Source organism: Streptomyces sp. NBC_01314 (assembly GCF_041435215.1).
GTDB lineage: Bacteria > Actinomycetota > Actinomycetes > Streptomycetales > Streptomycetaceae > Streptomyces.
In genome coordinates this window covers 8,962,374-9,020,044 of the sequence record NZ_CP108394.1, presented here as the reverse complement: position 1 = coordinate 9,020,044, position 57,671 = coordinate 8,962,374, and the positions used below count along the sequence as shown (strand labels likewise).

The window sequence follows — 57,671 nt, the reverse complement described above, 5'->3', positions numbered from 1 at the left end:
TGGGGCCTTCGACGCCGCCGTTGTCCATGATCGACACGGCGCCGGCGCCGATGCCGTGGGCCAGGCCGGGGGCGGGCTCCTGGGTGAGCATGTCGCGCGGTACGACGACGACGGCGCGGACGCCGCCGTAGGCGGACGGTCGCAGCGAGATCTGCATGTTGTACATGGTCGACAGCCGCCCCACGACGGCGAGGCCGAGGCGCGGGGTGTCGCCCATGTCCTGCACGTCCATGCCCTGCTGGGCCTGGGCGAGCATGTTCTCGACCTTGGCGCGGGTCTCCTCGCTGAGGCTGATGCCGCCGTCCTCGATCTCGATGGCGATGCCGGTCTGCACCTCCACGGCGGTGACGTGCACCTTGGTGTGGGGCGGCGAGTAGCGGGTGGCGTTGTCGAGGAGTTCGGCACAGGCGTGGATGACCGGTTCGACGGCCACACCGTCGACGTTGACCTTGGCGATCGAGTCGAGCTCGATGCGGCGGTACTCCAGGATGCGGGACATGGCGCCGCGCAGCACGCTGTACAGCGGGACGGGGCGGGACCAGACACGGCCGGGGCGGCCGCCGCCGAGGACGGCGATGGAGTCGGCCAGGCGGCCGATCAGGGCGGTGCCGTGGTCGATGCGCAGCAGGTCGTCGAAGACCTCGGGGTTGCGCCCGTGGTCCTCCTCCATCTCGCGGAGTTCGTTGTTCTGCTGGTGGACGATCGCCTGCACGCGTCGGGCGATGTTGACGAACGACCGCTGCGAGGAGTCGCGGACCGCGTCCTCGCGGTCGACGATGGTGAGCAGGGTGCGCAGCAGGTCTCGCTGGGACTCGGGGATTTCGCGCCACTCGTTGTCACCGTCGACGACGTGGCGAATCACCTCTGCGGGGGATTCTCCGCCGCGCAGCCGGTACAGCGCGGCGGGCAGGATCTCCTTGCCCAGCCGGGTGAATTCCTGGTCGTGGGCGGCGATCCGCTGTTCGAGGAGGACGGTCCGCCGCTGCTGTTCGGCACGCAGTTCGCGGACCGTACGACGGCCGCCGCGCACCGCGACGACGGCGACCACGATCAGCAGGAGCGTCGCGACGGCTCCGCACAAGCCGACAGCGAGCCGGGCCGACCCCGTCACCAGGGAGACGGTGGTTCCGGTCGCCGCGGCCATCAGTATCGCCGGTAGCGGCAGCACGCGTGCGTAGGGAAGTTCACGGCCACCGGGAGGCGATTGAACACTCACCATGTATGCCCTCTAAGACAGTTCGGCTGTAGGTCGGGGGATTTGCGGGGAGTCGCCGGCGGTTGCTCGGGTTCATCCGCGAATCAAACTGGATCTTCGGTATTTTTTGGAACAAGCGCACGAATACATCTCAACTCGGTGCGCTGCGGGCGAGCTTAGTCCGACCGGATCATCGCTGTGTCATATTCAGCAACTGCCTGAAATCACCCTCATGACCGGAGTACGCTCTGGTCATTTACACGCTGGGGCGCCATTCGCACACGCTGTGTAACGACGGACGGGCGTACGAGAAGAGCCCCTTGACAGGGTGAATCGAATACCGGAGACGGCCTGCCGGGGGCCTTCCCTCAGACGCCGGCGATGCGCAGCGCGGCGTCCGCCGTTGCCTCGGCAAAGGCGGAGACGGGGCGCCCGGGGTCCGAGCGATGGACGAGGATGACACCCTCGATCAGCCCGAAGACGAGATCCGTACGCAGATCCAGCTCACTCCTGGCGAGCGTCCCGCCCGCGGCCGTGGCCGCGATCAACTGCCGGTAGGCGTCCTTGAGTTCGGCCCGCACGGCGTGGAAGCCGGCGAAGCGTTCGGCGCGGACCTCCGGCAGGAGGTACAGGCCGCCGAGGTTGTGCGGGCCGCCGCAGAGGAGGGCGACATCGGCGCGGCACAGCTCCCGGAGCCGCTCCTCGGCGCGGGCACCGTCCTGGGCGAGGAGCTCACGGGCGTACGCGAGCGACGGGGTGACCGTGGACTCCAGCAGCTCGGCGAGCAGCTCCTCCTTGCCGGAGACGTAGTGGTACATGGACGCCTGCCGCATACCGGCGCGCTCGGCGACGGCCCGGGTGGTGGTGGCCGCGTAGCCCCGCGTCGTGAACAACTCGGCCGCGGAGGCGCGCAGTTCGTCGCGGGGCGACAGTCCGCTCTCGGGCCGGCCGTCGGCCCGGGGCCTGCCGACCCGCCGCCCACCGGTGCCACCCGCGCTTCCCATGCGTTCGATCCTCGCACACGTCACCCATGCGTCCGCTGTGACCGGTCGCACGGTTCGCCGGGCCCCCGGCGAGGCACGACCATCGTGAGGGGTCGGTAACCGGCCCGCAACGCCAGGGACATGGCGGCGACCCGCCCCGCCCCTAATTTCTGTCGCACGACAGAAATACACGCCGCACCCGGAGGTCCCACGATGGCGACATCGACGACGTACGGAGCACGCGACCACGCCCGCGCGCAGGAGGGCGCCCAGGCCGAGGCGATGCCCGTGGTGCCCGCGAGCCGCTGGCCGGCCCCGCCCTGCGACGCGGAGCGGCTGGTCTGGGCGGAGACGGTGGCGGGCGGCAACTACTCCCACAGAGTGCTCGCCCGGGGCACCGAGTTCCGCCTCACCGACCTGCGCGGCGACGCGTGCGCGCATCTGCTCCTGCACCACGCCGACCGCCCCTGGGAACGGCTGAACGTCGCCGACACCGTCAAGGTCCAGTGGAACGCCTACCTGGGCGAGGGCGTCCTGCTCCTGTCCGACCAGGGCCGCGTCCTCGCGTCGGTCGTCGCGGACACCTCGGGCCGCCACGACGCGCTGTGCGGCACCTCCACCCTCGTACGCAACACCGAGCGGTACGGGGACGGCACCCCGCAGTCCCCCTCCCCCGCCGGACGCGAACTGTTCAAGCTGGCCGCCGCCAAGAACGGCCTCGAACCCCGGGACCTCCCGCCCTCGCTCTCGTTCTTCCAGGGCGTGGAGGTACGCGAGGACGGCACCCTGGACTTCACCGGCTCCGCCGGCCCCGGCGCCGCCGTGACCCTGCGCGCCGAGCAGGACGTGACGGTACTGCTCGCCAACGTGCCCCACCCGGCCGACCCGCGCCCCGAGTACGTCAGCACCCCGCTGGAGGTGCTCGCCTGGCGCGCCGGGCCGACCCGGCCCGGCGACCCCCTGTGGGAGGCCACTCCCGAGGGCCGCCGCGCCTTCCTGAACACCGCCGAGTTCCTCGCCGCGAGGGGGATCGCATGAAGACCGTCGTTCCGGCCAGGGCGGCCTGGTCGTCCGTGATACGCGCCGGTGAGACGCTCACCCTCACCGATCTGCACGGCAACCAGGCCGTCGACTTCCTCGTGTACGACGCGCACGACACGGCCGTCCGCTACAGCGCGCCCGACACCATCCACGCGCAGGGCGGCATCTTCCTCACCACCGGCAGCGTGCTGATGTCCAACGAGTACACCCCGCTGATGACCGTGGTCGCCGACGACGTCGGCCGGCACGACACGGTCGGCGGTGCCTGCTCCAAGGAGTCGAACACCCTGCGGTACGGCCACCACACCTGGTCCCAGCACGCCTGCGTGGACAACTTCCTCGCCGAGGGCGCCCGGCACGGCCTCGGCAAGCGCGACCTCGTGTCGAACATCAACTGGTACATGAACGTGCCGGTCGAGAAGGACGGCACCCTCGGCATCGTCGACGGCATCTCCGCCCCGGGTCTCGCCCTGACCCTGCGCGCCGAGTGCGACGTGCTCGTCCTGGTCTCCAACTGCCCCCAGATCAACAACCCCTGCAACGGCTTCGACCCGACGGCGGTGCAGATGACGATCACCGGGGCCCGCACATGACCTTCGACACCCTGCTGGTCGCCAACCGCGGCGAGATCGCCGTCCGCATCATCCGCACCGCCCGCGAACTGGGCCTGCGGACGGTCGCCGTGTACTCCGACGCCGACCGCGCCGCCGCCCATGTCCGCCTCGCCGACGAGGCGGTACGGCTCGGCCCGGCACCCGCGAAGGAGTCGTACCTCGACGCGGACCTGATCCTGAAGGCGGCCAAGGACACGGGCGCGGGCGCCGTCCACCCCGGCTACGGCTTCCTCTCCGAGGACGCGGCCTTCGCCCGCCGCTGTGAGGACGCGGACATCGTGTTCGTCGGCCCCACCCCCGACCAGCTGGAACTGTTCGGCGCGAAGCACACCGCACGGGAGGCCGCCGAGGCCGCGGGCGTCCCGCTCCTCCCCGGCACCGACCTGCTGCCCTCCCTCGCCGAAGCCCTCGACCACGCCTCGGCCATCGGCTACCCCGTGATGCTCAAGGCCACCGGCGGAGGCGGCGGTATCGGCATGTCGGCATGCCGCTCCGCCGCCGAACTGACCGACGCCTGGGAGCGGGTGCAGCGTGTCGCCGCCGCCTCCTTCTCCTCCGCCGGCGTCTACCTCGAACGCCTCGTCGACCGGGCCCGCCATGTCGAGGTGCAGGTCTTCGGCGACGGCGACGGCCTCGTCGTCACCTTCGGCGACCGCGACTGCTCCCTCCAGCGCCGCAACCAGAAGGTCGTCGAGGAGGCCCCGGCCCCCGGCCTCCCCGACCATGTGCGCGCGCGGCTGACCGCCTCCGCCCGCGACCTGTGCGCGAGCGTCGAGTACCGCTCCGCCGGAACCGTCGAGTTCGTCTACGACGCCGCCCGCGAGGAGGCGTACTTCCTGGAGGTCAACGCCCGCCTCCAGGTGGAACACCCGGTCACCGAGGAGATCTACGGCGTCGACCTCGTCGCCTGGATGCTGCGCCTGGCCCGCGGCGACTCCGCCGTCGTCCAGGCCCCGGCACAACCCCGCGGCCACGCCGTCGAGGCCCGGGTCTACGCCGAGGACCCCTCCCGTGAACACCGGCCGAGCGGGGGCCTGTTGACCCGGGTCGAGTTCCCGCGGGACGTGCGCGTGGACGGCTGGGTCGAGACGGGCACCGAGGTCACGACCTCCTACGACCCGCTGCTCGCCAAGGTCGTCGCGTACGGCTCCGACCGCGCCCACGCACTGCGCCGGCTGGACGAGGCGCTGGCCGGGACCCGGATCGACGGCATCGAGACGAACCTGGGCCTGGTCCGGGCTGCCCTCGACGATCCTGACTTCCGCCGGGCCGCCCACTCCACGGCCACCCTCGCGACCGTGACCGACCCGGCCCGCCGCGTCGAGGTCGTCTCCGGCGGCACCCTCACCACCGTCCAGGACTGGCCCGGCCGTACCGGCTACTGGCAGGTCGGCGTCCCGCCCTGCGGTCCCATGGACGACCTGTCCTTCCGCCTCGGCAACCGGGCCCTCGGCAACCCCGAGGGCGCCCCCGGCCTCGAATGCACCCTGCAGGGACCGTCCCTCCGCTTCACGCACGCCACCACGGTCTGTGTGACGGGCGCCCCCGCCCGGGTGACCGTCGACGGCTCACCGGTCGCCCAGTGGGAGCCGGTGACGGTACCCGCCGGAGCCGTACTGGCCGTCGGCGCCCCGACGGAACACGGACTGCGCACCTACGTCCTCCTCGCGGGCGGCGGCCTGGACGTCCCGTCGTTCCTCGGCAGCGCGGCCACCTTCACCCTGGGCCGCTTCGGCGGCCACGGCGGCCGGGCGCTGCGGACCGGCGACGTGCTGCACGGCGGGGAGGTCACCGGCGAGGGCGGCCCGGTCCCGCCGGAGGCCCGCCCGCCGTTCACCTCCTCCTGGCAGGTGGCCGCCCTCGAAGGCCCGCACGCGGCACCGGAGTTCTTCACCGAGGAGGACATCCACGAGTTCTACGCGGCCGACTGGAAGGTCCACTTCAACTCGGCCCGCACCGGCGTACGACTGGTCGGCCCCAAGCCCCGCTGGGCCCGCACCGACGGCGGCGAGGCGGGCCTGCACCCCTCCAACATCCACGACACCCCGTACTCGGTCGGCGCCGTCGACTACACCGGCGACATGCCGGTCCTCCTGGGCCCCGACGGCCCCTCCCTCGGCGGCTTCGTCTGCCCGGCCACGGTCGCCTCCACCGAACGCTGGAAGCTCGGCCAGCTGCGCCCGGGGGACACGGTCCGCTTCCTCCCGGTGGCGGACGACACCTCGCCCCGCCCCCCGATCGTCGACGGCGGCGTCCTGGCCCGCGACGGCGACGTGACGTACCGCCGCAGCGGCGACGACAACCTCCTCGTCGAGTTCGGCCCCATGCAACTCGACCTGGCCCTGCGCATGCGGGTGCACGCCCTGATGGAGGCGGTCACCGAAGCGTGCCTCGACGGCGTCACCGACCTCACCCCCGGCATCCGCTCCCTCCAGATCCGGACGGACCCGGCGCTCCTGCCGCAACCCGAACTCCTCACGGCGGTACGTCGGATCGTGGCGTCCCTCCCTCCGACGGACGAACTGGTCGTCCCCTCCCGCACGATCCACCTCCCCCTCTCCTGGGACGATCCCGCGACCCGCGAGGCCATCGCCCGCTACATGGCGGGCGTCCGCGACGACGCGCCCTGGTGCCCCTGGAACATCGAGTTCATCCGCCGCGTCAACGGCCTGGACTCGGTGGCCGACGTGTACGACACGGTCTTCGCCGCCGAGTACCTGGTCCTGGGCCTGGGCGACGTCTACCTGGGCGCCCCGGTCGCGACCCCGCTGGACCCCCGCCACCGCCTGGTGACGACGAAGTACAACCCGGCCCGCACCTGGACCGCCGAGAACTCGGTCGGCATCGGCGGCGCGTACCTGTGCGTCTACGGCATGGAGGGCCCCGGCGGCTACCAGTTCGTCGGCCGCACCACCCAGGTCTGGTCCCCGTGGCAGCAACGCGGCGCCTTCGAACCCGGCTCCCCCTGGCTGCTCCGCTTCTTCGACCGCATCAAGTGGTATCCGGTCGACGCCGACGAACTCCTCTCCCTCCGCGCGGACATCGTCTCGGGCCGCTTCGTACCGCGCGTGGAACAGGGCACCTTCTCCCTGGCCGAGTACGAGACGTTCCTCGCGGAACACGCCGACCCGATAGCCGAGTTCAGGACGAGGCAACAGACCGCCTTCACGGCGGAGCGGGCGGCCTGGGAGGAGGCCGGCGAGTTCACCCGCGCAGAGACGGCGTCCACGCCCCCGGCCGCCCCAGCGGAGATCGACGTCCCCGAGGACGGCCACCTGATCGAGGCCGAGTTCGCCGCCTCGGTCTGGCAGGTGAACGTGCGACCCGGAGACCGGGTGACCACCGGGCAGCCCCTCCTGACCCTGGAGGCGATGAAGATGGAGTCCCGCGTCCCCTCCCCCACGGACGGCGTCATCGACCGGATCCTGACCACCCCGGGCACCCAGGTGAACGCGGGCACCCCTCTGATCATCCTGATTCCGAGCGCCCCCTAGGGGCGCGAGGAACTGCGCGAGCAACCACGAACCTCCCGCACCCGCCGACGATCCCCCACCCCCGAGCTCTCAGGCGCAGGAGGTCGAAGGGGCACATCCCCTGGATGGGGGCACCTCCCGCTCGAGCGAAGCCGAGAGTGGGGGAGGGACGGGTAGGCGCGGCGGGGGCGAAATACTCCACGCGCACCCTCCGCCCCGCAGCCGACCACAGCACCCCACCCAGGAGCACAGATGTCCCACTCCCCCACCCTCACCAGAGTCCGCATGGCCTACGCCCGCGTCGAAGCCGTCGACCGCCCCGAGATCTGGATCGACCTACGCCCCCGATCCGACGTCGAGGCCGAGGCCGAGGCCCTGGACGCCCGCCTGGCCGCGGGCGCCCACCTCCCCCTCGCCGGCCGCCTCTTCGCCGCCAAGGGCAACATCGACGTCCACGGCCTCCCCACCACCGCAGGCTGCCCGGCGTACGCGTACACCCCCGACGCGGACGCCCCGGTCGTGGCCCGCCTGCGCGACGCCGGCGCCCTCGTCCTGGGCACCACCAACCTCGACCAGTTCGCCACCGGCCTGGTCGGCACCCGCTCCCCGCACGGCGCCGTCCGCAACGCCCACGATCCGTCCCGCATCAGCGGCGGCTCAAGCTCCGGCTCGGCCGTAGCGGTGGCGCTGGGCATCGTCGACTTCGCCCTGGGCACCGACACGGCCGGCTCCGGCAGGATCCCCGCCGCCTTCAACGGCATCGTCGGCCTGAAGCCCACCCGGGGCCTGGTCCCCACGGCCGGCGTGGTCCCGGCCTGCGCCTCGATCGACTGCGTGACGGTGTTCGCCCGCACCCTCCCGGAAGCCGAACAGGCCCTCGCCCACATGGCCTCTCCGCCGGACCGCGCCCTCCCGCCCCTCCCCCAGCGGACCCCGGGCCCGTGGCGCGTCGCCGTTCCCCCGCGCGAGCAGCTGGGCGAACTGGACGAGGGCTGGGCGGAGGCCTACGAGACGGCTGTGACCCGCCTGAGGGCCGCGGGCGCGGACGTACGCCCCCTCGACCTCACCCCCTTCACCGAGGCCGCGGCCATGCTCTACCAGGGCGCGTTCGTGGCCGAGCGCTACACAGCGGTCGGAAGCTTCGTCGACAAGGCGATCGCGGACGGCGTCGACTCCCTCGACGCCACGGTCGCCGGCATCATCACCCGCGCCCGCGACATCCCGGCCCACCAGCTCTTCGCCGACCAGGACCGGCTGACCGCCCTGCGCGCCCGCGCACTCAGCGAACTGGCCGACGCGGACGCCCTGTTGCTGCCGACGGCACCGGGCCACCCGACGCTCGCCGAAGTCGCCGCCGACCCGCTGGGCGCGAACGCCCGCCTCGGCCGTTTCACCAACTCCACCAACCTCTTCGACCTGGCGGCGGTCGCCGTGCCCGCGGGCGAGGTGAGCGGCCTCCCCTTCGGCGTCATGCTGATCGGCCCGGCCTTCACGGACGGCCGCCTGGCCCGCGTCGCCGCCCTCCTCCAGCCGGAGGCCCGCCTGGCGGTCGTGGGCGCGCACCTCTCGGGCCAGCCCCTGAACCCGCAGCTCCTGTCCCTGGGCGCCCGCCTGGAGCGAACCACCGCCACGGCCCCCGTCTACCGCCTCCACGCCCTCCGCACGACCCCGCCGAAGCCGGGCCTGGTCCACGTGGGCGAAGGCGGCGCCCCCGTCGAAGCCGAGATCTGGCGCCTCCCGACAGAGGGCCTGGGCCGCCTGCTGACAGCCCTCCCCCGCCCCATGACCCTGGGCAGCATCGAACTCGCCGACGGCACCCGGGCCCCAGGCTTCCTCTGCGAGCCCGACGCCCTGCGGAACGCCCCGGACATCACGGAGTACGGCGGCTGGCGGAGCTACCTGTCCCGCTGAGCAAGAGGGCCCGCGCGCCTCCACCCAGACAGCGCAGGCACACTTGCGCGCGCTCAGGGGCGTAGGCCGACTCTCGTCCTTCCCGGAAACGCCCGCCGCCCCTCGTCCTACCGGGGGCATCGGCCAGCTCTCGCCTTCCCGAAGACGCCCGCCGGTTCGCGTCCTTGCCGGGGGGCGTCGCCGGACTCTCGTCCTTCCGGAGGCATCAGTACTTGCGGGGGCGTCGGCCGACTCTCGTCCTTCCCGAGAACCCGCCGACACTCACTCCTCCCGGGGGCGTCGCCCAGCTCTCGCCTTCTCAGGGACGCAGGCCGGCTGCTCTGTCTTCCACGGGGGCACGAGCACGCCCTTGCCATCGGGGGCGCGGGCAGGGCTGTTGTCTTTCAGGGGCGCGGGGAACTGCGCGACCAGCCACAACCCACCCGCACCCGCCGAACAACCCGCCCCACCCCCCACCGGGGGCGAACCCTCACCCCACCGAGGAGTAGGCCACAACCCCCCTCAGCAACCCCTCCACAGCCTTGCGCGCACTCTTCCCCACGCTCGACCCCGCCGGCGCCGCCGCCGAGAGCTGCCCCAGCACATCGATCACCTGCTTGCACCACCGCACGAAGTCACCGGCCGGCATCTCCGCCTCCCGCAGCACCTCGTCGAGCCCCGACCCCGAGGCCCACATGTACGCGGCCCAGGCGAAGCCGAGGTCGGGCTCCCGCTGCCCCACCCCTTCGCTCTGCGTGATCCGGAACTCCTCCTCCAGCGCGTCCAGCCGCCCCCAGATCCGCACCATCTCCCCCAGCGCGGCCTTGGCGTTCCCGGACGGCAGCTTCGGCGCCATCGCGTCGTCCGCGGCCCGAGCCTCGTACACCAGCGCGGACGCACACGCGGCAAGCTCGGCAGGCCCGAGCCCCTCCCAGACACCCGCCCGCAGACACTCGCTCGCCAGCAGATCCAGCTCGCCGTAGAGCCGCGCGAGCCGCTTCCCGTGCTCGGTGACCTCGTCGGACCGCAGATAGCCCAGTTCGGTCAGCAGGGCGACGATCCGATCGAAGGTCCGCGCGATCGTGTTCGTACGGCCCTCGATACGCTGCTCCAGCTGCGCGGTGTCCCGCTTGAGCCGGTAGTAGCGCTCGGCCCAACGCGCATGGTCCTCACGCTCGTTGCACCCATGGCACGGATGCGCCCGCAGCTCGGCACGCAGCCCGGCGATCTCACGGTCGTCCGCGGCGGCGGCCCTCCGCTTGCGGTGCCGGTCGGGCACCAGGTGCCCGGCCTTGGTGCGCAGCGCCGACGCCAGATCCCGCCGCGACTGGGGCGAACGCGGGTTGAAGGACTTCGGGATCCGCATCCGCTCCAGCGCCTCCACCGGCACCGGGAAGTCCATGGAAGCCAGCCGCTTGACCTGCCGCTCGGCAGTCAGCACCAGCGGGCGCGGCCCGTCGTGCTGCTCGAACCCACGGTGGCCGTTCGACCGCCCGGCGGGCAGCCCGGGGTCGAGCACCAGTGCCAGACCCGCGTACTTTCCGGTCGGGACATGGATGACATCGCCCGGCTTCAGCTTCTCCAGCGCGACGGCCGCCTCGACCCGCCGCTGGGCCGCGCCCTGCTTCGCCAGGTCGGTCTCGCGGTCCTTCAGCTCCCGCCGCAGGCGCGCGTACTCCTCGAAGTCCCCGAGGTGGCAGGTCATGGACTCCTGGTAGCCCTCCAGCCCCTCCTCGTTGCGCTGCACCTGCCGGGAGATCCCGACGACCGACTTGTCGGCCTGGAACTGCGCGAAGGACGTCTCCAGCAGTTCCCGTGAGCGGTGCCGGCCGAACTGGTCGACGAGGTTGACCGCCATGTTGTACGACGGCTTGAAGCTGGAGCGCAGCGGATACGTACGGGTGCCCGCGAGTCCGGCCAGATGGTCGGGGCTCAGACCGCGCTGCCAGAGCACGACGGCGTGGCCCTCGACGTCGATGCCGCGCCGGCCCGCGCGCCCCGTCAACTGGGTGTACTCGCCGGGGGTGATGTCGGCGTGCTGCTCGCCGTTCCACTTGACGAGTTTCTCCAACACCACCGAGCGGGCGGGCATGTTGATGCCGAGTGCGAGGGTCTCGGTGGCGAACACGGCCTTGACCAGGCCGCGTACGAAGAGTTCCTCCACGACCTCCTTGAACGTCGGCAGCATGCCCGCGTGGTGGGCCGCGATGCCGCGCTCCAGGCCCTCCAACCACTCGTAGTAGCCGAGGACATGGAGGTCCTCGTTCGGGATCGAGGCGGTGCGCTCCTCGACGAGGGCACGCACCTTGAGCCGAGACGCGTCATCGTTCAACCGGAGGCCCGCGTACAGGCACTGCTGTACGGCGGCCTCGCAGGCGGCGCGGCTGAAGATGAAGGTGATGGCGGGCAACAGGCCTTCGGAGTCGAGCCGTTCGATGACCTCGGGGCGGCTCGGGATCCAGATCCTGGAGCGCTGTCTGCGCTCGCGCTCACGGTCGGCCTCGCGCATGGCGCGACCGCGCCGGCGGTCCTGGTAGGAGGGACGGCTGGCCTCCATGCGCGCCATGCGCGTGAGGTCGGGGTTGACGGCCTTCTTGTTGCCCTCGCCCTCCTCGAAGAGGTCGTACATCCGCCGTCCGGCGAGCACGTGCTGGAACAGCGGCACGGGCCGGTGTTCCGAGACGATCACATCCGTGTCGCCGCGCACGGTGTCCAGCCAGTCGCCGAACTCCTCCGCGTTCGACACCGTGGCCGAGAGGGAGACGAGGGTGACCGACTCGGGAAGGTGAATGATCACCTCTTCCCAGACGGCTCCCCGGAAGCGGTCGGAGAGGTAGTGGACCTCGTCCATGACCACGTACCCGAGGCCGAGAAGCGTCTGGGAACCCGCGTACAGCATGTTGCGCAGCACCTCGGTGGTCATCACGACCACGGGGGCGTCGGAGTTGACACTGTTGTCGCCGGTGAGCAGACCGACCTTGTCGGCCCCGTAGCGGCGGCACAGGTCGGCGTACTTCTGGTTCGACAGGGCCTTGATGGGTGTCGTGTAGAAGCACTTCTTGCCCTGCGTGAGGGCGAGGTGGACGGCGAACTCGCCGACGATCGTCTTGCCCGAGCCGGTGGGGGCGGCCACCAGGACGCCCTTGCCGGCCTCCAACGCCTGGCAGGCCTCGATCTGGAAGGGGTCGAGACCGAAGTCGTACATCGCGCGGAAACCTGCGAGAGCGGTGGCCTGCTCGGCAGCGCGCCTGCGGGCCGCCGCGTACCGCTCGGCCGGTGAGAGGTCCTCTGTCATCGTGCTTTCGAGCGTACCGGGCTCCACTGACAACAGGACGATCATTATCCGGATCGTGCCACCGTCGAGATCCGGACCGCCTTCCGTCCGAAAAGGAATGCGACAACGGCAGTGGGCCCCACCGAAGACCATCGGTGGGGCCCACTGCCGTTGTCGCCGCACACAGCGCGGTGGCCGGTGCTCAGGTGGCGTCGTCGTATCCGTTGATCCGTTCCCGCTCGGGCTCCGCCTGCGCGGGGAGCGCCCTGCTCGCCGAGACGGTCTCGATCTCGCCGACGTCCTCGGGGGTGAGGTCCAGCTCGGAGGCCTCGTCGTCGTCCGGCTTCAGGGCCTCGACACGGGCCCGGCGCTTGTCGTTGGTCAGCGCGATGCCACACGCGCAGAAGTACAGGACCCAGATGGGACCCGCCAGCGCCAACATGGAGATGGGGTCGGTGCTGGGGGTGGCGATCGCCGCGAAGAGCGTGATGCCCAGGATCATGCCCCGCCACCAGCCGGCCATCTTCTTGCCGGAGAGAACCCCGCCGAAGTTCAGCATCACGAGCAGTAGTGGCAACTCGAAGGAGAGGCCGAAGACGACGATCATTCGCATGATCAGGTTCAGCAGATCATCGAGGGGAAGCTGGTTGTCGCTTCCGATGATCGAGAACTCCAGCATGACGGACGCCATCTTGGGCAATGACCAGTAGGCGAAGTACGAGCCGGCGAGGAACAGCGGGAAGCCCGCCGCCACGAAGCCGAGGCCGTACTTCTTCTCGCTCCGGTGCAGGCCCGGCGCGATGAACGCCCAGAGCTGGTAGAGCCAGACCGGGGCGGCGAGCACCACGCCCGACGACAGCGAGACCGTGAGGGCGAGTGTGAACGGACTCAACAGACCGTTCTGCACGATGCGCGCGCAACTGGTCTGGCTGGTGTCCTTCACCACTTCGTCCGCCAGTTCGGCGAAGCTGTATTCGCATCCCACCGCTTGGAGAATGGGATCCGTGAAGAACTGGATGATGTCCTTGTAGAACATGGCCGCGATGACCGTCGTGACGACGATCGCCAGCAGGCTCCTGACAAGGCGGTTTCGCAGCTCGCGCAGGTGCTCCGCGAGGGGCATCCGCCCCTCGGGATCCTTGTCCTTCTCCGTTTTGCGGGCAGACTTGAGCAACCCACGTCCTCATCTCGTGCGGCAGGCCGGAAGTCTTGTCCGGCCTTGCGTCAGCGCTTGGTCGTGTCCGTCGGCTCGGTGACCGGGCGGGAGCTGGTCACATCGCCGGGGGCGGCCTGGATGGTGCGCTGCGCCGGGGCCTCGCCGCCGGGGTGCGGAGGCGCAGCCGCCGCGGTGGTGTCGTCCTGGCCGTCGGACTTCATGGCCTTGGCCTCGCTCTTGAGGATGCGGGCGGACTTGCCCAGAGAGCGCGCCATGTCCGGAAGCTTCTTCGCACCGAACAGCAGGATGATGACGACGAGGATCAGAATGATCTCGGTGGGGCCGAGCCTACCCATAGCTGTCTACCTTCTTCACCGAGGCGGCGGGTGGGGGCTGTCCGACCGGTCGGACAGGTGTCCGAACGATCGTGCTGGCAGCGATCGTAACGCTCAGGGGTAAACGTCAGGCAATCCCTGTGCGTACTCCCGATTCGCGACCCGGGCCTCGTTCTCCGCGCCGCGACAGGCAGCGTACCTGGCAAAGGTGAGAAGGTGACAGGGCGAAGTGGCGCAAAACGCACTCGCCGCCCAAGTCACAGGGGCCTCGACCGGAACTCACAGAGCGTCCACAGAGCGGGCCGCACTCGCCGTCGCCCGCTCCAGGTCCTCCGCCGCCCGATTGATTTTTCGCGCCGACTCCGTGACCTGCGCGCCCAGCCGCTGGGCCTCCAGAAAGACCCGCACGGCGAGCACCCCGAGCACGACGAGCCCCATGAACCCCACAGCCACCGCGAACATCGCCCAGAACATGCCGACGACCCTAGAGCCTGCTCGGCACCTCAGGCCAGCGGGGCCGGGCCGGCACGCACTCCCCCACCCGCGAACGACCGCCGACGCCAGGCACCCCCGCTCACCCGCGCTCACCCGCAGGAGCGAGCCGCCCTGGCCGGGCGGCAGGCAGAAGCTGACCCCACCCTTGCCCAGCCCCAGCCCCAGCCCTAGCCCGCCGAGTGCAGCCGCAGGGTCCGTACCCCGCCCCCGGTCAGCAGCTCGACGATCCGCTCGCCGGCCGGCTTGCGGACGGCGGTGCCGCACTCGGGGCAGGTGAAGGAGTAGAAGGTGGTCTTGCTGGTGGCGCCGATGGCCAGACGCAGCGCGCTCGCGCCCAGCTCGAAGTTGGCCCGGCAGTCGGGGCAGCCGGCTCGGAACACCACGTCGACCGCCTTCTTCATACCCGCGAAGGCGACCGACACGGTCATCTCCCGGATCTCCTGGATCTCCTGCACGCCGGACTTCACGCCGGCCTTCACACCCGACACAATCGACCCGCCGCTCACAGCCCTCGCATCTCTCTGTTCCGGTCCTACGCCGTGGTCACGGTCGCGTCGTCACGGTCTCGCGGTCACGGTCTCGTGGTCACGGTCGCGTCGTAGGCTGTCAGCGCCTCGCGGGCCGCCCGGCGGGCGCTGTCGGCGAGGTCCTGCGGGGAGACGATCCGGCCGTCGCGCCCGAGCCGCAGCGCGAGGCGCCGCAACGAGGTGGGGTCGGGGGTGCGCAGGCTGATGCGCAGCCCGCCGTCGGGCAGCTCCTCGGCGCTGTCGTGCGGGTAGTACTCGGCGACCCAGCGCCCGCCGGGCCCGACCTCGACGACGACCTCGGGGTCCTCGGCGGCGGGCTGCACCAGCGCCTCCGACAGGTCCCGCAGCTCGATCTCGGGCGGCGCGGACGGCTCGTCGAGGATCTTGATCTCGGCGACCCGGTCCAGCCGGAAGGTACGGCGGGCCTCGGAGCGGCGGCACCAGGCCTCGACATAGGTGTGCCCGACGCTGACCAGGCGGATCGGGTCGATCTCGCGTTCGGTGACCTCGTCACGGGCGGGCGAGTAGTAGCGGATCCACAGCCGTCGGCGCTCCGAGATGGCCCGGTCGACGTCCGCGAAGACCCCGCCCTCGGCCTCGAAGGTGACCGACAGACGCGAACTGGCACCGGCCGCCTCCCCGGCCGCCGTCTCGACCTTGGCGGTGGCCCGCAGCAGGGCCTGCCGGTCGCTCTCGCGCAGTCCGGGCAGCGTGGCCACCGCGCGGGCGGCCACCAGCAGGGCGGTGGCCTCGTCGGCGGCGAGTTTGAGCGGCTCGGCCGCCTCCGCGCCGAGGGCGGCCGGATTGTGCCACCAGATGCGCTCGCCGTCGGTGTCGATGTCGAGCAGATCACCGCCGCGGAAGCTGGTCCCGCACATGGGCAGCACATCGAGGTCCGAGACCAGCTCGTCCTCGGTGATCCCGAAGGCACGGGCGACGTCCTCGATCCGGGCCCCGGGCCGCTCCCGCAGATATGTCACCAGGGAGAGCATCCGCCGGGTCTGGTCGATGGCGTTCCCCGGCCGCGCCGGTTTTCCCACCACGTTCTTACGTCCCCCTCAGCCCTTGGCCACGGCACGCAGCCGGTCCACCACGTCGGCCCGCAACTCGGCGGGCTCCAGGACCACCACGTCGGGCCCGAACTCCACCAGCCAGGCATCCAGCCCGTGCCCGTACGGAATCTCCAACTCGTCCCAGCCGTCCCCGAGTTCCCGTACGGCGGAGGCCTTCGCCCGCAGCGGGTAGCCTGCGCCGGAACGCAGCCGGATCAGCGCGGAACGGTCGGCGGTCTCCCCCGCCCAGCTCGCGACCGTCTCCCGCACGGTGACCACGTCCGGCACCTCCGCGGTGAAGGCACTGCCCCGGCTGCGGACCTTGCCGGTGATCCGGGAGAGCCGGAAGACCCGCTCGGCACCCCGGTCGCGGTCGAAGCCGGCGAGATACCAGTGACCGCGCCAGCACTCCAGCGCCCACGGCTCGACCTGGCGGGGCTCGGGGCGGACGGCGGTGGCCTTGCGGTACTCGAACAGGACCGGACGGCGGTCCCGGCAGGCCAGCATCAGCGGTTCGAACGCGGCCTCGTGCACCGGGATGCGCGGCTCCAGGGCGCCATGGGCCTCGTACGGGTCAACGTCCTCGGGCAGCCCGGCCGCGCGCAGCTTCTGCAGGGCGCCGCTCGCGGCTCCGGCGAGGCGGGCCTGCTGCCAGACCTTCGCGGCGAGTCCGAGGGCCGCGGCCTCCTCCGCGTCGAGGGTGATGGGCGGGAGGCTGTTGCTGTCGCGGCGGGCCAGATAGCCGACCTCGCCGTCGAGGTTCTCCACCGTCTCGATGACCAGGCCGAGTTCGCGCAGATCGTCCTTGTCCCGCTCGAACATGCGGTTGAAGGAGTCGTCGCTGCCGGCTTCCAGATAGGCCTCGATGGACTCCCGCAACTCGCGCTTGCTGAGCGGTCGGCGCGTCCCCAGCAGACACAGCGCCAGGTTCATCAACCGCTCGGCCTTGGCAATGGCCATCGACGCCCTTCCTATGGGTGCTTCTGCGGCACGACCGTACCGCTACGAAGCGTCGCGGCAAAAGCCGAGGGCCCATGCCCGGACAGGCATGGACCCCAGACAGTCGACACCGGTCGCGGCGCGATCGGCCCCGACGCGGTTTCCGACAGATCAGACCCCGAGCAGGTCCACCACGAAGATCAGCGTCTCACCGGGCTTGATCGCCGGAGTCGGGCTCTGGTTGCCGTAGGCGAGGTGGGCCGGGATGGTCAGCTGGCGACGGCCACCGACCTTCATCCCCTGCACACCCTGGTCCCAGCCCTTGATGACACGACCGCCACCGAGCGGGAAACGGAACGGGTCACCACGGTTCCAGCTGGCGTCGAACTCCTCACCGGTGGAGAAGGACACACCCACGTAGTGCACGGTGACGGTCCGACCCGCCTGGGCCACCTCGCCGTCGCCCTCCCAGATGTCCTTGATCGCCAGCTCCGCCGGCGGCTCACCCTCGGGGAAGTCGATCTCGGGCTTCTCGATGCTCACTTCATCACTCCTTGTTGCGGGACCTGCGTCGGGAACAGTCTCACAGACCGGTGGGTCAGACGGTGCCGAGGATGTCCACCACGAAGACCAGCGTGTTCTTGGCCAGCTCACTCTCGGGGCTCGCGCCGTAGCCGAGGGACGGCGGGATCACCAGCAGCACCCGGTCGCCCACGTTCTTGCCGACGAGGCCCTTGTCCCAGCCTGTCACGACCGAGCCGGTGCCGATCTGGAAGGCGGTGCCGCCACCGTGGTCCCAGGAGGAGTCGAACTTCTTCCCGTCCTCCCACTTGACCCCGGTGTACTGGGCGACGAGCCCCTGGCCGGCCTCGACCTTCTCGCCACTGCCTTTGATCAGCACCTGCTCCTTGAGGTCCTTCGGGGCCTTGGCGCCCTCGGGGATGGTGATGGTCGCCGCCTTCTTCGGCGGTGCCTTCACCTCGGGCATGCCCGCCTCGAGGGCCGCCTGCTCACCCTCGGCCTCGGCCTGGACGTCCACGGTGCCGGCGGCGACCGGGTCGATCACCCAGACCAGCACGTCCTTCGCGGCGATGCCGGCATCGGGGTTCAGGTTCTGGCCGAGCAGATCACCCGCGGTGCCCTGCACAAGGATCCGGCTGCCCGGCTTCTTGCCCTTCACCACGTCGAGAACCTTTTCGGGCAGCTGCTGGCTGGGCTTGCCGATCTGTTCGACGGACTGCCGTCGAGGCGCCTTGTCGCCGGCCGTCGCGGCGGCCCAGGTGCCGCTGAGCGCCTGGTCGCCGCCCCACTTCTCGACGGTCCAGTCCAACCGCACGAAGTCGGAGGCCTTGATCGCGCTTCCGCTGCCCTCCGAGAGCGTCTTGGTCACGGTCTTCTCGGACGGTTCGGCGTCCTTGGGCACGGAGATCTCGGGCTTCGCCCCGACCTTCCCCTTGACCTGGGCGATGCCTTCCGCCGTATCACCGTCGTTCCCGTCGTCCGATCCGCACGCGGCGGTGAACAACAGAGCGGGAACGGCCAGCAGCGCGGCGACGCGTCGTTTCGTGTTGTGGTTCATCAGTCCAACTGGGCTCGGAGGTGGGGGCAGTGGCCGCCACTCTACGACGAACGTGCTCCCGGGACGGATCGCCGCAAGACACGCCGTCGCCCGGGCCGGAATCCGGCCCGGGCGACGTTCACCGCGTATGCGACCCGCTGACCGCGGGTCAGGAAGCCGTTTCGCCCTTCAGCGAGCGGAGCTTGCCGAGGAACGCGGTCCGGTCCATCCGGTCGGCGGGGCCGCCGTCGTGCGCGCCGTCCGCGTACGTGGCGTCGACCACGGTGTCGCCGGTCTCCCGGTAGAGGAAGTTGGGCGTCATGGCGGGCTCGGACTCCGAGTCGACGGCCTCGTACTCGCTGCCGAAGACGACCAGCGAGGCACCCTCCTTGAAGGTCTCCTTGGCCGGCGCCTCCTCTATCTCGTACCGGACGCCGTCAGCGCTGCCGCCCATCGACCGCACCACGACCTCGGAGCCGTTCTTCAGATCGCCCTTGTGCACCTTGTCGACCCGGATGACGACGGGCGTATAGACGACCTCGAACGAAATCTCTCTCACCGCAGACACAGAAACGCCCGGTGTCCGAGGTACGAGTACCTCGGACACCGGGCGGCCCACACGGACAACGCCGGGCCGGTCCGCGTCAGCTCACATTCCGGCGATCAGCTTCTCCACCCGGTCGTCCACCGAACGGAACGGGTCCTTGCACAACACCGTGCGTTGTGCCTGGTCGTTGAGCTTCAGATGCACCCAGTCGACCGTGAAATCACGACGCTGTTCCTGGGCACGCCGGATGAAGTCCCCGCGCAGCCGCGCCCGAGTGGTCTGCGGCGGAACCGACTTGCCCTCGAAGATCTTCAAGTCATTGCAGATACGGGTGGCTTGACCTTTCCTCTCCAGCAGGTAGTAGAGGCCACGGCGGCGGTGGATGTCGTGATATGCGAGGTCTATCTGCGCGACCCGCGGATTCGACATGGTCATGTTGTGCTTCGCCCGGTACCGCTCGATGAGCTTGTACTTCATCACCCAGTCGATTTCGGTGCCGATCCGGTCGAGGTCCTCGGCCTCGATCGCGTCCAGCGTGCGGCCCCACAGCTCCAGGACCTGCTCGACGGTGCCCGTACGGATGCCGCGGCGCTCGACGAAGTCCACGGCCTTCTCGTAGTACTCGCGCTGCACCTCCAGCGCGGAGGCCTCACGGCCGCTGGCCAGCCGCACCTTGCGGCTGCCGGTCAGGTCATGACTGACCTCGCGGATCGCCCGGATCGGGTTCTCCAGAGTGAGGTCACGCATGACCGTGCCCGCCTCGATCATGCGCAGCACCAGGTCGGTCGCACCGACCTTCAGCAACATGGTCGTCTCGGACATGTTCGAGTCGCCCACGATGACGTGGAGACGGCGGTACCGCTCGGCGTCCGCATGCGGCTCGTCGCGGGTGTTGATGATCGGCCGGGAGCGGGTGGTCGCCGAGCTGACGCCCTCCCAGATGTGCTCCGCGCGCTGGCTCACGCAGTACACCGCACCACGCGGTGTCTGCAGCACCTTGCCCGCGCCACACAGCAGCTGCCGGGTGACGAGGAACGGAATCAGGATGTCCGCGAGCCGGGAGAACTCCCCGTGCCGGGCCACCAGATAGTTCTCGTGGCAACCGTACGAGTTGCCCGCCGAGTCCGTGTTGTTCTTGAAGAGGTAGACGTCGCCCGCGATTCCTTCCTCGTGCAGGCGGCGTTCGGCGTCGACCAGCAGTCCTTCGAGAATGCGCTCGCCGGCCTTGTCGTGAGTGACGAGTTCGGTCACGTTGTCACATTCGGGTGTCGCGTATTCCGGATGTGAGCCCACGTCGAGATAGAGGCGGGCTCCGTTCCGCAGAAACACATTGCTGCTGCGGCCCCATGACACGACACGGCGGAAGAGGTACCGCGCCACCTCGTCAGGAGACAGACGGCGCTGTCCCCTGAACGTGCACGTGACGCCGTACTCGTTCTCCAGCCCGAAAATGCGGCGGTCCATGACTGAACATTACGCCCGATCCACCGAGCTGAAACGGGGTTCGGCAGCACGGTTTGGATCATTTTCCGATGAGACCGCAACCACCGCACCCTCAGAAGGAACAGCGAGAACCCGCCCGGTGGCCAGCAGAACCAGCAACGACACGGCCCCCGCGGCCCCCGGCACGGCGAACCCCCACAGCGTCCCGCCCCACTCGACGACCGGTCCCGCGACGGCCGTTCCGACCGACTGGCCCACAGTGAACGTCGTCACGATCCAGGAGAACGCCTCGGTGACCGTGCCGCGCGGCGCGTGCCTGTCGACGAGGACGAACACACAGGCGATGGCCGGCGCCAGGAACACACCCGCGAGTGTCGTGAGCCCCGTCATCCCCACCGGACCGGGCATCAGCGTCAGCGGCACGTAACAGACCGCCAGAAGCGCCACCAGCACCTGCAGACGCCGCTCCGGCGCCCCGCTCCACTGCCGCGCGCCGTACACCGTGCCGCCCACCAGCGCCCCCAGCCCGACGCCCGCCATCAGCCAGCCGTAGACGGCGTCCCCGCCGTTGTCGTCCGCGTAGGAGACGGCGGCGACGGTGATCGAGCCGAGGGCGATACCGACGAAGAAGAACGCGCCGAGCAGCGCCAGCAGCCCCGGCGAGCGCAGCGCGCCCAGCCAGTGGGCCTCACGCGGAGCGGAACGCCAGGCCCGCGAGGGCGGCGAGACGACCACCCACAGAGCACCGAGCACCCCGATGACACTGAGCGCGACGAGCGCGGCCGACGCCGACCACAGCGCCACGCACACGGTCACCAGCAGCGGCCCGACGGTGAACATGACCTCCTGCGCCACCGCGTCCATCGCGTACGCCGTGTGCACCTGCTCCTCCTTGCGGAGAACCGAGGACCACAGGGCCCGCAGCCCGCCCTCCAGAGGAGGCGTGAACAGCCCGGCGACCGCCATGGCGAGATACGCCACCGGCAGCGGATCCAGCCCCGACAGCGCGAAGACGGACATGGCGAGGGCGGCGACGACGGCCGCCGGCAGCTGTACACGCGGCTGTCCGTGGCGGTCGACGAGCCGCCCCAGCAGCGGCTGCCCCACGGCGTTGGCGAGGCCGTACACGGCGGCCAGCGCGCCGGCGAGACTGTACGTGCCGCCCTCCGCGCGGACGAAGAGCACGATGGCGATCGCGGCGGTGGCGTTCGGCAACCGGCCCACCAGCGTTCCGGCGAGCAGCCGCGCCGCGTGCCGCGTCCTGAGGATCTCGAGATATCCGGCGGCCATGTCCTGCCTCTCGATGCGCTGTCGACGAGCGAAGTGTTACGTATAACGTCCCTCGTCCATACGTACCATGTGCCCTGTCCACGAGTCCAGACGAGGGAGCAGGCCGACAGTGGCACGAGGTAGTACACGGCCCACGAGCCGTGACGTCGCCCAGGCCGCCGGCGTCTCCCAGGCCGCCGTCTCCCTCGTCCTCGGCGACAAATGGCGCGGCCGCGTCTCCGAGACCACGGCGGAACGCGTACGCGAAGCCGCGCGCGACCTCGGCTACCGGCCCAACCTCGCAGCCCGCAACCTCCGCCTCGGCCGCACCCGGACCGTACTGCTGGTGGTACCCGCCCTCACGACCGAGTTCTTCGCGGGCGTCTACACAGGCGCCGCCCGGGTCGCCGCGCGCCACGGCTTCGGCGTGGTTTTGTATCCCTCCCCCGAAGGCGTCGGCCCCGCCCGCGACCCCTTCGCCTCCGCCCAGGCAGCCCTCGACGGCGTGATCGCCTCGTCCATGGCCGCCGACGCGCTGACCGCGATCCGAGGCGACCAACTGCCCCTGGTCATGCTGGACAGCGACCCGGAAGGCAGCCTGGGAGCCGCCACCGTCAACCTCGACATCCGCGACGGCATACGACAGGTCGCCGCCCACCTCCTCGCGCTGGGGCACCGCCACTTCCTGCACCTCGCCGCCGACATCCCCTCCTGGACCTTCGACGTCCGCGCCCGCGAACTGGCGGCCCGGGTCGGCTCGACGCCGGGCACGTCCCTGCGAACGGCCGCCGCGCCGATCTCCATCGAGGGGGCACTGGCCGCGGCGGAGGGCGCGCTGAGCGGACCCGGGAAGCGGCCCACCGCGGTCGTCTGCGACGACGACAAGCTGGCCGCCGGCGCGTACAAGGCCGCACGACGGCTGGGACTGCGGGTACCGGAGGACGTCTCCGTGACCGGGCTCGACGACCTGGCCCTCGCCACCGCACTGGATCCCGAGCTGACGACCGTGCGGCTGGACTCGGAGTCGTTCGGGGAGCGAGGGATGGAAGCGCTGCTGGCCGTCCTGGAGGGCCGCACGCCCGCGGAGGGGGACATTCCTGTGGAGCTGGTGGTTCGCGGATCCACGGCACCACCAGGGCCCTGACGAGGGCAACCCGACCGTGGGACGACCGTGGCTGATCACGCAGTTCCCCGCGCCCCCACCAGGGGCACTCCAGTGCGACCTCAATACGCCGCGCGCCCCGGCCTGTGCCGGCCGGGGCGCACTACGGGCGGGGTGTTTCCGAAGGCGCCGGTACTACTCGTCCTCGTCGGCGCTCTCGGCCTCGGTGGCGGCGCCGTCGATCTCCAGCAGGCGCCCCAGCTGTCGACCGACGATGCGCTTGAACTTGCGCTTCTGCGGGCGGGTACGGTCGAGGACCGCGACCTCGAGGCGCTCGGCGGGGATCTCCCGCTGCGTGCCGTTGGTGTCACGGGACAGGGCCTGCACCGCCAGCTTCAGGGCCTCCGCCAGGGACATACCGTCCTCGTGGCGCTGGTCCAGATAGCTGCTGATCTGCTCGGCGTTACCCCCGACCGCGACCGAGCCGTGCTCGTCCACGATCGAACCGTCGTGCGGCAGCCGATAGATCTGGTCACCCTCGGGGGTCTCCCCCACCTCGGCCACGACCAGCTCCACCTCGTACGGCTTCTCGGCCGCCGAGGAGAAGATCGTGCCCAAGGTCTGGGCGTAGACGTTGGCGAGACCACGGGCGGTCACGTCGTCACGGTCGTAGGTGTAACCGCGGAGGTCGGCGTAGCGCACACCACCGATCCGCAGGTTCTCGTACTCGTTGTACTTGCCGGCGGCCGCGAAGCCGATCCGGTCGTAGATCTCGCTGAACTTGTGCAGCGCACGGGACGGGTTCTCGCCGACGAACACGATGCCGTCGGCATACTGCAGCACGACCAGGCTGCGGCCACGGGCGATGCCCTTGCGGGCGTACTCCGCCCGGTCGGCCATCGCCTGCTGGGGTGAGACATAGAACGGCGTCGACACCGGTTATCCGTCCCTTTCTGTCGAAGTCACTGGATCACCTTGATAAGAGGGCCGTCGACCGGACCAGCTAGAGCAGCGCGGCGCGCGGGCCGTCGGGCTGCTCCAGGCGCCGCTCCAGGATCGCGCGGGCGATCTCGGAGGACTCCTCGTCGGTGAGCCGGCGGAAGCCGTCCTCGGTGATCACGGTGACGATGGGGTAGATCCGGCGGGCGACGTCGGGGCCACCGGTGGCCGAGTCGTCGTCTGCCGCATCGTAGAGGGCCTGGATCACGAGGGTCGTCGCCTCGTCCTCGGAGAGGTCGGCACGGAAGAGCTTCTTCATCGCGCCGCGCGCGAAGATCGAGCCGGAACCGGTGGCCGCGTAGCCGCTCTCCTCGGAACGACCACCCGTCACGTCGTAGGAGAAGATGCGGCCCTTGCCCCGGTCCACGTCGAAACCGGCGAAGAGCGGGACGACGGCCAGGCCCTGCATGGCCATGCCCAGGTTGGAACGGATCATGGTCGACAGACGGTTGGCCTTGCCCTCCAGCGAGAGCTGCGCGCCTTCGACCTTCTCGAAGTGCTCCAGCTCCAGCTGGAACAGCTTGACCATCTCCACGGCCAGACCGGCCGTGCCGGCGATACCCACCGCCGAGTACTCGTCCGCCGGGAACACCTTCTCGATGTCCCGCTGCGCGATCATGTTCCCCATCGTGGCCCGGCGGTCACCGGCGAGCACCACACCGCCAGGGAACGACACGGCCACGATCGTCGTGCCGTGCGGGGCCTCGATGACGCCCTGGACCGGCGGCAGCTGCCGCTTGCCGGGGAGCATCTCCGGCTGGTGGTCCGACAGGAAGTCCATGAAGGACGACGACCCAGGCGTCAGGAAGGCAGCTGGTAGACGCCCGGTGCTACGAGTGTTGGCTTCCACGAAGTTCCCTCCAAGTAGGCGGCAGCCCGACGAACAGCGTCGGGATCGTCTCCCAACTTGCCGATGGCCGAATTACAGTTGAAGCACAGTACGCCTCGGACCCTACCCGTCTTATGACAGTGATCCACATGAACGGCCGGGGCTTTCAGGCAGATCACGCAGAGGCCCATCTGCGAGGCGATCATCTGGTCACGCTCAGCTTCGGTCATGCCGTACTGCCGCTTCAGGTGCCCTGCGCGACCCTCTGCGGCACGGCATGTTTTGCAGCGAGTCGACAGCCCATCCGAAGCAGTGGCGTTCCGATGCCACTCACTCCACGCCTTGACCTCGCCGCATTTGAGGCAGAGCTTGTGCCCCTCAGGAACCTCCGCCCGGGGCCGGACCTTCTTACCCAGGCTCTCCTGGCGTGTCCGGTGATAGTTAGATGCACAGTCCCGGCAATGCCTTTGGAGTCCGTCGAGGTTTGACCTTCTGCGGGCGAAGGCTGCGAGCGGCTTGTCTTCGCCGCACCGCACGCAGCGCTTCACGCCATCTTCGATTGACAACGCAAGATCCCCCGCAGCCTTCAATTAAAAGGCTACTCGCCGCCTTTCTGAACGAATGATCGAACGAAATCCTCGGCGTTCTCTTCCAGGACATCGTCGATCTCGTCCAGAACCGAGTCCACGTCGTCGCTCAGCTTCTCCTGTCGTTCCTTGAGGTCCTCCGAAGCCTGCGCCTCCGGCGCCGCTTCGGTCTCCTCGGTGGAACGGGTCGCCTTCTGCTGTCCGCCGCCGGTGTCCTTGGTCGCCATAACCCTCACCCCGCTCAGTTCGCCCGACATGGTCGGCAGGTCGGCTTTCCTGCCGATCGGTGATGATCAGACCCTACAAGCCCGGTCTGACATTGGCCCCGTCGTTTCCACAACGTCCGGGGACCACCTCGATGATTCCCGGACGCCGCTGTTTCCACCCTGCTCGGCGGAATGGGATCACAGCGCGGTTCAGCGTCCTGACAGGACCCTGACCAGGTCTTCTGCCGTGCGGCAGCGGTCCAGGAGCTCCTTGACGTGATTTCGCGTTCCGCGAAGCGGTTCGAGGGTTGGGACGCGCTGGAGCGAATCCCGTCCCGGAAGATCGAAGATCACCGAGTCCCAGGAGGCCGCCGCGACGTCGTCCGCGTACTGCTCCAGGCAGCGGCCGCGGAAGTACGCACGGGTGTCCTCCGGCGGCTTCGTACGGGCCCTGTCGACGTCCGTCTCGTCCAGGAGCCGCTTCATCTTGCCGCGGGCCGCGAGACGGTTGTAGAGGCCCTTCTCGGCGCGTACGTCGGCGTACTGGAGGTCGACGAGGTGGAGTCGGGCGGCGTCCCAGTCGAGGTCGTCCCGGCGCCGGTAGCCCTCCATGAGTTCCCGCTTGGCCACCCAGTCCAGCTCGCCCGAGAGGCTCATGGGATCGTTCTCGAGCCGGTTGAGCGTGTCCTCCCACCTGCTCAGGACATCCTTGGTCTGGTCGTCCGCGTCGGCCCCGAACCGCTCCTCCACGTACTTGCGCGACAGCTCGTAGTACTCCATCTGCAGCTGTACGGCGGTGAGCGTGCGCCCGCTGCGGAGGGTGACGAGGCGTTGCAGGGTCGGGTCGTGCGAGACCTGGTGCAGCGTGCGTACGGGCTGGTCGACGGCCAGATCGACGGCGATGAAGCCGTCCTCGATCATCGACAGCACCAGGGCTGTCGTGCCCAGCTTGAGGTAGGTCGAGATCTCCGACAGGTTCGCGTCGCCGATGATCACGTGGAGGCGGCGGTACTTCTCCGCGTCCGCGTGGGGTTCGTCGCGGGTGTTGATGATGGGGCGCTTGAGGGTGGTCTCCAGGCCGACCTCGACCTCGAAGTAGTCGGCGCGCTGGCTGAGCTGGAAGCCGTGTTCGTGGCCGTCCTGGCCGATGCCGACGCGGCCGGCGCCGGCGAAGACCTGGCGGGAGACGAAGAACGGCGTGAGGTGGCGCACGATGTCCGAGAAGGCGGTCTCCCGCTTCATCAGGTAGTTCTCGTGCGTGCCGTAGGAGGCGCCCTTGTTGTCGGTGTTGTTCTTGTAGAGGTGGATCGGCTGGGCGCCGGGGAGCTGGGCGGCGCGCTCGGCGGCTTCGGCCATGATGCGCTCGCCGGCCTTGTCCCACAGGACGGCGTCCAGGGGGTTGGTGACCTCGGGGGCGCTGTATTCGGGGTGGGCGTGGTCGACGTAGAGCCGCGCGCCGTTGGTGAGGATGACATTGGCGAGGCCGATGTCCTCGTCGGTGAGCTGGCTGGAGTCGGCGGAATCGCGGGCGAGGTCGAAGCCTCGCGCGTCCCGCAGCGGGTTCTCCTCCTCGAAGTCCCAGCGGGCCCGGCGGGCCCGGTGCATCGCCGCGGCGTAGGCGTTGACGATCTGGGACGAGGTGAGCATGGCATTGGCATTGGGGTGGCCGGGGACGGAGATCCCGTACTCCGTCTCGATGCCCATTACTCGCCGTACGGTCATGCGGCCCTCCTTGCCCGGCGGCGCCCTCGGTCGGGGACGCCGCTCAAGTACCGCTGGCGCTCCGGTGCGTGTGCGGTGCCCGTCCCCGCACTGCGCGACTCGGCGGTACGGAAGAGCCTAGAACGGCTCTGCGCTGGTGGGGAGATCATTTGCGTCATTGCCTTGCTCCGGCCGTTGCCCGAAAAACAGTCGGCTGCGGGTACCCACCGAGGGCACCCGCAGCCGCCCTGTGTTTTACAGGTACTGTCCGGTGTTCGCCACCGTGTCGATGGAGCGTCCGGTGTCGGAGCCCTGCTTTCCGGTGATCAGCGTACGGATGTAGACAATCCGTTCGCCCTTCTTTCCGGAGATTCGGGCCCAGTCGTCCGGGTTGGTGGTGTTGGGCAGGTCCTCGTTCTCCTTGAACTCGTCCACGCAGGCCTGGAGGAGGTGGGAGACGCGGAGGCCTTTCTGGTTCTTGTCGAGGAAGTCCTTGATCGCCATTTTCTTGGCGCGACCGACGATGTTCTCGATCATCGCGCCGGAGTTGAAGTCCTTGAAGTAGAGGACTTCCTTGTCTCCGTTGGCGTAGGTGACTTCCAGGAAGCGGTTTTCCTCGGATTCGGTGTACATGTGTTCCACTGCCGTCTGGATCATGCTCTGGACGGTGGCGGACCTGGAGCCGCTGTGTTCGCCGAGGTCGTCGGCGTGCAGCGGGAGACGCTCGGTGAGGTACTTCTGGAAGATGTCCTTGGCCGCTTCGGCGTCCGGACGCTCGATCTTGATCTTCACGTCGAGCCGGCCGGGGCGCAGGATGGCGGGGTCGATCATGTCCTCGCGGTTGGAGGCGCCGATGACCACGACGTTCTGCAGGCCTTCCACGCCGTCGATCTCGGCGAGCAGCTGCGGGACGATGGTGTTCTCCACGTCCGAGCTGACGCCGGAGCCACGGGTGCGGAAGAGGGATTCCATCTCGTCGAAGAAGACGATGACGGGGGTGCCCTCGCTGGCCTTCTCCCTCGCACGCTGGAAGACGAGGCGGATCTGCCGCTCGGTCTCGCCGACGTACTTGTTGAGGAGTTCGGGGCCCTTGATGTTGAGGAAGAAGCTCTTGCCGGTGGCCTGTCCGGTGACTTCGGCGACCTTTTTGGCCAGTGAGTTGGCCACGGCCTTGGCGATGAGCGTCTTGCCGCATCCGGGGGGTCCGTAGAGCAGGACGCCCTTGGGCGGGCGGAGTTCGTGCTCCTTGAACAGGTCCGGGTAGAGGTAGGGGAGCTCGACCGCGTCGCGGATCATCTCGATCTGGTTGCCGAGGCCACCGATCTGCTCGTAGCCGATGTCGGGGACCTCTTCGAGGACGAGTTCCTCGACCTCGCTCTTGGGCACGACCTCGTAGACGTAGCCGGAGCGGGGTTCGAGCAGGAGGGCGTCGCCGGGGCGGATGGTGATGTCCAGCAGCGGCTCGGCGAGCCGTACCACCCGTTCCTCGTCGGTGTGCCCCTGCACGAGGGCGCGCTCACCGTCCTCAAGGATCTCCTTGAGGGTGACGATGTCGCCGACGCTCTCGTACTCCATGGCCTCGACCACGTTGAGTGCCTCGTTGAGCATCAGTTCCTGGCCGCGCCGGAGCTCTTCCAGGTCGACGCTGGGGCTGACGTTCACCCGGAGTTTGCGTCCTCCGGTGAAGATGTCGGCCGTGCCGTCCTCGTTCGCCGTGAGGAAGACACCGAAGCCGGCCGGCGGCTGTGCGAGCCGGTCGACTTCCTCCTTGAGGGCCACGATCTGGTCGCGGGCCTCACGGAGTGTGTTGGCGAGCCGCTCGTTCTGTGCGGACACGCCGGCCAGATTGGTCTGCAGCTCGACGATCCGCTCTTCGAGAATCCTCGTGTGTCGCGGAGAGTCGGCGAGCTTGCGTCGCAGGACGGCGATCTCCTGCTCAAGGTAGGCAATCTGCCCGGCCGGGTCGTCGGACCCTCGTCCCGGGCGGATGCCGCGGTTCATGTCGTCGTCGTGGGCTGCCACGGTCCTCACCTCCTCCAAGGGGAGCTGGACGCTTCCAGACCCTACCTGGGTGGGTGTCGATTGAAACCCCTAGATCACAAAGACGGTCGGGGTGTGTCCGATCTTCACCCTTGCGCTCTCCCTCACGCCAGGGGAATACCCACCGAACGTGGTTGGGAAGCCGCCCCGGGTAGGGTCGAAGTGTTCAACACCCGTCAGAGCCTGCATCGTTCCCGACCGGCTCGACGATCGAGACGGCAGGAGAGATGACCGTGCAGCAGGAGGCCGGAGCCGAGGGCGGGCCGCTGGAGGTCTGGATCGACCAGGATCTCTGCACCGGTGACGGTATCTGCGTCCAGTACGCGCCCGAGGTGTTCGAGCTGGACATCGACGGGCTGGCCTATGTGAAGGGCTCGGGCGACGAGTTGCTGCAGGCCCCGGGGGCCACAACGCCCGTTCCGCTGCCGCTTCTCACGGATGTGGTGGACTCCGCGAAGGAGTGTCCGGGCGAGTGCATCCATATACGTCGGGTTTCGGACAGGGTCGAGGTCTTCGGGCCTGACGCGGAGTGACCCGACGGGTACTCCGCGTCGCCGGGTGTCTGCTTTCTCACACCGGGTTTGCCGGGTGATCACTTCCCGTTCGCCCGTGGTGGGCGGTGTCAGACGTTTTGCGCTCCGGCGGGCGTCGAGCGTACGAACGCCCCGTTCTTCCACTGCCACTTGACGAGCTCCGTGACGTCGGGGCAGCAGTTGGGCACGTCGGCCGACGAGTAGCCGTGCAGGGTCGCGGTGACGGCGGCGTCACGGACGGCGAAGTCGGAGACGGATCTGCGGTCCTTCGGGTTCACGAGGGTGGCGACGACCCTGGGCTGTGCGGCGTCGGTGGAGCGGGTGAGGACGTACACACCGTCGGGCGGGGTGCCCATGCTGGCGTCGCAGTGGACGACGGCCACGGTTTCGGGGCGGCCGTCTCCGTCGAGGTCCCCGGAGCCCTTCTTCTTCACGACGATGCCGACGTGCCCGCAGTCGAGGGGGAGGGCGACCTCGGTGGGGTCGGGGGCCGCCACGACGGCCGGGGCCGGGTTCGCCTTCGGGGCGGGCTGGGCCGCTCTCGCCGCGTCGGGTTGAAGGGCGGACGACAGGGCGACGACTCCGGCGAGGGCGGTGGCCGTGGCGAGCCAGTGGATGGGGCGGGTGTGCGCGTGTGCCAGTTCCGGGACGGCGGATTGCTGCACTAGGAGCGTCTCCTGGGGGTGCTGTGCCGGTTGGGATGACCCGCATGGTGCCACACGTCACAGTGGGGGTGGAACGGCGGGGTACGTGGGTCCCGCAGCTTTCTCGTGGCGCGTCAACGGGAGAGCGCCGTGGCCGAGTTCCCGGGCACTGCCGGGAACTCGGCCACGTCAAGAGCGCGTTGCGTGCGGCGGGCGGCCGCCCGCGGTGCCGGGTGGGCGGTGGCTCAGCGGCCGGCGCCGCCGTCGGCGTTGGGGCCGGAGTAGTCCTCGCCGTAGGAGCCCTTGGAGGGGCGGCGGCGGCGCATGAGGGGCTCGACGCCGTCGGCGAGGCGGCGGGCGGTGAGCAGGAAGCCGGTGTGGCCGATCATGCGGTGGTCGGGGCGGACGGCGAGGCCCTCGATGTGCCAGTTGCGGACCATCGACTCCCAGGCGCTCGGCTCGTTGAAGCAGCCGATCTCGCGGATGGACTCGACGGTCCGGGCGAGCTGGGTGGTGGTCGCGACGTAGCAGCAGACGATGCCGCCGGGGACGAGTGCCTTGGAGACGGCCTCCAGGCATTCCCAGGGGGCGAGCATGTCGAGGACGACGCGGTCGACCTCGGTGTCGCTGAGGTTGTCCTGGAGGTCGCCGACGGTGAGCTGCCAGGCGGGGTGGGGGCCGCCGAAGTAGCGCTCCACGTTGGCCTGGGCGATCTCGGCGAAGTCCTCGCGGCGCTCGTAGGAGTGCAGCATGCCCTGGTCGCCGATGGCGCGCAGCAGGAAGCTGCTGAGTGAGCCGGAGCCGACGCCCGCTTCGACGACGCGTGCGCCGGGGAAGATGTCGGCGAAGGCGAGGATCTGCCCCGCGTCCTTGGGGTAGACCACGGCGGCGCCGCGGGGCATGGACAGGACGTAGTCGGGGAGCAGGGGGCGCAGCGCGAGGTAGGCGACGTTTCCGGTGGTGCGGACAACGCTGCCCTCGGGTGCGCCGATCAGCTCGTCGTGCGGGAAGGAACCTTTGTGGGTGTGAAAGTTCTTTCCGGCTTCGAGCGTGAACGTGTAGTGGCGGCCCTTGGGGTCGGTCAGCTGAACCTGGTCCCCGACCTTGAAGGGCCCGCGGCGGCGGGCGGCACCGGTCGGTTCGGACATGTGACCAGCCTACCGGTCCCCGGAGGGGCGGCCGACCACTGGCCAGGCAGGCGGCAGGTGCGGGTTGTTCGTGGCTGGTCGCGCAGTTCTCCGCGCCGCTTTCGGGGCTCTCAGCTGGGCCTTGCCATGGCCTTCACGAACGCGCGTTCCACGTCGGCCGCCGAGAGGACTCCGTAGATCTCGCCCGAGTCCTCCACCACCAGGTACTCGCTGGCGGGGGCCGCGCGGAGGGCGTCGAGGAGGTCTTCGCCCGCGAGTTCGGCGGAGACTCGCATGCCGTCGGTGAGGTCCTGGGCGAGGCCGCTGACGGCCACCCAGGGGCGGCGGTGTTCGGGTACGCCGACGATGGCGGCCTCGCGGACGAGTGAGAGGGGCTCGCCGTCGAGGTCGACGATGACGAGCGCGCGGGCGCCGGCTTCGTTGGCGCGGCGCAGGGCCTCGGAGAGGGGGGTGTCGGTCTCGACGGGGACCGCGCGGCGGGTGAGGGTGCGGGCCTGGAGTTCGGGCAGGTGTTCGCGCAGACGGGCCATGCGGAGGCTGTTGCCGGCGCCGGTCCAGATGATCGCGGCGAGGATCGCGGCCAGCAGGGCGTCCAGGACGGTGTCCATGCCGACGCTGTCCTCGGCGGCCGAGCCGAGCAGGCCGGACTGGGTGAGCAGCGGCAGTCCGATGAGGACGGAGACGGCGAGGGCGCGGCCGACCCAGGCGGCGGCGATCGTGCCCGTCATCGGCTTGCCGGTGATCTTCCAGACGACGGCGCGGAGCATGCGGCCGCCGTCGAGGGGCAGTCCGGGGAGCAGGTTGAACGCGGCCACGATCAGGTTGGAGATCATGAGGCCGGCGAGCAGGACGCCGGGGACGGTGCCCGGCTCGACGGCCAGCAGGGCGACGTAGAAGACACCCGCGAGGATCAGGGAGAGCAGGGGGCCGACGAAGGCGAGGACGAATTCGCGGCCGGGGGTCTCGGATTCCTTCTCGATCTCCGAGACGCCGCCGAAGAACTGGAGCTGGATGCGGCGCACCGGCAGTTTGTAGCGCAGGGCGGCGATGGTGTGGGCGAGTTCGTGGACGAGCACGGAGGCGTAGAAGGCGACCGCGAAGAACAGGGCGACGAGGTAGCGGAGGGCGCCGAGTTCGGGCAGGACGCGGTCGAGCTGGCCGCCGAAGACCCAGGTGATCAGGGCGGCGACGAGGAACCAGCTGGGCGCGACGTACACGGGCACGCCGAAGGGGCGGCCCATGAGGATGCCGCCGCCGGGGTCCTTGGGGCGCCCGGGCGGTTTGGGTGCGGCGTCCGAGTGGGCGTGGGGGCGCGCGAAAGCCGCTGTGCGCTCCGGCTCGTCCTCCGGCGCCTTCTCCAGGTCGGCCGAGGCCGCCGGGGCCGCTGAGTCCGCCGGGGGCTCGCTCGCCGAGTCGGCCGACGGTTCGTCCACGGCGTCCGGCGAGGCCTGGTCCGCCGGGCCTGCGGACGGCTTGTCCGCCGAGTTCGTCGGCGGTTCGTCCGCGGCAGTCGACGGGGGTCGGTCCGCCGGGGCCGGGGACTGCGTGTGTGCGGGGGTTTCTGATGGGGTCGCGGACTCGGGGCCGCCGGGGGTCCTGGATGCGCCTGGTACCTCGGCGGTGCCGTGCTGCTCGGTGGCGTCCTGTTCCTCGGCGTCTTCCTCGGCGTCGCCGGAGGAATTGGAGGCGCCCGGTGTTTCGGAGTCGCCGGGCTCTTCGGGGGTGTCTGTCGCGCGGGGGGTTTCGGAGGTGGGGATGTGCTCGTCGGGGGTGGGGTGGGCCGGGGCCGGGGTGGGGGCGCCGTTCTCCGCCGGTGGCTCGGTCGCGTCGCGGTGTGCGCGCTCGGGCGCCTCGTCGCTGTCGGACCGCGGCTGCCCGCTCCCGCCGCTCGTCTCCACGATGTCCCCTCGTTCGAAGCGTCTTCCGCGCCCGGTGGCCGGGCGGAAGGGTCTACGGTCGATGCTATGCGGTCACCGGGGCGCGTTCCGCCCCGGCACCCCCTCTGTTTTCCCCCACGTCGCACAAGGCACACGGGTGTCGGCGTGCGGGTGTCGGTCGGCGGTCGTACGGGCCCGTGGCTGTCACTGTCAGTGGTGGGCCGTATGGTCTGGGGTCATGGAAACGAGCACCGACGGAGCCGGCACCGTCCCCGTGGGCGGCGAGGACGGCCGTCCTGCCGTGCGGGCCGCCGCGCCGCCTGCCTCGCTGTCGCCGTCGCGCGCCAGCGACTTCATGCAGTGCCCGCTGCTGTACCGGTTCCGGGTGATCGACCGGCTGCCCGAGAAGCCGAGCGAGGCGGCGACGCGCGGCACGCTGGTGCACGCGGTGCTGGAGAGACTCTTCGACGCGCCGGCCGCCGAGCGGACGGCGCCGCGGGCCAGGTCGCTGGTACCGGGACAGTGGGACCGGCTGCGGGAGACCAGGCCGGAGGTCGTGGAGCTGTTCGCGGACGACGCGGAGGGTGAGCGGCTCGCTCGCTGGCTGGCCGAGGCCGAGCAGTTGGTGGAGCGCTGGTTCACGCTGGAGGACCCGACGCGCCTGGAGCCCGCCGAGCGGGAGTTGTTCGTGGAGGCGGAGCTGGACTCGGGGCTGAGGCTGCGCGGGATCATCGACCGGGTGGATGTGGCGCCCACCGGGGAGGTGCGGATCGTCGACTACAAGACGGGCAAGGCGCCGCGCCCCGAGTACGCCGAGGGCGCGCTGTTCCAGATGAAGTTCTACGCCCTGGTGGTGTGGCGGCTGAAGCGGGTCGTGCCGCGCCGGCTGCAGCTCGTCTATCTCGGCAGCGGTGACGTCCTGACGTACGACCCGGTGATCGCGGACCTGGAGCGGGTGGAGCGCAAGCTGCTCGCGCTGTGGGAGGCGATCCGGCTGGCCACGGAGACCGGTGAGTGGCGGCCCCGGCCGACCAAGCTGTGCGGCTGGTGCGACCACCGGTCGGTGTGTCCGGAGTTCGGCGGTACTCCCCCGCCGTATCCGCTGCAGGTGAGGTCGCCCGAGTCGGCCGACGACGGACAGGGCAGAATGGGCCCGGACTAGGGTCTGTCCGGTGGGATCAGGCCTGGGCCACGGGGGCCCGAAGCCGGCCTGATCCAGAAGACAGGCCCTAGCGAAGGAGACTTTCGTGGCCGTCCGGGTCCTATTGGTCGACGACCAGCCTCTGCTGCGTACCGGCTTCCGGATGATTCTGGAGGCGGAGCAGGACATCGCGGTCGTCGGGGAGGCCGGTGACGGTCTGCAGGCGCTCGAGCAGGTGCGGGCGTTGCAGCCCGACGTGGTCCTGATGGACATCCGTATGCCCCGGATGGACGGGGTGGAGGCGACCCGGCAGATCACCGGGCCCGGGCGGGACGGTCCGGCGAAGGTGCTGGTGCTGACCACGTTCGACCTGGACGAGTACGTGGTGGAGGCGCTGCGGGCGGGTGCCAGCGGGTTCCTGCTCAAGGACGCCCCGGCCAATGAGCTGGTGCAGGCGATCCGGGTGGTGGCCAACGGGGAGGCGATGCTGGCGCCGAGCATCACGCGCCGTCTTCTCGACAAGTACGCGGTGCATCTGCCGTCGGGCGACGAGCAGGTGCCGGACACCCTGCACACGCTGACCGACCGTGAGGTCGAGGTGCTGAAGCTGGTGGCCCGGGGTCTGTCGAACGCGGAGATCGCAGCCGATCTGTTCGTCAGCGAGACCACGGTCAAGACGCATGTGGGTCATGTGCTGACCAAGCTGGGCCTGCGCGACCGGGTGCAGGCGGCGGTGTACGCGTACGAGAGCGGGCTGGTGCGCCCCGGCGCGCAGTAGGGGCCGGCATCGCATGACGCGCCGAGGGCGCCCTCTTCACCGGAAGAGGGCGCCCTCGGCGTGTGTGGCCGTCTCGGCTCAGCCCTTGCTGATCTCCCAGAAGCGGAAGACGGTCGACGCGTCCAGGCAGTACTCCAGGCCGTAGACGTCGTCGCCGACGACGGCGTACTGCTTGGCCTGCCAGATGGGGATGAGGGGGACGTCGGTGGCGACGATGTTCTGCAGTTCGGCGTACTCCTTCTCCGTGGCGGAGCGCTCGCTCTCGGCGGCGGTCTTCGGGAGGAGTTCACCGGTGATGGTGGCGTTGGTGTAGTTGTTGCCCAGCACGTTGCCCTTGCCGAAGAAGGGGCCGGTGAAGTTGTCGGGGTCCGGGTAGTCGGGGACCCAGCCCTTCACGTACACGCCGTACTTGCCGGCGGCGATGTCCTTCTCGTACTTGCCGAAGGCGACGGATTCCACGTCGGCGTCGAACAGCCCGCTGTCGTTGAGCTGTTGGGCGATGGCCTCCAGCTCCTCGTCGGTGGAGGGGCCGTAGCGCGACGGGGTGGACCAGAGGGTCAGTTCGACCTTGTCGGTGATGCCGTCGGCGCGCAGGGCGGCCTCGGCCTTGGCCGCGGAGGGGCGGGCGCCGTAGGTGTCGAAGAAGGCCGTGTTGTGGCCGGTGATGCCGGCCGGGATGATCGAGTACAGCGGTGTGGCGGTGCCCTGGTAGACCTTGTCGACGAGGGCCTCGCGGTCGAGGAGGTGGGCGATGGCCCGGCGGACGCCGACCTTGCCGGTGACCGGGTCGTCCATGTTGAAGACGAGGTGCTGGACCTCGGCGCCGGTGCCGTCGACGATGTCGATGCCGTTGGCGGTGGAGGTGTCGGTCTCGATGTCGGAGATGTCGGAGGCGCCGAGGCCGCGGTAGGTGACGTCGAGGTCACCCTCCAGCAGGTCCTTCTTCAGGGCTTCCTGGTCGCCGTGGAAGAACTTGAGGGTGACACCGGTGTTCTCGACGTCGGCGGTGCCCTTGTAGTTCTCGTTGACGGTGAAGACGGCGTCGTCCTCGCCGAAGGACTCCAGCTTGTACGGGCCGGAGCCGACCGCCTCGCCGTCCTTGCGGAGGCCGTCGGCGTCGTACGAGCCCTCGTCGACGATCGAGCCGGCGCCGGAGGCGATCTTGCTGGGGAAGGTGGCGTCGGCGTACTTGAGGTCGAAGCGGACGGTCTTGTCGTCCGGGGTCTCGACCTTGTCGAGCATGGGGAACATGATCGCGGGGCCGGCGTCGTCGTTGATCTTCAGCATGCGGTCGAAGGAGAACTTGACGTCCTTCGAGGTGAGCGCCTCACCGTTGCTGAACTTCAGGCCGTCCTTGAGGGTGCACTCGTAGACCTTGGTGCCGCTGCTGTCCGCGAAGGAGCACTCCTCGGCGAGGTCCGGTTCGGGTTCCGTGGCGCCGTTGGGGAAGCTCAGCAGCGACTGGAAGACGTTGTTGAAGAGGAGCCAGGATCCGGGGTCGTAGCCGGAGGCGGGGTCGGTGGCCAGGACGTCGTCGGACATCCCCATCACGACGTTGGAGCCGGAGTCCCCGGATCCCCCCGAGTCGGAGCCGCAACCGGTCAGCAGGCCGGCGGCAAGCCCTGTCGCGATGGTCAGGACGGGCCACGGGGTGCGCATGTTCACGTATGGATGCCTTGTGTCGTCGGGTGCATTGCGGGTGCTCCGGGTTCCCCCGAGGCCGGTCGGCCTCTGTCCGGAGGGGTGGTGAGGTCCGGTCAGTTGCCCATGCCGCGGCCCAGCTCCCAGAGCTGGAGCGTCGAGGCGGAGTTGAGGGCGTACTCGGCACCGGTGATGTCGTCGCGGACGGCGACGTACTGCTTGCCCTGCCACAACGGGAGGATCGGCACGTCGTCGGCGACGATGTCCTGGATGCCGGTGAGGCTGTCCGAGGCGGTGAGGCGGTCGGCCGCGCGACGGGATTCGGGGATCAGCTTGCTGCGGATCTCGCGGTTGGCGTACGGCGAGCCGAGGAAGTTGTCCTTGTCGAGGAAGGGCGCGAGGTAGTTGTCGGCGTCGGGGAAGTCCGGGAACCAGCCCATGCCGTAGACGGCGTACTCGCCCTTCTGCTCGGCGGGGCGGAACGTGGACCAGGGGGCGCCCTTGATGGTCACGTCGAACAGGTCGCTGTCGTTGAGCTGCTTCCGCAGCTGCTCGAACTCCTTCTTCGTGGCCGCGCCGTAGTGGTCGGTCGTGTAATGCAGGGTCAGCTTCACCGGCGCGGTGACGCCTGCGGTCTCCAGGGTCGACTTCGCCTTGTCGACGTCCGGGTCGCCGTACTTGTTGAAGAACGAGTTGGAGTGGCCGGTGAGGCCGGCCGGGACCAGCGAGAAGAGGGGTTCGGCCTGGGAGCCGTACACCTTGGAGACGAGTTCGCCCCGGTCGATGACCTCGGCCATGGCCTGGCGGACGGCCGTGCTGCGTACCGGGGTGGCTTCGGTGTTGAAGGCGAGGTAGCGGATCTCCAGGCCCTCGGACTCGATCACGTCGATGTCGCTGTCGGTGGACTCGGAGAGCTTGTTGATCTGCTTCGGCGTCATGGTGCGGGTCATCAGGTCGATGTCGCCGTCCTTGAGGGCGGTGCCCATGGCGTCGGCGTTCGCGAAGGAGCGCAGCTCGACCTTGTCGTTCTTCGGGTCCAACTGGCCCCTGTAGTTGGGGTTCTTGGTGAAGACGGCGCGGACCAGCTCGTTGTTCTCGACGTCGGCGTCCAGGGTGTACGGGCCGGAGCCGTCGACCTCGAAGCCGTCGCGCAGCTTGCCCTTGTCGTAGTCGGCCGGGTTGACGATGCCGGCGACCGGGGTGGACAGCTTGTACGGGAGGGTCGCGTCGGGGCTGTTGAGGTGGAAGATCACCTCGTTGTCGCCCTTGGTCTCGACGAGGTCGATGGTGGACAGCAGGGCGAAGACACCGCTGTCGGCCTTGAGGGAGCGGGCGCGGTCGATGGAGAACTTCACGTCCTCGGCGGTGACCGGGTCGCCGTCGGCGAACTTCAGGCCGCTGCGCAGCGTGCAGGCGTAGCGCTCGTTGCCGCTGTCGGTGAAGGAGCAGTTGGAGGCGGCCTCGGGTTCCGGTTCGCCGTCGCCGCGGGGCTGGACCAGGAGGGTCTGCACGGTCTGGCGGAGGATGTTCCACGTGCCGACGTCGTAGGCGTAGGCCGGGTCGATGGGGGCCGGGGCCTCCTTCGAGGCGGTGAACCGGTCGGTGGTGCCGACGACGATCGCGTCACCGCTGCCACCCGCGCTGTCGGTGGGACCGCAGGCGGCGAGTACCGGGGCGAGCAGACCGATCACGGCCGGCAGCACCAAGGTCTTGCGGTTCATGCTCGAGTTTCTCCAGAGCTGTGTTCCGGGACGGGGGCCGGCGGGGTGGTGCGAGCGCGTCACGGGAGGTACGGCGATGTTCTCGTGTCGAGGTTAGCCCGCACCGCCAGAAAGGCCCGCGCGCACCGGAGTTGAGTTCCCCTCACGCTGCGGAACCGGGTGTGGACACAAACGGTGTAGCGGGCACGGAATGTTTGGGTGCACGCTTCACCAATCGGGACACAAGGTCATGCTGAACACCCCTGAATGCGGGGATTGAACGCGTCCGGAGGTCGCCCGGAGCCCCGCGGGAGTGGTAAACGTCACAGGCGGAAAGGGGTTCCCGGGTCCGGGAATTCAGTCATTGCGAGCGGACCGAATTCCCGGCGCGGGGCGCTGTGCGTGATCTTGGAATTTCTTGCGCTTTCAATGGCCCGTCGTCGTCATCAGGCCGCGCAGAAAGGGCAGGTCGACCTCTTCCAGCGAGGTCACGACGGTGCGCCGGACGGCAGGGGCGATGGGGGCCACGGACGGGACGGCAACCACATGGCAGCCGGCGGCCTCGGCGGCGGCGACGCCGGTCGCGGTGTCCTCGATGACCGCGCACCGGGCCGGATCCGCGCCGAGGCCGGAGGCCGCGAGGAGGTAGGGGTCGGGGAACGGCTTGGTCCGCTCGACCTCGTCGCCCGCGACGGTCAGCGCGAAGTGCTGGGCACCCAGGGAGGCCAGGACGCGGTCGATGATGCGCCGGTGCGAGGCGGAGACCAGGGCCGTGGGGACGCCGTGCGCGGCGAGTTCGGCGAGGAGTCTGGAGGCGCCGGGCATCAGGGGCAGCGCCTGCTCGATACGGGCCTCGAAGCCGTCGTTGAGCAGCACGCTCAGCTCGGGGAAGGTGATGTCGGCGCCGGTGGCCTCGATCAGGAAGCCCGCGCTGCGGCTCATGGGGCCGCCGACCACGACATGGCGCCAGGAGTCGTCGAGGGTGTGGCCGAGGCCGGCGAAGATCTCGACCTCCACGTCCCACCAGAACCCCTCGGTGTCCACCAGGGTGCCGTCCATGTCGAGGAGCACGGCCTGCAGCGCGGAGCCTTCGGCCGTACGGGTTCCTAGCGCGGGGATCGTCGTGGTCATCCGGCGCACCTCCTTGTGGGACGAGCAGGCCGGTTCCCGGATGGGGAACCGGCCTGCGGTGGACCGTCCAGTCTACGGCGCCGCGCGGGAAAGCGCCTTCGGGCGAGGCAGCACCGCGCCCGCAAGGGGCGCGGGGAACTGCGCGACCGGCCACAACGGACCCGTGGACAACGCACCGCCGGTGAGCGGAGCGCTAGCGCGCGTTGAAGTACTTCGCCTCGGGGTGGTGGATCACGATCGCGTCGGTGGACTGCTCGGGGTGGAGCTGGAACTCCTCCGAGAGCTGTACGCCGATCCGCTCGGGCTCCAGCAGTTCCGCGATCTTGGCGCGGTCCTCCAGGTCGGGACAGGCGCCGTAGCCGAGGGAGAAGCGGGCACCCCGGTACTTGAGGTCGAACATGTCTTCGATCACGGCCGGGTCCTCCCCGGCGAAGCCCAGCTCCGAGCGCACGCGGGCGTGCCAGTACTCGGCGAGGGCCTCGGCCAGCTGCACGGACAGGCCGTGCAGTTCGAGGTAGTCGCGGTAAGAGTTGGACTCGAAGAGCTTGGCGGTCTCCTCGCCGATGCGGGAGCCGACGGTGACGACCTGGAGGCCGACCACGTCGGTCTCGCCGGACTCCTCCGGGCGGAAGAAGTCGGCCAGGCACAGCCGGCGGCCGCGGCGCTGGCGCGGGAAGGAGAACCGGGTCCGTTCGTTGCCGGCGTCGTCCAGGATGATCAGGTCGTCGTCCTTGGAGACGCAGGGGAAGTAGCCGTAGACGACGGCCGCTTCGAGGAGGTTGTCGGTCTGCAGCTTGTCCAGCAGGCCGCGCAGCCGGGGCCGGCCCTCGGTCTCGACGAGCTCCTCGTAGGTCGGCCCGTCGCCGGTGCGGGCCTGCTTGAGCCCCCACTGACCCTTGAAGAGGGCGCCCTCGTCCAGCCAGGTGGCGTACTCCTTGAGCTGGATGCCCTTGACGACGCGGGTGCCCCGGAACGGCGGCGTGGGGACGGGGTTGTCGGTGGCGACGTCGGAGCGGACGTGGCCCTCCTCCGGGCGTTCCTCGACCGCCGTGGCCGTGGCCGTGGCCCGTACCCGACGCTGCCTCAGCTCGGGCAGGGCCGCCCCCGGCACGCCGCGTTTGACGCCGATGAGGGCGTCCATCAGACGCAGGCCCTCGAAGGCGTCGCGGGCGTAGCGGACCTCGCCCCCGTAGATCTCGTACAGGTCCTGCTCGACGTAGGCGCGGGTGAGGGCGGCGCCGCCGAGGATGACCGGGTAGTCGGCGGCCATGCCGCGCTGGTTCAGCTCCTCCAGGTTCTCCTTCATGATCACCGTGGACTTGACCAGGAGGCCGGACATGCCGATGACGTCGGCCCGGTGCTCCTTGGCCGCGTCGAGGATCGCGGAGACCGGCTGCTTGATGCCGAGGTTGACGACGTTGTAGCCGTTGTTGGACAGGATGATGTCGACGAGGTTCTTGCCGATGTCGTGGACGTCGCCGCGGACGGTGGCCAGCACGATGGTGCCCTTGCCCTCGGCGTCCGACTTCTCCATGTGCGGTTCGAGGTGGGCGACCGCGGTCTTCATGACCTCGGCGGACTGCAGCACGAACGGCAGCTGCATCTGTCCGGAGCCGAAGAGTTCACCGACGACCTTCATGCCGTCCAGGAGGGTGTCGTTGACGATGTCGAGGGCCGGGCGGGTTTGGAGGGCCTCGTCGAGGTCGGCCTCCAGGCCGTTCTTCTCGCCGTCGATGATGCGGCGCTTGAGGCGCTCGTCCAGCGGGAGGGCGGCCAGCTCCTCGGCCCTGCCGGCCTTCAGCGACTTGGTGGTGGCGCCCTCGAACAGTGCCATGAGCTTCTGGAGGGGGTCGTAGCCCTCGGCGCGGCGGTCGTGGATGAGGTCGAGAGCGGTCTGGACCTCCTCCTCGCTGAAGCGGGCGATCGGCAGGATCTTCGAGGCGTGCACGATCGCCGAGTCCAGGCCCGCCTTCGCGCACTCGTCGAGGAAGACGGAGTTGAGGAGGACACGGGCGGCCGGATTGAGGCCGAAGGAGATGTTCGACAGCCCCAGCGTCGTCTGCACCTCGGGGCGGCGGCGCTTGAGTTCGCGGATCGCCTCGATGGTGGCGATGCCGTCCTTGCGGGACTCCTCCTGACCGGTGCAGATGGTGAAGGTCAGGGTGTCGATGAGGATGTCCGACTCGTGGATGCCCCAGTTGCCGGTCAGGTCGTCGATGAGCCGTTCGGCGATCTCGACCTTCTTCTCCGGGGTGCGGGCCTGGCCCTCCTCGTCGATGGTCAGCGCGATCAGCGCGGCGCCGTGCTCCTGGGCGAGCGCGGTGACCCTGGCGAAGCGGGACTCGGGACCGTCGCCGTCCTCGTAGTTGACGGAGTTGATGACCGCACGGCCGCCGAGCTTCTCCAACCCGGCCCGGATGACGGGCACTTCGGTGGAGTCCAGCACGATGGGGAGGGTGGAGGCGGTGGCGAAACGCCCGGCGAGTTCGGCCATGTCGGCGACACCGTCGCGGCCCACGTAGTCGACACACAGGTCGAGCATGTGGGCGCCCTCGCGGATCTGGTCGCGGGCCATCTCCACACAGTCGTCCCAGCGGGCCTCCAGCATCGCGTCACGGAACTTCTTCGAACCGTTGGCGTTCGTCCGCTCGCCGATCGCCATGTACGAGGTGTCCTGGCGGAACGGGACCGTCTGGTAGAGGGAGGCGGCGCCAGGCTCGGGGCGCGGGGCGCGCGCGGCGGGCGCGAGGTCCCGGACGCGCTCGACGACCTGACGCAGGTGCTCGGGGGTGGTACCGCAACAGCCGCCGACGAGGGAGAGGCCGTACTCGCGGACGAAGTTCTCCTGGGCGTCGGCGAGTTCGGGGGCCGTCAGCGGGTAGTGGGCGCCGTCCTTGGTCAGCACCGGCAGACCGGCGTTGGGCATGCAGGACAACTGGATGCGGGAGTGGCGGGCCAGATAGCGCAGGTGCTCGCTCATCTCGGCGGGGCCGGTCGCGCAGTTCAGGCCGATCATGTCGATGCCCAGCGGTTCCAGCGCCGTCAGCGCGGCGCCGATCTCCGAGCCGAGCAGCATGGTGCCCGTCGTCTCGACCGTCACCGAGACGATCAGGGGGACGTCGTATCCGGCCGTCCGCATCGCGCGGCGCGCGGCGATGACGGAGGCCTTCGTCTGCAGCAGGTCCTGGGTCGTCTCCACCAGCAGTGCGTCGGCGCCGCCGGCCAGCAGGCCCTCGGCGTTCTGCTGGTAGGCGTCCCGGATGGCGGTGAAGGTGGTGTGGCCGAGGGTGGGCAGCTTGGTGCCCGGACCGATGGAGCCCAGCACCCAGCGCGGGCGGCCGTCGCGCGCGGCGAACTCGTCGGCCGTCTCGCGGGCGATGCGGGCGCCGGCCTCGGACAGCTCGGCGGTGCGCTCGGCGATGTCGTACTCACCCAATGCGGTGAGGTTCGCGCCGAAGGTGTTGGTCTCGACGCAGTCGACGCCCGCGTCGAAGTACGCGGAGTGCACCGAGCGGACGATGTCGGGGCGGGTGGCGTTGAGGACCTCGTTGCAGCCCTCCAGCTGCTGGAAGTCCTCCAGTGTGGGGTCCTGCGCCTGAAGCATCGTGCCCATCGCGCCGTCGGCGACCACCACACGGGTGGCGAGGGCCTCGCGCAGGGCCTCGGATCGGGCCCGGCCGGAGGCGGCGGACGAAGGGGACGTGTTCGGCAACGAGGCCATGGAGCTGCTCCCTGGAGTGCGACGGCTGTCGGCTTTGCGGCTTCTCATGGAAGGCGCACGCCGCAAGGGTAGCCCGGAGCGCCACGGATGGTCAGGAGAGTCCACGGGACGGACGGGCGTGGCGTACGCGTCCGAGTGCGGTTTACTCCGACGACGAAATGAACGACGGACACCGCTCCGGCACCGCACGCACACCCCACGATCACATGACCGTCGAACAGACACCCGACGGCCACGGGAACGTCACCGCGCGACGGGTGTGGCCGAAAAGCTGTTGACGGCCATTGGCGGGAGGTCGTCAACGACCGGTAGTGTTCGACATTGCCGAACGATGGAAGTTCAGTCGCGTACGGCGGCCGAAGGGGACGGAGGCAGGACGGCGATGGCACGGAACATCCAGTCGCTCGAACGGGCGGCCGCGATGCTGCGGTTGCTCGGAGGCGGCGAACGGCGGCTCGGCCTGTCGGACATCGCCTCGTCGCTGGGCCTCGCCAAGGGCACCGCCCACGGCATACTGCGCACGCTGCAGCACGAGGGGTTCGTCGAGCAGGACGACGCCTCCGGGCGCTACCAGCTGGGCGCGGAGCTGCTGCGGCTCGGGACCACGTACCTGGACGTCCACGAGCTGCGGGCGCGCGCCCTGGTCTGGACGGACGACCTGGCCCGTTCCAGCGGCGAGAGCGTCCATCTGGGGGTCCTGCACCAGCAGGGCGTGCTGATCGTGCACCACGTCTTCCGGCCCGACGACAGCCGGCAGGTCCTGGAGATAGGGGCCATGCAGCCGCTGCACTCCACAGCCCTGGGCAAGGTCCTCGCGGCGTACGACCCGGTGGCGCACAGCGAGGTCCTGGAGGCCGAGCGCAAGGCGTTCACCGACCGGACCGTGCACACGCTGGACGACTTCGAGGGCGTCCTGGACATCACCCGCGCGCGCGGGTACGCGGCCGACGTCGAGGAGACCTGGGAGGGGGTGGCGTCCATCGCCGCCCCCATCCACGACCGGCGGCGCATGCCCGTCGGCGCGGTCGGCATCACCGGTGCCGTGGAGCGGCTGTGCCGCGAGGGCGAGCTGCGCTCCGAGCTGATCGCGGCCGTACGGGACTGCGCCCGCGCGGTGTCGCGCGACCTGGGCGCCGGACGGTTCTGACCTGGCGCAGGACCTCGATCGACCGGAGAGGCCGGGACACCACAGGGTGTCCCGGCCTTTTCGGCGTCCAGGCACACAGGTGCACACACGCCACACCCACCCCGGGATCAATAACCAACAACAATCAACAACGGCAGTGTTTCGTCTGCCGGACCCTTGACGAGCCACTGACCCCCCAGTGAGACTCCCGTCCATCGGTCGACATTGTCGAACACCTACCGGCAATAGGCGCTAGAGTGTCACGACGCCACGGGCCGACATCGCTCTCAGCCAACGAGAGCACGAACCACCGGTGGGACCCGGGGTTCGACTTCCCCTGGACGAAGGACAAAGGAGTCGCGGGTGTCCAGCTCCGACATCTTCATCGGCGAGACCATCGGTACCGCCATACTCATCCTGCTCGGCGGTGGCGTCTGCGCCGCTGTGACGCTGAAGGCCTCCAAGGCCCGTAACGCCGGTTGGCTCGCCATCACCTTCGGGTGGGGCTTCGCCGTGCTGACGGCCGTCTACACCTCCGCGCCGCTCTCCGGCGCCCACCTCAACCCGGCCGTGACCCTCGCGCTCGCGCTGAAGAAGAACGGCATCCCGTGGAGTGACGTCCCGATCTACTGGGGCGGGCAGCTGCTCGGCGCCATGATCGGTGCCGCACTGGTCTGGGTCGCCTACTACGGCCAGTTCCACGCCCACCTCACCGACAAGGACATCGTCGGCGAGCCGGCCGCGAAGGGCGCCAAGGCCAAGGCCAAGTCCGTCGAGGCCCGGGAGGCCGGCGCCGGCCCCGTGCTCGGCATCTTCTCCACCGGCCCCGAGATCCGGAACGCGGTACAGAACGTCGCCACCGAGGTCATCGGCACCATCGTGCTCGTCCTGGCGGTCCTGACGCAGGGTTTGAACGACGACAACAAGGGTCTCGGTACTCTCGGCGCCCTGATCACCGCGCTCGTCGTGGTCGCCATCGGTCTGTCCCTCGGTGGCCCGACCGGTTACGCGATCAACCCGGCCCGTGACCTCGGTCCGCGTATCGTCCACGCCCTTCTGTCCCTGCCCAACAAGGGCGGCTCCGACTGGAGCTACGCCTGGGTCCCGGTGGTCGGCCCCCTGCTCGGCGCCGCCATCGCTGCAGGCATCTACAACGTCGCCTTCGCTTAAGAGCACCGAGCCGCAGGATCCCGAAATCCGTGATCCCGCGAAACGCTCAGCACGCGCCGTACGTACAGCCCCATACCCAGTGAACTTTCAGGAGCACACCGTGACCGACGCCCACACCGCCGGGCCCTTCATCGCCGCCATCGACCAGGGCACCACCTCCAGCCGCTGCATCGTCTTCGACCGCGACGGGCGCATCGTCTCCGTCGACCAGAAGGAGCACGAGCAGATCTTCCCGAAGCCGGGCTGGGTGGAGCACAACGCCACCGAGATCTGGACCAACGTCGAGGAGGTCGTCGCCGGGGCCATCGCGAAGGCCGGCATCACCAGCGACGACATCAAGGCCATCGGCATCACCAACCAGCGCGAGACCACGCTGCTCTGGGACAAGAACACCGGTGAGCCCGTCCACAACGCCATCGTCTGGCAGGACACCCGCACCGACGCGCTCTGCCGGGAGCTCGGCCGCAACGTCGGCCAGGACCGCTTCCGCCGCGAGACCGGCCTGCCGCTGGCCTCGTACTTCGCCGGTCCGAAGGCCCGCTGGCTGCTGGACAACGTCGAGGGTCTGCGCGAGCGCGCCGAGGCCGGCGACATCCTCTTCGGCACCATGGACAGCTGGGTCATCTGGAACCTGACGGGTGGTGTCGACGGCGGCAAGCACTACACCGACGTCACCAACGCCTCCCGCACCATGCTGATGAACCTGCACACACTGGAGTGGGACGAGAAGATCGCCGAGTCCATCGGCGTCCCGCTGTCGATGCTCCCCGAGATCCGCTCCTCCGCCGAGGTGTACGGCGAGGTCACCGGCGGGCGGCTCGGCGACCTGCTCGGCGGCATCCCGGTCGCCTCCGCGCTCGGCGACCAGCAGGCGGCCCTGTTCGGCCAGACCTGCTTCGAGGAGGGCGAGGCCAAGTCCACGTACGGCACCGGAACGTTCATGCTGCTGAACACCGGCGAGAAGATCATCAACTCCTACAGCGGCCTGCTGACCACGGTCGGCTACCGGATCGGCGACCAGAAGCCGGTCTACGCGCTGGAGGGCTCGATCGCCGTCACCGGTTCGCTGGTGCAGTGGATGCGCGACCAGATGGGCCTCATCTCCACCGCCGCCGAGATCGAGACGCTGGCGCTCACGGTCGAGGACAACGGCGGCGCGTACTTCGTGCCGGCCTTCTCCGGTCTGTTCGCCCCGTACTGGCGCTCCGACGCCCGCGGTGTCATCGCCGGTCTCACCCGGTACGTCACCAAGGCGCACCTCGCGCGCGCCGTCCTGGAGGCCACCGCCTGGCAGACCCGTGAGATCACGGACGCCATGACCAAGGACTCGGGCGTCGAGCTCGCGGCCCTCAAGGTCGACGGCGGCATGACCTCCAACAACCTGCTGATGCAGACCCTCTCGGACTTCCTCGACGCCCCCGTGGTGCGCCCGATGGTCGCCGAGACCACCTGCCTCGGCGCCGCCTACGCCGCCGGTCTCGCCGTCGGCTTCTGGACCAACACCGACGAACTGCGCGCCAACTGGCGGCGGGCCGCCGAGTGGACCCCCCGCATGGACGCGGAGACCCGCGACCGTGAGTACAAGAGCTGGCTCAAGGCCGTCGAGCGGACCATGGGCTGGCTCGAAGAAGAGAACTGACAAGAGCTGAGAAGAGCCCGTCGCAGGCTCCGACCCACGCTCTGATGAGGAGTAAGAACCCCACATGACCAGTCAGACCACCCTGCAGACCCTGCCTGCCCTGGGGAAGCGCCCGGCGTCCGGCTCGAACCCGAGCCGTGCCGAGACCCGGGAGCAGCTCTCCAAGGCGTCGTACGACCTCCTCGTGATCGGCGGCGGCATCCTGGGCATCTCCACCGCCTGGCACGCCGCGCAGTCCGGGCTCAGGGTGGCCCTGGTCGACGCCGGCGACTTCGCCGGCGCCACCTCCTCCGCCTCCTCCAAGCTGCTCCACGGCGGTCTGCGCTATCTGCAGACCGGCGCCGTGAAGCTGGTGGCGGAGAACCACTTCGAACGCCGTGCGGTGTCCCGCCAGGTGGCCCCCCACCTGGCGAACCCGCTCACGTTCTACCTCCCCGTGTACAAGGGCGGGCCGCACGGCGCGGCGAAGCTCGGGGCCGGCGTCTTCGCCTACTCGGCGCTGTCGGCCTTCGGCGACGGCGTGGGCCACCTGCTCTCGCCGTCGAAGGCCGCGCAGGACGTGCCCGAGCTGCGCACCGAGAACCTCAAGGCCGTGGCCGTGTACGGCGACGACCAGATGAACGACTCCCGGATGGCCCTGATGACGGTCCGCGCGGCCGTCGAGTCGGGTGCCGTCGTCCTGAACCACTCCGAGGTCACCGGGCTGCGGTTCACCAGGGGCCGGGTGACCGGTGCGGAGCTGCGCGACCAACTCTCCGGCGACGAGTTCGGTGTGAACGCGCGGCTGGTGCTGAACGCGACCGGGCCGTGGGTCGACCACCTGCGCAGGATGGAGAACCCGGACGCGGCGCCGTCCATCCGGCTGTCCAAGGGCGCGCACCTGGTGCTGAAGCGGACGGCTCCGTGGAAGGCCGCGCTCGCCACCCCGATCGACAAGTACCGCATCACCTTCGCCCTCCCCTGGGAGGACATGCTGCTGCTCGGCACGACCGACGAGGTGTACGAGGGCGACCCGGCGGACGTCGCGGTCAACGACAAGGACATAGCCCAGATCCTGGACGAGGCCGCGTTCTCCATCCGGGACCAGCAGCTCGACCGTGACCTGATCACGTACTCCTTCGCCGGTCTGCGGGTGCTGCCGGGCGGTCCCGGTGACACCGCGAAGGCCAAGCGCGAGACGGTCGTCACCGAAGGCCGGGCCGGCATGCTGTCCGTCGCGGGCGGCAAGTGGACGACCTTCCGGCACATCGGCCGCACGATCATGAAGAAGCTGGAGGCGCTGCCCGGGCACCCCCTGGGTGAGGACTTCGAGCCGGTCGGCTCGCTGCCGAAGAGGCTGCCACTGCCGGGGGTCGCCAACCCGCGCGCGGTCGCCCACCGGCTCCTCGTCGACCACCCGGCGCCCGGCCCCCGCATGGGCGCCGACACCGCGCGGCACCTGGCCACGCACTACGGGTCGCTGGCCTTCGACATCGCCCGTCTCGCCAACGAGAACCCCGAGCTGGGCGAGCGTGTCCACCCGGACGCCCCTGAGATCTGGGCGCAGGTCGTCTACGCCCGTGACACCGAGTGGGCCGAGACGTCCGACGACGTGCTGCGCCGCCGGACGACGCTGACGATACGGGGGCTGGCGACGGACGAGGTCCGCACGAAGGTGCAGGATCTGCTCGACAAGAAGTAACCGGGTTTCGGTGCCGGCCCCTCTCCCTGACCGGGGCCGGTACCGAAAGGTACGGCCCCTTCCGCTCCGGGGCCGGACCGAGGAAGGGGCGGCTCCAGAACATGGAGCCGCCCCTTCGGCATGCCGGTCGTTCTTACGTCGTGCCGATCGTCATTCCGTCGGGCCCATCGTCCTTCCGTCGGGCCGGTCGTCCATTCGTCGGGCCGGGCTGTCAGTGCCGGGTGCTTTCATGAGCGAATGAACATCGATCATGCCGACCCCGCCGAGCTGGCGGCCCTGCGCGAGGCGTTCGCCGTGGACGACGGCGGGGAGTCGGCTCTCGGCTGGGCGGCTGTGCACGCCTTCGAGGCGGAGCACGGGGTGGTGCTGCCCGAGCCGTACCGGACGTTCGTGGCGGAGGTGTCCGACGGATCCTTCCAGGGACCGCCGGTGTACGGGCTCGTGGGGCTGGCCGAACTGCCCGACGACTGGGGGGACGACGGGGCGGACCGGGACCTGGGCAGGCCGTTCCCGCTCACGGCACCCTGGCTGTGGGAAGAGGACGACGGTCCGTACGAGGACCTGGAGACCGTCGTCGGCGAGGTCGTCAACCATGGCTCGATCGTGCTCGGCACGGACGGTTGCGCCATGAACTGGCATCTCGTCGTCACCGGCCCCCATCGGGGACACATATGGCACGTCACCGATGTGGGTGCCCTGCCGTTCGGCGCGGAGTTCGGCCACACGACCTCCGCGCCCGGCTTCGGCGGCTGGGTCGCGCACTGGGCCGCCGGGAAGGAGTGGTTCGACGCCGAGTCAGCCGAGTGAGGCCACGACCTCGCGCACCGCGTCCGGTGAGGTCAGCTCCGCACGGCGGACGATCAGTTCACGGCCCAGGAGCAGCGCCCGGCGGGATGCCGGTACCGGGTTCTCCAGGGTCGTCAGGTCGGTGAGGTGGGCGAAGCCGATGATGCGGCGGACGAGTTCCGTGCCGGCGAAGCCCAGGGACTCCGTCCAGACGCGGTGGAGGAAGCGGTCGAGGTAGGGAGCGTCGAAGAAGGTGTCGACGCGGGACGGCCAGAGGCGGCGGAACTCGGTCTCGAAGGCCTCCCAGGAGAGGCGGAGCTGGTCTCCGTGGTCCGTGAGACTGCCCAGGGCACGGGCCCGTTCCTCGGAGACGAGCGCGTTGGCCCAGTACAGGCCGAGGTCGAAGCCGATGGGGCCGACGAAGGAGAACTCGGGGTCGAAGACACGCAGGACGTGGGCGCCTTCGCGTTCGCCGACCATGACGCTGCCCGAGTGGAGGTCTCCGTGGAGGAGGGCCTGGGCGCTCGTCATGAAGACGTGGCGGAGGTCGGCGACCTCGGTGCGCAGGGCGGTGTCCGCGCGGAAGGCGGCGGCGAGGTCGTCCAGCCCCGGGTGCCAGTGGTTGTGTTCGTGCTCGATGTACGGCTCGGAGAGGACGACGTCCTCGGTGATCTTGCACAGCTCGGCGTTGACCGAGGCGGCGAACAGCGCCTTGCGGTCGGCGGACTCCATGCCGAAGTCGCTGGTGGCGAAGGAGAGCCGGGCGACGAGGCGGCCGATCTGGGGTGAGGTGTACGGGCCGTACGACGCGCCCTCGTTGAGGAGGGTGCGCAGGACCTCCAGGTCGGAGAGGTCCTCCATGACAAGGGCGTGGTGCTCGGGGTCGTAGCCGTGGATCCGGGGGATCTCGTCGGGGGCGACCTTGGCGAGTTGTTCGTACGCGCGGGCCTCGGCGTCGGCGCGCTCGGGGCTCAGCGGCCAGGAGGGGCCGGCTACGCGGACCCAGGGCAGGGCCTGCTTGAGGGCGAGACCGCGGGTGCCGGCGGCGTTCGAGGCGAGGAAGACGCGGTTGACGTTGCCGTCCGACACCTCGCGGACGGTGATGTCGTCCGGGTCCTCCCAGTGGCCCCGCTCGCGCAGGTACGCGGGGATGTCGTCGGTCTCCAGGATGCGGTAGCCCATGGTCGGTGAACTCCCTTATGCGGTGCGGCGCTTGGACAAGGTGAAGCTGAAGACCAGGGCGAGGATGAGGACCGCGCCCTCGACGACGTCCTGGGTGTAGTACGGCAGGCCCTTGATGGTGAGGCCCGTGGTGATGATGCCGATCAGTACCGCGCCGAGGGCGGTGCCCCAGACGTTCGGGCGGCCCCGGCCGAGGACCGAGGTGCCGACGAGGGCGACCGCCACCGCCTCCAGCAGCTGGGAGGTGCCGGCGCTGACGTCGCCCTGGCCGATGCGCGACGCCAGGATCAGGCCGCCGATGGAGGCGAGGACGCCGGAGAGGACGTACGCCAGCGCGCGGTACGCGCCGACGCGGATGCCTGCCAGGCGGGACGCCTCCGGGTTGGCGCCGATCGCGTAGAAGACGCGGCCCCAGCGGGTGCGGGCCAGGAAGACCCAGGCCGCGACCGTCAGCGCGCCGAAGACGAGAACCGAGATCGGGATGCCGAGGACCGTGCCCCGGTCGATCTTCAGGAAGTCGGCGGTGAACCGGCCGGGAGCGGTGGTGCCGTCCTCCAGCGTCATGCCGGGGGTGATCGACTGGCCGTCCACGAGGATGAGTTTGGTGCCCTGGATGACGAACATGGTGCCGAGCGTGGCCAGCATGTCGGGGATCTTCATCACCACGATCAGCAGGGCGTTGAGGAGGCCCGCGAGGGCGCCCGCCGCGAGGACCGCGATGATCGCGACCGTGCCGATCTGGTTGTACACGACCATGGTGTGGGCGGCGACCGAGACGCCGAGGCCGGCGACCGCGCCGACGGACATGTCCATTCCGCCGACGGACATGGTGAGGGTGACGCCGAGGCCGAGGATGGCGGCGACGGACACGTACCGGAGGGTGTCGAGGAGGGTCGCCGACTCGCGGAAGGAGCCCTCGCTCAGCGCGAAGTACGCGAAGAGCGCGACCGTGACGAAGATGAAGCCGTACTTGATGACGGCGTTCTGGACGCGCACGGCCGTGGAGGTCGCGGGCGGGAGCGCCGCCTTGGCGGGGACCTCGGTGCTCTGGGTGGTGGTCATGGGTGCTTCCTCGGACTTCCTGGTCCTGGGACTTCCTGGTCCTGGGATTTCCTTGCGGCGGGCCGGGGTCACACGGACGCCGAGATGGTCTGGATGACGCGGTCGCGCTCCGCGTCCTCGCCGTACGCGTCCAGGTGGATCTCACCGGCGGCGAGTACGACGACCCGGTCGGCGACCTCCAGGATCTCGTCGACGTCGGCGGACAGGACGAGTACGGCGGCGCCTTCGGTGGCGAGCGCGCGGGCGCGGCGGCCGATGTCGCGCCGGGCACCGATGTCCACACCTCGGAACGGCTCGTCCAGGATGAGGACACGAGGGGTCTCGGCGAGCCAGCGGCCGACCACGACCTTCTGCTGGTTGCCGCCGGAGAGCTCCTCGACGGTGCTGTGCTCGTCGCGGGTGACGACACCGAGTGCGTCGATCGTGTCGCGGCCGAGTGCGTGTTCCCTGGCCGTGTTCATCAGGCCCAGCCGCGAGAAGGACCTGAGGAACGGCAGGGAGATGTTCTGGGCCACCGACCAGCCGGGGACGAGGGCGTCGGCGTGCCGGTCCTCGGGGACGAGGTGGACGCCGTCGCGGATGGCGTCGGCGGGGCGGCGGGGCGTGTACGGCCTGCCGTCCAGCTCGACCGTGCCGGTGGTGAAGGGCTCGGCGCCGAAGAGGCCGCGGGCCAGCTCGGTCTTGCCGGCGCCCAACAGGCCGACGACGCCGGTGACTTCGCCGCTGCGGAGGTCGAGATCGAGCGGGGGGCGGCCCTCGAAGAGAGGTACGCCCTTCAGGGACAGGACGACGTCTCCCTGGTCGCCCTCCCGGACCGGGCGGGCGGTGGTCGTCTCGTGGGCCTGGGCGAGCATCGCGCGCAGGGCGGCGTCCCAGTCGAAGGGGCGGGTCTGGTCCTCGGTGAGACGGCCGTCCCGAAGTACGACCAGACGGTCGGCCAGGGCGTCGATCTCACCGAGTCGGTGGGAGACGTAGAGGACCGCGATGCCGTCGTTCCGCATTCCTTCGACGAGCGCGAAGAGGCGCTCGGCCTCGGCGGCGGAGAGCGCCGAGGTCGGTTCGTCGAGGATCAGCAGGCGGGGGCGGGTGGCGAGGGCGCGGGCCAGGATGAGCAACTGGCGGTCGGAGATGCCGAGTTCGGTGACGTCCTGCTTGAGGACGGCGTCGGTCCAGTCGAGGCCGAGGTTGGCCTGGATCTCACGGGCGCGGGCGAGCTGCCTGCGTCCGTTGAGGAACGGGTTGCCGCGGCGCTGCGCCAGTTCCTCGAAGCCGAGGTTCTCTGCGACGGTGAGGCCGGGGACGACGCCCTCGCTGATCCGCTGATGGACGGTCTGGATGCCCAACTGACGGGCGGCGAGGGGGCTTCGGAGGGCGGCCGGGGAGCCGTCCACCAGGACCTCGCCGCCGTGGTCGGCGTGCACCCCGGACAGGATCTTGATCAGCGTGGACTTGCCGGCGCCGTTCGCGCCGAGCAGCGCGACCACGCTGCCCGGCGCGATGTCCAGCGAGACGGAGGCGAGCACCGTCTTGCCGCCGAAGGCCTTGCTGACGTCCCGCAGGCTGACGGCGGCCCCGCTCTCGCCGCCGTCGGCCTTCTCGTGGCTGGTGTCAGTGGGCGACATTCGAGATCCAGTCGGCGGTCGAGACCTGCGACAGGTTCAGCGCGGGCAGCGCCTCACGCAGCTGGTCCATGTTCTCGATCTTCTTCTCGCGCAGGAAGTCCTGGGTGATGGCGACGGCCGGGAACTCGACGGAGGTCTCGTTCAGTTGACCGGCCAGCTCCAGGGCGGCCGTACGGACCACGGCGGCACCCACGGCGGAGGGGTCGGTGCCCGCCGTGGCGACCCAGGGGCTGTCCTTGGCGGTGATGGCCTGGATGTCGGCGTTGGAGACGTCGGCGCCGAAGACCTTCACCTTGTCCTGGAGCTTCTTGTTCTGCACGGCGAGGACGGTGCCCTTGGCCAGCTCGTCGTACGGGGCGAAGACGCCCGCCACGTCGGAGTGCTGGGTGAGGGCGGCGGAGACGAGGGGAACGTTGTCGGTGGCCGTGGAGTCGGTGACCTTGCCGACCTTGAAGGCCTGCTTCCAGCCCTGCGCCTCGACCGTGGACTTCCAGACGGTGTCGCGCTTGTCGAGGGCCGCGAAGCCGGCGACGTTGACGTAGCCGACCTTGGCGTCCTTGCCGACCTCCTTCGCCATCACGTCGAGGACGGCCTGGGCCATGCTCGCGTCGTCCTGCTTGGTGGAAACCACGCCCTTGGTGTCGGTCTCGACGTCGTAGACGACGACCTTGATGCCCTTCTTCACGGCCTTGTCGATCTCCGGCTGGATCGTCGCCGGGAAGCCGTGGTCGATGATGATCGCCTTGGCGCCGGAGTTGATCGCCGAGGACAGGTCGGTGGCCTGCTTGGCGTTGTCGGCCTGGGCGTCGTACACCGTGAGGTCGATGCCTACGGCCTTGGCCTGCGCCTTCGCGCCGTTGCCCCACTGCTCGAAGTAGTCGCCGGCGCCGCTCTGCCGGACCAGGGCGACCTTGACCGCGCCCGCACCGAAGGGGGCGGGCTTCTTGCCGGTGGCGGCGGAGGCCTTGGCGGTGGTGTCGCCGGTGTCCTTGGAGGCGTCCGTGGACTGCGCGCAGGCCGACAGGAGCAGGGCCGAGGCGGAGGCGAGCGAGAGCGCGGCGAGGGGGAAACGGGTGCGGCGGGACGAGAGGGACATGACGGCTCCAGGTACGGGGTGGTGCGAACACGCACGGGTGCGTGGGTGCGCGGGGATGCGAGGGAGATGAAGCGGGGGTGCGAGCCCGGAGCGAGGGACGGGAATGAGCCACCGAGCGGGCGGCGGTGAACGCGCAGGGAACGGGGGCGCGTCGGAGCTCCGGGAGAGGTCAGCGACAGCTGGCCGTGGTCGACCGGAGCAAGTCCACGTACAGCCGCCGCACGAGCAGCAGCGTCTTCATACGGAGATCATGAGAACGATTTCAGCCATCCGTCAAAGAAATGGACGCCGGATCTCGACATTCGAGACGACGATTACGTCACAGGCGATGCACCCATGGCGGACACACCCTCGGGAGTTACCATCACGGGACCGGCACCCGACCCGGCACAGTGAGGCCCCGATGACGACACCGAGCGCAACAGCGCTGCGTATGCCCTGCATGCGCCGCTGTACCGGCGCGCCGTGTCGCGGCTGACCCGCTGCACGCCGCTCCACTCGCCGCCCAGTCGCTCTCCCTCCCCACCTCCTCTCTGCCCCCTCTCCACCCCTCCCCCGTCCGGCGCTGGTCTCAGCATCCGGACTTCCCTTCCAGATTGCTGGAGTTGCTCCCATGACCCTGCTGACCACCTGGTCCGAGTCCGGACCGGAGACCCTGGTGCGTCGTACCTCCGACCCCGTCGAGATCGCGGCCGCGCTGGCGCCGCTCGGGGTGCGCTACGAGCAGTGGCCGGTCTGCGACGACGTGCCGTTCGACGCGGACAGCGAGACCGTGTTCGCCGCGTACGGGCCGGAGATCGACCGGCTCAACGCCGAGGAGGGCTTCACGACCGTCGACGTCCTCGGACTGCACCCGAGCGACGACCCCGGGTTCCCGGCGAAGGCGGAGGCCGCGCGCGCGAAGTTCCTGCAGGAGCACACGCACGACGACGATGACGAGGTCCGCTTCTTCGTCTCCGGTTCCGGCATCTTCTATCTGCACGTGAGCGGCGAGGTGCACGCGGTCTACTGCGAGAAGGGCGACCTGCTGGGGGTGCCGCGCGGTACGACGCACTGGTTCGACATGGGCACCAGCCCCTCGTTCACCGCGATCCGCTTCTTCCACGAGGAGGACGGCTGGATCGGCAACTTCACCGGCTCCACGATCGCCTCCCGCTTCCCGGACTACGACACGATCGACGCCGGGTACCAGCAGGACAGGGCAGCGGCGTGAGCCAGGTCCTCGACATCGGCCCCGTCGACTCCGTGGTGCTCGACATCGAGGGCACCACGAGCGCCACGGGGTTCGTCGTGGACGTGCTCTACCCGTACTCCCGCTCTCGCTTCGGAGCACTGCTCTCGGAGCGGAGCGGTGATCCGGAGGTGGCGCGGGCGGTCGCCCAGGTGCGGGACCTCATCGCCGAGCCGGACGCCGACAACGTTCGCATCGAGAAGGCCCTCAACGAGTGGCTCGACGAGGACCGCAAGGCGACCCCGCTGAAGACCCTCCAGGGCGTCATCTGGTCCGAGGGTTTCGCCCGGGGCGACCTCGTCTCCCACTTCTACGACGACGTCCTCCCGGCCCTGCGCGCCTGGCACGCCGCGGGCATACGCCTCCACGTGTACTCCTCGGGTTCCGTGGCCGCCCAGCGCGCCTGGTTCCGGTCGAGCCCCGAGGGCGATCTGCTGCCGCTGGTCGAGGGCTTGTACGACACCGAGAACGCGGGGCCGAAGCAGGAGGCCGCGTCGTACCGCGCCATCGCGACGGCCCTGGGCCTCGGCGCCGCCCCCGGCCGCATCCTCTTCCTCTCCGACCGGCCCGGCGAGCTGGACGCGGCGCGGGAGGCCGGCTGGCAGGCCGTCGGCATCCGCCGGCCCGGGGAGCCGTACTACGAGCAAGGTGTCGGCGACCACGCGCAGGCGGGGACGTTCGACGGGATCACCATCACCATCACCAGGAGCACCGCATGACCACCGAGATCTCGGCACTCGACCTGGAGGAGGCGGGCGCCGTCCTGGCCGCCGAGTCGGCCCGCTTCGCGTCCTTCGGCTGGATGCGCGGCACCTCGGGCAACCTGTCGGTGGTCCTGTCGCGCGATCCGCTGCGGCTGGCGGTCACCGCGAGCGGCCATGACAAGGGTGAACTGACGCCCGCGGACGTGGTGCTGGTCGACGGCGGCGGTGCCGCCGTGCGGGGCGGCAGGCCGTCCGCGGAGGCCGAGCTGCACGCGCGCGTCGCCGCGCTGACCGGTGCGGGCGCCGTGGTCCATGTCCACACGGTCGCCTCCGTGGCGATGGGCCGCCGCGAGCCCGGCGGCATCGTCTTCAAGGACCTGGAGATGCTCAAGGGCGTCGGCCAGCCCGCGCACGACGTCGAGGTCACCCTCCCCGTCATCGTCAACAGCCAGGACATGAAGGTCCTCGGCGACCGTCTGGAGGCCGCCCGCGACCCGCGCATGCCCGCGGTGGTCGTGGCCGGCCACGGCCTGTACGTCTGGGGCGCCACCCCCCGCCAGGCCCGCCACCACACCGAAGTGGTGGAGTGGCTGCTGGAGTTGGAGCTCTCCCAGCGCTGACGGTACGTCAAAGGGCGGCCCGGTCTCCGCGACCGGGCCGCCCTCGGTGCACGAGGATACGGGGCGGGGCCTAGCGCAGGCGCTCCCCCGGCAGTTCGCCCGCCGACACCTCCAGCACCCCCCGTTCGGTGACCAGCCCCGTCACCAGGCGCCCCGGTGTCACGTCGAACGCCGGGTTGTGGC

48 protein-coding genes (2 of these 48 cut by a window edge) are annotated in these 57,671 nt (G+C 69.9%); 16 read left to right on the top strand and 32 right to left on the bottom strand.

The genetic code is table 11. The features are described 5' to 3' along the window. Both OG622_RS39685 and OG622_RS39680 read right to left on the bottom strand, forming a co-directional pair. On the bottom strand, positions 1-1,219 hold the 5' portion of the coding sequence (locus tag OG622_RS39685; RefSeq protein ID WP_371581457.1) for a sensor histidine kinase. Its footprint begins 434 nt before the window's first position; the window shows 1,219 of its 1,653 coding nt (coding positions 1-1,219); it begins with the start codon at positions 1,217-1,219; its stop codon lies beyond the left edge, outside the window. Between the two features lie 344 nt (positions 1,220-1,563). Continuing rightward, positions 1,564-2,199 (bottom strand): TetR/AcrR family transcriptional regulator, encoded by a 636-nt coding sequence (locus OG622_RS39680; protein WP_371581456.1) that lies wholly within the window; start codon positions 2,197-2,199, stop codon positions 1,564-1,566. Positions 2,200-2,391: 192 nt separating this feature from the next. Between OG622_RS39680 and OG622_RS39675 the strand changes: the two genes are divergently transcribed. The 4 genes from OG622_RS39675 to atzF all read left to right on the top strand — a co-directional run bounded on the left by OG622_RS39675 (position 2,392) and on the right by atzF (position 9,217). Then, the gene (locus OG622_RS39675; protein WP_371581455.1) at positions 2,392-3,216 is read left to right on the top strand and encodes an urea amidolyase associated protein UAAP1; all 825 of its coding nucleotides are present in this window, start codon (positions 2,392-2,394) and stop codon (positions 3,214-3,216) included. Further along, positions 3,213-3,812, top strand: a complete 600-nt coding sequence (locus OG622_RS39670; protein WP_371581454.1) for an urea amidolyase associated protein UAAP2 — start codon at positions 3,213-3,215, stop codon at positions 3,810-3,812. The genes OG622_RS39675 and OG622_RS39670 overlap by 4 nt, the downstream gene beginning before the upstream one ends. Continuing rightward, positions 3,809-7,327, top strand: a complete 3,519-nt coding sequence (locus OG622_RS39665; RefSeq protein ID WP_371581452.1) for a 5-oxoprolinase/urea amidolyase family protein — start codon at positions 3,809-3,811, stop codon at positions 7,325-7,327. The genes OG622_RS39670 and OG622_RS39665 overlap by 4 nt, the downstream gene beginning before the upstream one ends. A 231-nt stretch (positions 7,328-7,558) precedes the next feature. Beyond that, positions 7,559-9,217 carry an allophanate hydrolase gene (gene atzF / locus OG622_RS39660; protein ID WP_371581451.1) on the top strand — a complete coding sequence of 553 codons (1,659 nt, stop codon included), beginning with the start codon at positions 7,559-7,561 and terminating at the stop codon, positions 9,215-9,217. 469 nt (positions 9,218-9,686) lie between these two features. On the opposite strand, the gene OG622_RS39655 is transcribed toward atzF, so the two are convergent. The 12 genes from OG622_RS39655 to OG622_RS39600 form a co-directional block, all read right to left on the bottom strand. Then, a complete protein-coding gene (locus tag OG622_RS39655; protein ID WP_371581450.1) occupies positions 9,687-12,536 on the bottom strand; it encodes a DEAD/DEAH box helicase in 2,850 nt (949 codons plus the stop codon). A 136-nt stretch (positions 12,537-12,672) separates the two neighbouring features. Then, complete coding sequence (gene tatC, locus OG622_RS39650) at positions 12,673-13,644, bottom strand: twin-arginine translocase subunit TatC (RefSeq protein WP_371581449.1); 972 nt, start codon at positions 13,642-13,644, stop codon at positions 12,673-12,675. A gap of 50 nt (positions 13,645-13,694) precedes the next feature. Beyond that, positions 13,695-13,982, bottom strand: a complete 288-nt coding sequence (gene tatA / locus OG622_RS39645; protein WP_060891971.1) for a Sec-independent protein translocase subunit TatA — start codon at positions 13,980-13,982, stop codon at positions 13,695-13,697. A 258-nt stretch (positions 13,983-14,240) separates the two neighbouring features. Next, positions 14,241-14,435 carry a hypothetical protein gene (locus OG622_RS39640; RefSeq protein WP_371581448.1) on the bottom strand — a complete coding sequence of 65 codons (195 nt, stop codon included), beginning with the start codon at positions 14,433-14,435 and terminating at the stop codon, positions 14,241-14,243. Positions 14,436-14,623: 188 nt separating this feature from the next. Beyond that, positions 14,624-14,884 carry a hypothetical protein gene (locus OG622_RS39635; RefSeq protein ID WP_319766292.1) on the bottom strand — a complete coding sequence of 87 codons (261 nt, stop codon included), beginning with the start codon at positions 14,882-14,884 and terminating at the stop codon, positions 14,624-14,626. Positions 14,885-15,027: 143 nt separating this feature from the next. Further along, positions 15,028-16,026 (bottom strand): helix-turn-helix transcriptional regulator, encoded by a 999-nt coding sequence (locus OG622_RS39630; RefSeq protein ID WP_371581447.1) that lies wholly within the window; start codon positions 16,024-16,026, stop codon positions 15,028-15,030. A 15-nt stretch (positions 16,027-16,041) separates the two neighbouring features. Further along, positions 16,042-16,995, bottom strand: a complete 954-nt coding sequence (locus OG622_RS39625) for a helix-turn-helix transcriptional regulator (RefSeq protein ID WP_371581446.1) — start codon at positions 16,993-16,995, stop codon at positions 16,042-16,044. A gap of 150 nt (positions 16,996-17,145) precedes the next feature. Next, positions 17,146-17,517, bottom strand: coding sequence for an FKBP-type peptidyl-prolyl cis-trans isomerase (locus tag OG622_RS39620; RefSeq protein ID WP_371581445.1), 372 nt, complete (start codon positions 17,515-17,517; stop codon positions 17,146-17,148). A gap of 55 nt (positions 17,518-17,572) precedes the next feature. Next, positions 17,573-18,553 (bottom strand): FKBP-type peptidyl-prolyl cis-trans isomerase, encoded by a 981-nt coding sequence (locus tag OG622_RS39615; protein ID WP_371581444.1) that lies wholly within the window; start codon positions 18,551-18,553, stop codon positions 17,573-17,575. Between the two features lie 148 nt (positions 18,554-18,701). Next, positions 18,702-19,091 (bottom strand): hypothetical protein, encoded by a 390-nt coding sequence (locus OG622_RS39610; protein WP_371581443.1) that lies wholly within the window; start codon positions 19,089-19,091, stop codon positions 18,702-18,704. 90 nt (positions 19,092-19,181) lie between these two features. Beyond that, the gene (gene pafA / locus OG622_RS39605) at positions 19,182-20,543 is read right to left on the bottom strand and encodes a Pup--protein ligase (RefSeq protein ID WP_371581442.1); all 1,362 of its coding nucleotides are present in this window, start codon (positions 20,541-20,543) and stop codon (positions 19,182-19,184) included. A gap of 9 nt (positions 20,544-20,552) precedes the next feature. Beyond that, positions 20,553-21,812, bottom strand: coding sequence for an MFS transporter (locus OG622_RS39600; RefSeq protein WP_371581441.1), 1,260 nt, complete (start codon positions 21,810-21,812; stop codon positions 20,553-20,555). Between the two features lie 109 nt (positions 21,813-21,921). On the opposite strand from OG622_RS39600, the gene OG622_RS39595 reads away from it, so the two are divergent. Then, on the top strand, positions 21,922-22,935 hold the full coding sequence (locus tag OG622_RS39595) for a LacI family DNA-binding transcriptional regulator (protein ID WP_371581440.1): 1,014 nt from the start codon (positions 21,922-21,924) through the stop codon (positions 22,933-22,935). A 153-nt stretch (positions 22,936-23,088) separates the two neighbouring features. On the opposite strand, the gene prcA is transcribed toward OG622_RS39595, so the two are convergent. The 6 genes from prcA to arc all read right to left on the bottom strand — a co-directional run bounded on the left by prcA (position 23,089) and on the right by arc (position 29,237). Then, positions 23,089-23,829 (bottom strand): proteasome subunit alpha, encoded by a 741-nt coding sequence (prcA, locus tag OG622_RS39590; protein ID WP_371581439.1) that lies wholly within the window; start codon positions 23,827-23,829, stop codon positions 23,089-23,091. 67 nt (positions 23,830-23,896) lie between these two features. After that, entirely contained in the window at positions 23,897-24,742 is an 846-nt protein-coding gene (gene prcB / locus OG622_RS39585; protein WP_371581438.1) for a proteasome subunit beta, read from the bottom strand. Then, positions 24,694-25,269, bottom strand: coding sequence for an endonuclease VII domain-containing protein (locus OG622_RS39580; protein WP_371584362.1), 576 nt, complete (start codon positions 25,267-25,269; stop codon positions 24,694-24,696). Before OG622_RS39580 ends, prcB begins: the two co-directional genes overlap by 49 nt. Before the next feature lie 50 nt (positions 25,270-25,319). Next, positions 25,320-25,535, bottom strand: a complete 216-nt coding sequence (locus tag OG622_RS39575) for a ubiquitin-like protein Pup (RefSeq protein ID WP_005485230.1) — start codon at positions 25,533-25,535, stop codon at positions 25,320-25,322. 189 nt (positions 25,536-25,724) lie between these two features. Continuing rightward, positions 25,725-27,236 (bottom strand): depupylase/deamidase Dop, encoded by a 1,512-nt coding sequence (dop, locus tag OG622_RS39570; protein ID WP_341846093.1) that lies wholly within the window; start codon positions 27,234-27,236, stop codon positions 25,725-25,727. Positions 27,237-27,470: 234 nt separating this feature from the next. Beyond that, complete coding sequence (arc, locus tag OG622_RS39565) at positions 27,471-29,237, bottom strand: proteasome ATPase (RefSeq protein ID WP_371581437.1); 1,767 nt, start codon at positions 29,235-29,237, stop codon at positions 27,471-27,473. 245 nt (positions 29,238-29,482) lie between these two features. Here arc and OG622_RS39560 point away from each other — a divergent pair, with 245 nt between their 5' ends. Further along, on the top strand, positions 29,483-29,788 hold the full coding sequence (locus OG622_RS39560) for a ferredoxin (RefSeq protein ID WP_371581436.1): 306 nt from the start codon (positions 29,483-29,485) through the stop codon (positions 29,786-29,788). An 89-nt stretch (positions 29,789-29,877) separates the two neighbouring features. Here OG622_RS39560 and OG622_RS39555 read toward each other — a convergent pair whose 3' ends face one another. From OG622_RS39555 to OG622_RS39545, 3 genes are all read right to left on the bottom strand, one after another. Beyond that, positions 29,878-30,453 (bottom strand): hypothetical protein, encoded by a 576-nt coding sequence (locus tag OG622_RS39555; protein WP_371581435.1) that lies wholly within the window; start codon positions 30,451-30,453, stop codon positions 29,878-29,880. A 224-nt stretch (positions 30,454-30,677) separates the two neighbouring features. Continuing rightward, on the bottom strand, positions 30,678-31,580 hold the full coding sequence (locus tag OG622_RS39550; protein WP_371581434.1) for a tRNA (adenine-N1)-methyltransferase: 903 nt from the start codon (positions 31,578-31,580) through the stop codon (positions 30,678-30,680). Between the two features lie 110 nt (positions 31,581-31,690). Further along, positions 31,691-33,478: a site-2 protease family protein gene (locus tag OG622_RS39545; protein ID WP_371581433.1), complete on the bottom strand. Its 1,788-nt coding sequence runs from the start codon at positions 33,476-33,478 to the stop codon at positions 31,691-31,693. A gap of 217 nt (positions 33,479-33,695) precedes the next feature. Here OG622_RS39545 and OG622_RS39540 point away from each other — a divergent pair, with 217 nt between their 5' ends. Beyond that, a complete protein-coding gene (locus OG622_RS39540; protein WP_371581432.1) occupies positions 33,696-34,619 on the top strand; it encodes a RecB family exonuclease in 924 nt (307 codons plus the stop codon). Between the two features lie 85 nt (positions 34,620-34,704). Continuing rightward, positions 34,705-35,376, top strand: a complete 672-nt coding sequence (locus OG622_RS39535; protein WP_371581431.1) for a response regulator — start codon at positions 34,705-34,707, stop codon at positions 35,374-35,376. 78 nt (positions 35,377-35,454) lie between these two features. Here OG622_RS39535 and OG622_RS39530 read toward each other — a convergent pair whose 3' ends face one another. The 4 genes from OG622_RS39530 to metH all read right to left on the bottom strand — a co-directional run bounded on the left by OG622_RS39530 (position 35,455) and on the right by metH (position 43,569). Beyond that, on the bottom strand, positions 35,455-37,041 hold the full coding sequence (locus OG622_RS39530) for an ABC transporter substrate-binding protein (RefSeq protein ID WP_371581430.1): 1,587 nt from the start codon (positions 37,039-37,041) through the stop codon (positions 35,455-35,457). Between the two features lie 92 nt (positions 37,042-37,133). Next, complete coding sequence (locus OG622_RS39525) at positions 37,134-38,738, bottom strand: ABC transporter substrate-binding protein (RefSeq protein ID WP_371581429.1); 1,605 nt, start codon at positions 38,736-38,738, stop codon at positions 37,134-37,136. A 405-nt stretch (positions 38,739-39,143) separates the two neighbouring features. Further along, positions 39,144-39,848: an HAD family hydrolase gene (locus OG622_RS39520; RefSeq protein ID WP_371581428.1), complete on the bottom strand. Its 705-nt coding sequence runs from the start codon at positions 39,846-39,848 to the stop codon at positions 39,144-39,146. Between the two features lie 193 nt (positions 39,849-40,041). Continuing rightward, positions 40,042-43,569, bottom strand: coding sequence for a methionine synthase (gene metH / locus OG622_RS39515; protein ID WP_371581427.1), 3,528 nt, complete (start codon positions 43,567-43,569; stop codon positions 40,042-40,044). A 382-nt stretch (positions 43,570-43,951) separates the two neighbouring features. Here metH and OG622_RS39510 point away from each other — a divergent pair, with 382 nt between their 5' ends. The 5 genes from OG622_RS39510 (at position 43,952) to OG622_RS39490 (ending at position 49,992) form a co-directional block, all read left to right on the top strand. Continuing rightward, positions 43,952-44,716: an IclR family transcriptional regulator gene (locus OG622_RS39510; RefSeq protein ID WP_371581426.1), complete on the top strand. Its 765-nt coding sequence runs from the start codon at positions 43,952-43,954 to the stop codon at positions 44,714-44,716. Positions 44,717-45,058: 342 nt separating this feature from the next. Next, complete coding sequence (locus tag OG622_RS39505) at positions 45,059-45,865, top strand: MIP/aquaporin family protein (RefSeq protein ID WP_371581425.1); 807 nt, start codon at positions 45,059-45,061, stop codon at positions 45,863-45,865. Between the two features lie 100 nt (positions 45,866-45,965). Further along, positions 45,966-47,504: a glycerol kinase GlpK gene (glpK, locus tag OG622_RS39500; protein WP_371581424.1), complete on the top strand. Its 1,539-nt coding sequence runs from the start codon at positions 45,966-45,968 to the stop codon at positions 47,502-47,504. Positions 47,505-47,568: 64 nt separating this feature from the next. After that, positions 47,569-49,185, top strand: coding sequence for an FAD-dependent oxidoreductase (locus OG622_RS39495; protein ID WP_371581423.1), 1,617 nt, complete (start codon positions 47,569-47,571; stop codon positions 49,183-49,185). A gap of 237 nt (positions 49,186-49,422) precedes the next feature. Then, complete coding sequence (locus OG622_RS39490; RefSeq protein WP_371581422.1) at positions 49,423-49,992, top strand: SMI1/KNR4 family protein; 570 nt, start codon at positions 49,423-49,425, stop codon at positions 49,990-49,992. On the opposite strand, the gene mtnK is transcribed toward OG622_RS39490, so the two are convergent. The 4 genes from mtnK to OG622_RS39470 all read right to left on the bottom strand — a co-directional run bounded on the left by mtnK (position 49,981) and on the right by OG622_RS39470 (position 54,933). Beyond that, the gene (gene mtnK / locus OG622_RS39485; RefSeq protein ID WP_371581421.1) at positions 49,981-51,153 is read right to left on the bottom strand and encodes an S-methyl-5-thioribose kinase; all 1,173 of its coding nucleotides are present in this window, start codon (positions 51,151-51,153) and stop codon (positions 49,981-49,983) included. The two genes, OG622_RS39490 and mtnK, sit on opposite strands and share 12 nt — an antisense overlap. 15 nt (positions 51,154-51,168) lie before the next feature. Further along, the gene (locus tag OG622_RS39480; RefSeq protein ID WP_371581420.1) at positions 51,169-52,215 is read right to left on the bottom strand and encodes an ABC transporter permease; all 1,047 of its coding nucleotides are present in this window, start codon (positions 52,213-52,215) and stop codon (positions 51,169-51,171) included. 68 nt (positions 52,216-52,283) lie between these two features. After that, positions 52,284-53,837 carry a sugar ABC transporter ATP-binding protein gene (locus tag OG622_RS39475; protein ID WP_371581419.1) on the bottom strand — a complete coding sequence of 518 codons (1,554 nt, stop codon included), beginning with the start codon at positions 53,835-53,837 and terminating at the stop codon, positions 52,284-52,286. Continuing rightward, entirely contained in the window at positions 53,824-54,933 is a 1,110-nt protein-coding gene (locus OG622_RS39470) for a substrate-binding domain-containing protein (protein WP_371581418.1), read from the bottom strand. The genes OG622_RS39475 and OG622_RS39470 overlap by 14 nt, the downstream gene beginning before the upstream one ends. 613 nt (positions 54,934-55,546) lie before the next feature. Here OG622_RS39470 and OG622_RS39465 point away from each other — a divergent pair. From OG622_RS39465 to mtnB, 3 genes are read left to right on the top strand one after another with little or no spacing between them, the layout of a single operon-like run. Beyond that, positions 55,547-56,146 carry an acireductone dioxygenase gene (locus OG622_RS39465; protein WP_371581417.1) on the top strand — a complete coding sequence of 200 codons (600 nt, stop codon included), beginning with the start codon at positions 55,547-55,549 and terminating at the stop codon, positions 56,144-56,146. Continuing rightward, a complete protein-coding gene (gene mtnC, locus OG622_RS39460) occupies positions 56,143-56,883 on the top strand; it encodes an acireductone synthase (protein WP_371581416.1) in 741 nt (246 codons plus the stop codon). The genes OG622_RS39465 and mtnC overlap by 4 nt, the downstream gene beginning before the upstream one ends. Then, positions 56,880-57,488 (top strand): methylthioribulose 1-phosphate dehydratase, encoded by a 609-nt coding sequence (gene mtnB / locus OG622_RS39455; protein WP_371581415.1) that lies wholly within the window; start codon positions 56,880-56,882, stop codon positions 57,486-57,488. The genes mtnC and mtnB overlap by 4 nt, the downstream gene beginning before the upstream one ends. 70 nt (positions 57,489-57,558) lie before the next feature. Here the strand turns inward: mtnB and mtnA are convergent, their stop codons facing one another. Beyond that, positions 57,559-57,671 carry the 3' portion of an S-methyl-5-thioribose-1-phosphate isomerase gene (gene mtnA / locus OG622_RS39450; RefSeq protein ID WP_371581414.1) on the bottom strand. 919 nt of this gene lie beyond the right edge of the window, so only the last 113 of its 1,032 coding nucleotides appear in the window; its start codon lies off the right edge, out of view — the gene reads right to left on this strand; its stop codon occupies positions 57,559-57,561.

Excerpts from the sequence above, each read along its gene's own strand:
- dop (WP_341846093.1), bottom strand. The coding sequence starts at position 27,236 with ATGACCGTACGGCGAGTAATGGGCATCGAGACGGAGTACGGGATCTCC.
- OG622_RS39670 (WP_371581454.1), top strand. The coding sequence starts at position 3,213 with ATGAAGACCGTCGTTCCGGCCAGGGCGGCCTGGTCGTCCGTGATACGC.
- OG622_RS39680 (WP_371581456.1), bottom strand. The coding sequence starts at position 2,199 with ATGGGAAGCGCGGGTGGCACCGGTGGGCGGCGGGTCGGCAGGCCCCGG.
- OG622_RS39520 (WP_371581428.1), bottom strand. The coding sequence starts at position 39,848 with ATGACCACGACGATCCCCGCGCTAGGAACCCGTACGGCCGAAGGCTCC.
- OG622_RS39560 (WP_371581436.1), top strand. The coding sequence starts at position 29,483 with ATGACCGTGCAGCAGGAGGCCGGAGCCGAGGGCGGGCCGCTGGAGGTC.
- OG622_RS39635 (WP_319766292.1), bottom strand. The coding sequence starts at position 14,884 with ATGACCGTGTCGGTCGCCTTCGCGGGTATGAAGAAGGCGGTCGACGTG.
- tatA (WP_060891971.1), bottom strand. The coding sequence starts at position 13,982 with ATGGGTAGGCTCGGCCCCACCGAGATCATTCTGATCCTCGTCGTCATC.
- OG622_RS39490 (WP_371581422.1), top strand. The coding sequence starts at position 49,423 with ATGAACATCGATCATGCCGACCCCGCCGAGCTGGCGGCCCTGCGCGAG.
- OG622_RS39625 (WP_371581446.1), bottom strand. The coding sequence starts at position 16,995 with ATGGCCATTGCCAAGGCCGAGCGGTTGATGAACCTGGCGCTGTGTCTG.
- OG622_RS39480 (WP_371581420.1), bottom strand. The coding sequence starts at position 52,215 with ATGACCACCACCCAGAGCACCGAGGTCCCCGCCAAGGCGGCGCTCCCG.
- OG622_RS39525 (WP_371581429.1), bottom strand. The coding sequence starts at position 38,738 with ATGAACCGCAAGACCTTGGTGCTGCCGGCCGTGATCGGTCTGCTCGCC.
- OG622_RS39575 (WP_005485230.1), bottom strand. The coding sequence starts at position 25,535 with ATGGCGACCAAGGACACCGGCGGCGGACAGCAGAAGGCGACCCGTTCC.
- OG622_RS39495 (WP_371581423.1), top strand. The coding sequence starts at position 47,569 with ATGACCAGTCAGACCACCCTGCAGACCCTGCCTGCCCTGGGGAAGCGC.
- OG622_RS39600 (WP_371581441.1), bottom strand. The coding sequence starts at position 21,812 with ATGGCCGCCGGATATCTCGAGATCCTCAGGACGCGGCACGCGGCGCGG.
- OG622_RS39510 (WP_371581426.1), top strand. The coding sequence starts at position 43,952 with ATGGCACGGAACATCCAGTCGCTCGAACGGGCGGCCGCGATGCTGCGG.
- OG622_RS39475 (WP_371581419.1), bottom strand. The coding sequence starts at position 53,837 with ATGTCGCCCACTGACACCAGCCACGAGAAGGCCGACGGCGGCGAGAGC.
- pafA (WP_371581442.1), bottom strand. The coding sequence starts at position 20,543 with ATGGACCGCCGCATTTTCGGGCTGGAGAACGAGTACGGCGTCACGTGC.
- metH (WP_371581427.1), bottom strand. The coding sequence starts at position 43,569 with ATGGCCTCGTTGCCGAACACGTCCCCTTCGTCCGCCGCCTCCGGCCGG.
- OG622_RS39655 (WP_371581450.1), bottom strand. The coding sequence starts at position 12,536 with ATGATCGTCCTGTTGTCAGTGGAGCCCGGTACGCTCGAAAGCACGATG.
- OG622_RS39665 (WP_371581452.1), top strand. The coding sequence starts at position 3,809 with ATGACCTTCGACACCCTGCTGGTCGCCAACCGCGGCGAGATCGCCGTC.
- OG622_RS39615 (WP_371581444.1), bottom strand. The coding sequence starts at position 18,553 with ATGAACCACAACACGAAACGACGCGTCGCCGCGCTGCTGGCCGTTCCC.
- atzF (WP_371581451.1), top strand. The coding sequence starts at position 7,559 with ATGTCCCACTCCCCCACCCTCACCAGAGTCCGCATGGCCTACGCCCGC.
- OG622_RS39675 (WP_371581455.1), top strand. The coding sequence starts at position 2,392 with ATGGCGACATCGACGACGTACGGAGCACGCGACCACGCCCGCGCGCAG.
- OG622_RS39465 (WP_371581417.1), top strand. The coding sequence starts at position 55,547 with ATGACCCTGCTGACCACCTGGTCCGAGTCCGGACCGGAGACCCTGGTG.
- OG622_RS39470 (WP_371581418.1), bottom strand. The coding sequence starts at position 54,933 with ATGTCCCTCTCGTCCCGCCGCACCCGTTTCCCCCTCGCCGCGCTCTCG.
- mtnB (WP_371581415.1), top strand. The coding sequence starts at position 56,880 with ATGACCACCGAGATCTCGGCACTCGACCTGGAGGAGGCGGGCGCCGTC.
- OG622_RS39540 (WP_371581432.1), top strand. The coding sequence starts at position 33,696 with ATGGAAACGAGCACCGACGGAGCCGGCACCGTCCCCGTGGGCGGCGAG.
- mtnK (WP_371581421.1), bottom strand. The coding sequence starts at position 51,153 with ATGGGCTACCGCATCCTGGAGACCGACGACATCCCCGCGTACCTGCGC.
- OG622_RS39640 (WP_371581448.1), bottom strand. The coding sequence starts at position 14,435 with ATGTTCTGGGCGATGTTCGCGGTGGCTGTGGGGTTCATGGGGCTCGTC.
- OG622_RS39550 (WP_371581434.1), bottom strand. The coding sequence starts at position 31,580 with ATGTCCGAACCGACCGGTGCCGCCCGCCGCCGCGGGCCCTTCAAGGTC.